This window comes from Streptomyces sp. NPDC007971 (assembly GCF_042958635.1).
GTDB lineage: Bacteria > Actinomycetota > Actinomycetes > Streptomycetales > Streptomycetaceae > Streptomyces.
In genome coordinates this window covers 1-57,671 of sequence record NZ_JBIBJK010000018.1, presented here as the reverse complement: position 1 = coordinate 57,671, position 57,671 = coordinate 1, and the positions used below count along the sequence as shown (strand labels likewise).

Genomic DNA, 57,671 nt, shown 5'->3' with positions numbered 1-57,671 from the left:
TTCGGGGTCGCCGGACGTATTGATACGTGGCCGCACCGCTGTGACAGTTGAGAGCAGCTTAGGCCAAGGCCTGCGCGCGTGTCCGGCGAATGAGAAGGTAGGCACCGTGCTTTGCCGCGCCGTGACGCGACAGCACTCCTGCGGCGTGCCCTGATGCACCCGGCCCCGGACATCTCTCGCATCCCGGACATCATTGACGGACATCACGATCCGGCACCCGAACATCCCGAGAAGCGGTCGCTCCATCGGAACGCTCAGGAGTACGGATTAGGCTGCCCCCATGCCAAAGAAGCGCTCGGGCAGTGGTCTGTCGGCAACACAGCAGGCCGCCAAGTTCCTCGGTGTCAGTGTGCTCGCAGGAGCCGTGATGGCGGGCATCGCGCTGCCCGCGGCCGGCGCGCTGGGCCTCGCGGCCAAGGGCTCGGTCAAGGGCTTCGACGAGATCCCTGCCAACCTCAAGAGCCCCCAGCTCAGCCAGCGCACCACCATCCTGGACAGCAGGGGCAACCAGATCGCGGCCGTCTACTCGCGTGACCGTACGGTGGTGGACCTCAAGGACATCTCGCCGTACATGCAGAAGTCGATCGTCGCGATCGAGGACTCGCGCTTCTACAAGCACGGCGCGATCGACCTCAAGGGCGTGCTGCGCGCCCTGAACAAGAACGCGCAGAGCGGCGGGGTCTCCCAGGGCGCCTCCACGCTCACCCAGCAGCTGGTGAAGAACTACTTCATCGAGGAGGCCGGCGACGACCCGACCAAGGTCGCCGAGGCCACCCAGCAGACCCTCGGCCGCAAGGTCCGCGAGCTGAAGTACGCGATCCAGATCGAGGAGAAGCTCGGCAAGAAGAAGATCCTCGAGAACTACCTGAACATCACCTTCTTCGGCGAGCAGGCCTACGGTGTCGAGGCCGCCGCGCAGCGCTACTTCTCCAAGCACGCCAAGGACCTGAACCTGCAGGAATCCGCGCTGCTGGCCGGCATCGTCCAGTCCCCGAGCCGCTACGACCCGGTCAACGACGAGGCCGAAGCCACCAAGCGCCGCAACATCGTCCTGCAGCGCATGGCCGAGGTCGGCGACGTCTCCCAGGCCGAGGCGGACCGGGCCAAGGAGACACCGCTCGGGCTGCAGCCCAGCCAGCCCAAGAACGGCTGCATCACCGCGGTCCACGGCGCCGGCTTCTTCTGCGACTACGTGCGCGAGGTCTTCCTGACCGACAAGGAGTTCGGCAAGACCCGGGAGGACCGGGCGAAGCTGTGGAACCGCGGCGGTCTGACGATCCGCACGACGCTCGACCCGCAGGCACAGAAGTCGGTCCAGGCGTCCATCAAGGACCACGTCTACAAGAGCGACGCCGTGGCGACCGCCGCGACCGTCGTCGAGCCCGGCACCGGCAAGATCCTGGCCATGGGGCAGTCCCGTCCGTACGGCTTCGGCAAGGACGAGACGCAGATCAACCTGTCCGTGAACCAGAACATGGGCGGTGGCGCCGGATACCAGCCCGGCTCGACGTTCAAGCCGATCGTGGCGGCGGCCGCCATCGAGGGCGGCAAGCCGGCGACGCAGGAGTACTCGTCGCCGTACTCGATGATGTACCCGAGCCCCGTGGCCGCGTGCGACGGCAAGATCTGGCGCAACGACACGGGCAAGCCGGAGAAGCTGACCAACGAGAACCCCTCGGAGCACGGCCCGTACGGCATGAAGGAGGCGACCGCCAAGTCGGTCAACACCTACTACGTGCAGCTGATCAGCGACATCGGCATCTGCCCGGTCACCGGCATGGCCCAGAAGATGGGAGTGGAGCGCGCCGACGGCCGCGAGATCGACCAGGCCCCCTCCATCGCGCTCGGCACCCAGGAGATGTCCCCGCTGACGATGGCGAACGCCTACGCCACCTTCGCCTCGCGCGGCATGTACTGCACCCCGGTCGCCATCGAGTCGATCACCCAGACGGTCGGCAGCGAGACGAAGTCCCTGCAGGTCCCGAAGTCGACGTGCTCGCGCGCGATGTCGGAGAAGACCGCCGACACCGTCAGCACGCTGCTGAAGGGCGTGGTCGAGGACGGCACGGGCCAGGAGGCCGGCCTCGGCAGCCGCCCGAGCGCGGGCAAGACCGGTACGACGGACAAGCGGTACGCGGCCTGGTTCGTCGGATACACCCCGAACATGGCGGGCGCGGTGTGGGTCGGTGACCCGCAGCACAAGCGGCAGATGGTCAACATCACCATCGGGGGCGTCCCGCACGACAAGGTCTACGGCGGCCAGGTCCCCGGACCGATCTGGCGCGACATGATGACCGGCGCCCTGGAGGGCAAGCCCGCACCGGACTTCCAGCTGGTCGACATCCCCGACGACAACAAGAACAAGGGGGACGACCGGGGAAAAGGCCGAGGGGGGAACCACGGCGGGGACAACGGGGGCCGGACGGGCGGAATCATCGGCGGACTGATCGGCGGTCCCACTGACGGGGGCACGACCGGGGACGCCGGCGGCACCGACGGCGGCACCTTCCCGACGCCCACGTTCTCCCTCCCGGGCAACTTCATCCAGGGTCAGACGAACGGCGGGACCAACGGGAACGGGTTCGGCGGACGCAGGGGCTAGGAGCGACGACCGCGGCGGGCCGGTGATCTCCGCCACCACGGCCCGCCGCTGGAACGGCCCCCGCACGATCTTGGAACGCCCGACGGCCGCGCCCGGAGAGCCCGCCGCCCGCCCTTGGAAAGCCCGCGCGCGGCACGGCGGGAGCCCAACCGGCTCAGCCGCGCCGCCCGCCCAGCAACTCAGCCGATGTCCCGGCCCGTCTCACTCTGCCCGCGCTTCCGGCTCGCCCGGCTCCTCGGCCACCTCTGATGCTTCTGGTGGCTCGGGTGCCTCTGCTAACTCGGGCTCGGGTACCTCGGGAGCCTCTGCCAGCACGGGTACCTCGGGAGCCTCTGCCAGCTCGGGTACCTCGGGAGCCTCTGCCAGCTCGGGTACCTCGGGAGCCTCTGCCAGCTCGGGCACCTCGGGCACCTCGAGTGCCAACTCTGGCTCAGCCGGCGAGGAACTTCTTCACCGCGGCGGCGACGCGGCCGCCCTCGGCCTGACCCGCCACCTTCGGGTTCACGATCTTCATGACAGCGCCCATGGCCCGCGGCCCCTCGGCACCGGCCGCCTTCGCCTCCGTGACCGCCTGCTCGACGATCCCGTTCAGCTCGTCGTCGGACATCTGCTTGGGCAGGTACGCGGCAAGGACCACGCCCTCCGCCTTCTCCCGCTCGGCCGACTCGGCACGACCACCCTGGGCAAAGGCGTCCGCCGCCTCGCGGCGCTTCTTCGCCTCCTTGGTGATCACCTTGAGCACCTCGTCGTCGGAGAGCTCGCGCTTCTCCTTGCCCGCGACCTCCTCCTTGGTGATCGCGGCGAGCGTCAGCCGGAGCGTCGAGGAGCGGAGCTCGTCGCGCTCCTTGATCGCGGCGTTGAGGTCGTCCTGCAGCTTCGACTTGAGCGTGGTGGTCATGGGGTCGATTGTCGCAGCTACGACAGTGCGGGCGCGCCCTGATTTAGCGGGCGGCCGCTCTCGGCTAACAGCGGGCTGCCGCTGTCGGCTTTGGCGGGCGGCCGCTCTCGGCTCTGACGGGCGGCCCCTCTCGGTGCCTGCGCGGTCTGACACGATGGTCGTATGCGCGCGCGATATGGAGTACCCCTGGGAATCATGGCGGCAGGCACCGCCGGACTGGTGTACGCGGCGGGGTTCGAGGTCCGCTCGTTCCGCCTCCGACGGGTGACGGTCCCGGTCCTCCCGCCGGGCATGCGCCCACTGCGCGTGCTCCAGGTCTCCGACATCCACATGGTCGGCGGCCAGCGCAAGAAGCAGCGGTGGCTGCAGTCGCTGGCGGGACTGCGCCCCGACTTCGTGATCAACACCGGTGACAACCTCTCGGACCCCCAGGGCATCCCCGAGGTCCTCGACGCCCTCGGGCCGCTGATGGAGTTCCCGGGCGCCTACGTCTTCGGCTCCAACGACTACTACGGCCCCAAACTCCGCAACCCCGCCCGTTACTTGCTGGAGAAGGCCAACGGCCGCCACGGCCTGAACGGCAATGCGCCGGCCGTGGGAGTGATCCACAACCCCTGGGAGGACCTCAGGGACGGCTTCGACGCGGCAGGCTGGCAGAACCTGACGAACACGCGGGGCGTGCTGAAGATCGAGGGCATGTCGATCGAGCTGACCGGCCTGGACGACCCTCACATCAAGCGCGACCGCTACGCCCGGGTCGCCGGCGGCCCCTCAGGCACGTACGACTTCTCGATGGGCGTGGTCCACGCCCCGTACCTGCGCGTCCTGGACTCCTTCACCGCGGACGGCTACCCCCTGATCCTGGCCGGCCACACCCACGGCGGCCAGCTGTGCATCCCCTTCTACGGCGCCCTGGTCACCAACTGCGACCTGGACGCGGACCGCGTGAAGGGCCTGTCCACCCACACGGCGGAGGGCCGCACGTCCTACCTCCACGTCTCCGCAGGCTGCGGCACCAACCGCTACACCCCCGTCCGCTTCGCCTGCCCACCGGAGGCGACGCTGCTGACGCTGGTGGGGCAGGAGTAGGCAGCAGACCGAGGGGCGCAAGGCGGGAGACCGGAAGCCGGGGGAACGAAGGCACCGGTCACCGCATCACCGCATCACCGCATCACCGCAGGATGAGAGTGACCGGTCACCGAGGGAGCGGCCCGGAGACCGGACTCCGAAGGTCCAGGGCACGACGATCCACAAGCCGAAGGCTCCAGACGCGAAGGCCCAGGACACGAAGGTCCGAGAGCCGAAGGCCCCGGAGTCCGAGGTCCGGGAGCGGAAGATCGTGGAGCCGACGGTCGCGGACCCGAAGCTCCGGAAGTCGAAGCTCCGGAAGCCGAAGAATCGAGATCCGAAAAATCGAGATCCGAAGATTCGGCCGGCGCCACATCCACCCACCCGGAGTACTCCACATCGCCCCCTTCACCCTTTTTGCCTAGCTTGAGGGCATGACCGCCCCGATACCCAGGGACATCCCGGACCTGCCCGCGATCCCGGGCCCGCCCCTCGTACTGCCCTCCCCGGTTCCGGCCACGGCGGTGGTGGCTCCGGTCCGCCGCCCCGCGGCAGCGCTGTTCCGCCTCCTGATCGCCCTCACGGCGGTCGCAGGAGTCACCCTGGAGATCCTCCTGGGAACTCCCGCCCGCACCCTGAGCTACTTCAGCATCCAGACCAGCATCCTGCTGGCCGTGGTCATGTTCCTGTCGGCGTCCAGGGCCTGGCGAGCCCGCCGCCCGCTGCCCTCGGCCGTGACAGGCGCCGCACTCCTCTACGTCGTGGTCAACGCGCTGGTCTACCACCTGCTCCTGGCCCATGCGACGCCTCCGTTCCTCATGACGGATGCCACCGCGCCCCCCGCGCGCTGGCACGCCCAGTGGGCGGCCCTCCAGATCCTCCACACGGTGGTCCCGGCGGCGGCCGTCGCGGACTGGCTCCTGCTCACCCCGGCCGCCCGCATGCACCTGCGCCAGGCCACCGCGTGGCTCCTCTACCCCCTGGCCTACCTGGCCTTCTACCTCGCCCGAGCCGCATTCCTCCCCGCACCCTCCCCCGGCCGCTACCTCTATCCCTTCCTCGACGTCGGCGCCCACGGCTACCGCAGCACCCTGGCGAACGCCCTCCTCCTGGGCCTCGCGATGTACGGCCTGGCCATCCTCCTGATCGCCCTGGACCACACCCGCCCGACCCCGGTCCGCCGCCGCGTCTAAACCGGATTTCGTCTCCGGCCACCAGTGGGCTAAAGTAAACGTCGTCGCCGCGACAAGCAGCGACATCGGGGTGTAGCGCAGCTTGGCAGCGCGCTTCGTTCGGGACGAAGAGGTCGTGGGTTCAAATCCCGCCACCCCGACAGTGAAACACCAGGTCAGACCCGGTGCTGAGAGATCAGCACCGGGTCTGGTTTGCTTTGCGGGCTCGTTTTGGGAGCCATTTGGGAGCCGACTTCGGGGAGCGGCTCCCCAGCGGCTCCCAGCGAGGGGCTTTCCCCTCCCGAGCGCACTGCGCGTCGCGCACGCTGTGGAAGGGGCACCTCGAATGACGCTGGGCGCTTCTGCCTGGAGCACGGCCATCATCCCGACCGCCCCGAGCCGACCCCACCGCAAACCTCGTTCGGCGGCGAGTGGAGCTGAAGAACGCCCCGTAACTCTCCAAGGTGCCGACCTCCCTGGCGATCTTCATCAGTGAGGCGGGCGGGGAGACGTACGTCCCGAACGCCTCGCTGCAGATGCGGTCCTTCGCGTCCGTGACACGGGAGTCGGAAGCTCCGGTGGCAGGTCTGACCCCAAGGCGTCGCCACATCATCGCGTGCTCGGGGCCGGTGTTGAACTCAAATGGCACCTGATCTTCCACGAGGCGAGCTACCGGCGCACCGGCTAAAACTGTCGTGTGCTCAGGACCTCGCAAGTCCTGAGCACACGTCGAATCACCCATGGAAGGCCAAGCCCCTCTGAAGCCCGTTCAGACGGCCGGACGGATCCCTGCTGGGGCGCTCAGTTCATCCGCTTCAGGTCCCGGGCGCTCATGCCGAACAGCACATTCGGCTGCGCGTACTTGAAGGTGTAGCCAGCGACGAGAGCGGCGGCGATGAACTCGCCATTGGTGACGTACCTGCCGGTTGCCCGCTCCATCACGTGTTTCACGGTGTAACTGCTGGCGGTAGGAGTCTTGATCGGCGTGATGTTCTCGCACAGCCACGCGGCCGTCTCCACCACCATGACCACGCCTGCGGCCAACTCCTCGCGGCCGGCGGCGAGGTCGGTCCGGCGCTGCTCGGCCGTCTTGCGAAGGGGATCGAAGACGCCGATGCCGTAGGAGTTGAGCCGCGGATGCTGCTGCATCACCTCGGCCAAGGCAGCGAACTGTCGGCGGGCCACCAGATATGCCGTTCCGGTGGCTGCCTGGTGGGCGTGAATCTCAGACTTGCGGCGACGGTCCCTGGTCATCGTGTGCTCCATCTCGCGGGACGGCCCACGTCCACCCCGCCGCGGATGTTCGGATGACCTGGCGGAACGCTGTTGCGCGATTCGGGGAACCTTGTCTTCGCTGCCACGATGGACGTGGGCCACCATGACTCGGAGCAGGCAGGCGCAATCTGCCATGCGGAGCATACGCCCCAGCCCAGCTTCGTCCCGCCCATTCGGGGCGATCCGGCGACGCCATACCAGTACCAGTACCAGCACCAATGCCAGTACCAAGGCCGCCGAGCCCCACACGTCGCGCGCTGGCCGGACCGATGTCGGCGGCGCGCAGGCTCAGGACGCCGCGGCTGTGGCCGGGGGGCCACCGGCCATGCGTGGTCCCGCCCGTGGCCGGCAGGGCGCTGACAGCTTCCGCGGCCCGTGCCAGCGGTCTGCCAGCGTCCTGCCAGCGAGTCCCGGCACCGTCTTCCTCGTCGAGAGCGGCACAAACCGCGAGGACCGCGAGAGCGGACGAGTGAAGAGACGGGGAGGCGCAGATGTCGTACGCCATCCGGGCCGAGGGTCTGGTCAAACGCTACGGGGACATGGTCGCGCTGGACGGCGTCGATCTGGAGGTGCCGGCCGGCAAGGTGATCGGTGTGCTCGGGCCGAACGGTGCGGGCAAGACCACCACCGTAAGGATCCTGTCGACGCTGATGCAGCCGGACGGCGGCCGGGCCACGGTCGGCGGGCACGACGTGGTGCGGGACCCGGTGCGGGTGCGCCGGCTCATCGGTCTCACCGGACAGTACGCGTCGGTCGACGAGGAATTGTCCGGCACGGAGAACCTGGTCCTGCTGGGCCGGCTGCTCGATCTGTCGAAGCGGGCGGCGAAGGCGCGGGCCGCCGAACTCCTGGAACAGTTCTCGCTCACCGAGGCGGCGGACCGGCCGATCAGCACCTTCTCCGGCGGGATGCGCCGCCGCCTCGACCTGGCGGCGAGCCTGGTCGGCCGGCCGCAGGTGCTCTACCTGGACGAGCCGACCACGGGCCTCGACCCGCACGCCCGCGGCGAGGTGTGGAACGTGATCCAGCGCCTGGTCGACGACGGCTCCACGGTGCTGCTCACCACGCAGTATCTGGAGGAGGCGGACCAACTCGCCGACAGCATCACGGTGTTCGACCGTGGCCGGGTGGTCGCCGAGGGCCGCCCCGGCGAGCTGAAGCGCCAGGTCGGCGGCCAGATCCTCCAGGTCCGTCCGTCGCTGTTGCAGGACGTGCCCCGGGTAACCGCGATGCTGACCGAGCTCACCGGCACCGCGCCCGTCCAGGACGGTGCGAACGGGCTGCTGACCGTGCCCGCCGACGATCCCCTGCTGGTGTCCGCCCTGGCCCGCCGCCTGGCCGCTGACGGCATCGGCACCGATGAGATGGGGCTGCGCCTGCCCAGCCTCGACGAGGTCTTCCTGGCCCTGACCGGCCGCCCCTCCGCCACCGACGACAAGCAGAACGACGACACCTTCACCGAGAGGACCGCGGCATGAGCGCTCAGACCCTCGCCCCCGCCCACCCCACCCGCCAGGCCGCCGCCCCCCTGCGCGTCGGTGCGGCCCGGTCCGTACGGCACAGCTTCGCCCTCGCCGGGCGCGGCGTCACCAAGTTCCTGAAGTCCCCGATGCAGCTCACCGATGTGGTGCTGACGCCGATCATTTCCCTGCTGATGTTCGTCTACATCTTCGGCGGCGCCATCTCCGGTGGCCATAGCCACGCCTACCTGCAGACCCTCACGCCAGGAGTGATGGTGATGACCGTCTTCCAGGCGAGTATCGGCATCGGTGTCTCGCTCAACGCCGACGCGAGCACCGGAATGTTCGACCGGTTCCGGTCCATGCCGATCGCCCGCTCAGGGCCGCTCGTCGGCGCCGTCCTCGCCGACTTCGTGCGCTACGTGGTCTGCCTCGGCACCTTGCTGGTCCTCGCCCTGATCATGGGCTACCGGATCGGTACGGACCCGCTGTCCACGCTCGCCGCGCTGGTCCTGCTCATCGGTTTCGCGCTGTGCTTCTCCTGGCTGTCGGTGTACATCGGCATGCTGGCCAAGACCCCCGCCTCCGTGCAGGGCCTGATGACGATCATGGTGCTGCCGCTGACCTTCGCCAGCAACGTGTTCGTGCCGGACAAGACCATGCCGGGCTGGCTGCAGACCTGGTCGGACATCAACCCGGTCAGCCTGATGTCCGACACCGTGCGCGGTCTGCTCAACGGCGGCGCCGTCGCGCACCCGCTGCTCGGCAGCCTCGGCTGGATGGCCGGCATGGTCGCGGTCTTCTTCCCGCTGGCGATGCGCGCCTACCGCAAGAACCTCGGGTGATCCACCGCTCCCCCGTCGAGCAGCATGCCCGGACGCTACGACGACACCGGCCGGCCGACTTCCTCGGCCAGCCGGTTCAGCGCGTCCGCCCGTGCCAGCGCGGCGCCCTCGCCGAACGCCGTACGGTACTCCCGCTCGCCGAGCCGCCCCTCCAGCCGCTCGACGAGTTCGCGCAGTTCCGGCTCCCCCGCGTCGAACGCGCCCCGCATCACCTGGCTCATGCCGAGCGCGCGTGCCGCACCGGCCGGGTCGCCCTCCAGCGCGAGCAGCCCGCCGAGCAGCTCCGCGACCCAGGCCAGGCCCGCCCCCGCGCCCTGGGCCAGCAGCCCGCCGGCCGCCTCGGGCAGCAGCGCCCGCGCGCCGGCGGCGTCGCCCGCGGCCAGCCGGTTCTCCATCCGGGTGCTGACGATCAGGTCCCGGGCCAGTTCCTCGGGGATGGACCGGCTGCGGACGAACGACTCCAGCGCGTCCAGGACCCGGTCGGCGCCCGCCAGATCGCCTTCCCTGCGGTGCAGATTGGCCAGGCCCGCCACGATGTTGGCCTCCAGACGGCGATGGCCCCGCTCCCTGGCCTGGCCCTGGGCCCACTCCAGGTCGCGCCGTGCGCCGGCCAGGTCCCCGCTGCGCCGCCGCTCGCGGGCCAGACGGACCCGGCCCAGGTCCAGGTAGTCGTCGGTGCCGAGCTCCGAGCTGAGCGCGACCACCCGTTCGAACGTGGCGATGGCCTGCGCGTACGCGCCGCGCAAGGAGTGGTCGCGGCCGACCGGGAGCAGGCTCATCACCAGGCCCCATCGGTCGCCCACCTCCTCGAAGCCGCGCAGCGCCGCCTGCCGGGAGGCCTCGCCGGTGCGCAGATCGCCCTGCTCGGTGAGGGCGAAGTCGTACGCGAGGTGGGCGCCGGCCCGCACCCATGGGTCGGACGACCGCAGCGAGCGCGCGAGACGGTCCGCGGGGGACTCCGGCTCGTCGTCGGACACGGCGAGTTGGGAGATGCGCAGGAACAGTCCTGCCGTGTGGAACTCGCGGGCGCCCGCCGAGTCCACGTCCTCGATCAGCAGGCGGGCCCGGCGCGGCCCACCGCCGAGGGCGCGCAACCCGGCCAGCGCGGAGTCCAGTTGGGCACTCATGCCGCGCACACCCCAGTACCAGGACAGCGCTCCGACGAACCGGGCGGCCAGGTCCCCTTCCCCGGCGTCCACGGCCGATCGCAGCGCATGCACCAGATTGGGGTGCTCGGCGTCGAACACCGCGATCGCCTCCAGCTGCCGGCCGGTGCGCAGCCGGGGCTCGTGTTCCTGGGCGAGGGCGAGAAAGTACTGCGCGAACGGGCCGGTGAGGTCGTCCCCGGAGGCGCCGAGCCGGGTGGCGGCATAGGCGCGTACGGTCTCCAGCATCCGGTAGCGCGGCTCGCCGCCGTCCGTGCCGGAGGAGTCGACCAGTGACTTCTCGATGAGCGCGTCGAGGACGTAGAGGATGTCGTCGGCGGCGAGTGCCGCGTCCGCGCAGACCGCTTCGAGGGCGGCGAGCGTCGCTCCGCCGGGGAACGCGGACAGGCGCCGGGCGAGGGTCCGTTCGGGCTCGTCGAGCAGGTCCCAGCTCCACTCGACGACCGCGAGCAGGGTGCGCTGGCGCGGCAGGGCCGTGCGGCTGCCCGAGGTCAGCAGCCGGAACCGGTCGTCGAGGCGGCGGGCGATCTGGTCGACGCCCATCGAGCGCAGCTTGACGGCGGCCAGCTCCAGGGCGAGGGGCAGCCCGTCGAGCCGCCGGCAGATCTCGACCACGGCGCCGACCGTGGCGTGATCGAGCGTGAAGCCCGGGCGGACGCTCTCGGCCCGGTCGACGAACAGCCGCACCGCGGCCGACCGTGCCGCCTCGGCGGGCTCCGGCTCGCCGGCGGGCACGTCGAGGGGGCCGAGATGGCACAGTGCCTCGCCGTCGATGGCGAGGGGTTCCCTGCTGCTGGCGAGGATCCTCAACTGCGGTAGCAGTTGCAGAAGTTGCCCGACGAGTTCGGCGGCGGCGTCGACGATGTGCTCACAGTTGTCGAGGACGAGGACGGCGTCGCCGATGTCGAGCAGCTCCGCCATCCGGTCGACCGGTGCGGCGCCCTGGGTGCGCCCCGCGTCGTAGAGGCCGCCGTCCGTGGAGCCGACCGCGCCGAGCACGGCGTCGGCCAGCTGGCCGGGCGCCCCGACCCCGGCCAGCGGCACGAACCAGACGCGGCCGCGCTCCTGGGCCCGGTCCCGGCCGACGGCTTCGACGGACAGCCGGGTCTTGCCCGCGCCGCCCGGGCCGACGATGGTGACCAGGCGGGACGCGGCCATCAGCGCCGCCAGCTGCGACAGTTCGCGCTCGCGGCCGACGAAGGTGGTCAGCCGGGCCGGCAGGCGGTTCGCCGCCGTCTGCGGCCGGGCCGCCGCCGGACGCTCCAACTCCCCCCGCAACAGGGCTAGATGGATCTCTCTGAGACCGGTCGACGGGTCGACGCCCAGCTCGTCGGCGAGCCGCTCGCGGATCTCCTCGTAGACCGCGAGCGCGTCCGACTGGCGGCCCGCCGCCCACAGGGCCCGCATCCGCAGCTCGGCCAGGCGCTCGCTCAGCGGGTCGGCGGCTGCCGCCGTGCCCAGGTCGGCGAGGATCTCCGCGTGCCGGCCCAGTCGCAGCTCGGCCTCGAAGAGGTCCTGGGCCGCGGCGAGCCGCAGATCGTCGAGGCGGGTGACGACGGCTGCGGCGAAGGGCGCCTCCCGTACGTCGGCGAGGGCCTCGCCCTGCCACAGCCCCAGTGCCTCGCGCAGCACGACCGCAGCCTCGTCGTAGCGGCCCTCGGCGCACCGCTTGCGGCCCTCGGCGGCCAGTTCCTCGAAGCGGGCGGCATCGACCTCCAGCACCCCGTCCGCGGTGAGCCGGTAGCCCCCGGCGGCGGACTCCACGCGGGCCGCGCCGGCCAGCGCCCTGCGCAGCCTGGACACCAGGGACTGCAGCGCGTTGCCCGCCTCGGCCGGCGGGTCCTCGCCCCACAGGCCGTCGACCAGCGCGTCCACGGACACCGGGCGTCCGGCCTCCAGGGCGAGCCGGGCACACAGCATCCGGAGCCGGGCGCCCGAGACGGCGGCCGGCGGTCGCCGTCGGCGCCATCCCCGTGTTCCCGCACCTGGACAGGGCCCAGCAGAACTATGTGCACGCCGTTTCCCCCGTGATCAACCGACGACCTGACACAGCATCCAGCACGGGCCGTGTCCGGTAAAGGCCGGAGAAGCGGGGCGCAGAAGCGGAGGGCCGGAGACTGGGGAGGGCCGGAGAAGCGGAGGGCCGGTGAGCCGGGGGGCCTGTGGGTCGGTGGGCGGAAGGCTGGAAGGCTGCAACGACGGAAGGCGGGGAGGCGCGAGGCCGGGGGGTCGGGGGGCCGGGGGGCCGGGGGCGGAAGACGGGAAGGCCGAAGGGGCGGAAGGCAGGGAGGAGCCACGAGGTGGCTCCAACCGTTGTCCGGGCGCGGCTCTAGCCGTGCTCTAGCCGTTGTCCGGGCGTGGCTCTAGCCGTGCTCTAACCGTTGTCCGGGCGTGGCTCGGCGGTGTCGTCGGGGGCCGGTTCTGGTTTCGTGTGGAGGACTTCGCGGGCCTGGTCCGCGGAGCGGGCGATGCTCTCGGAGACGAAGTCGAGGAAGCGGGCGATGTTCTCCATGCGGACGGCGGCCGGGGAGCCGGGGCCGAGGATGCCGACGCCCTGGCGCGCGGTCTCGGCGACCTGGGCGGTGCCGCGGGCGCTGGCCATCATCGACTGGTACCAGACGTCGGAGTCGACGACGTAGCGCTCACGGCGGCGTTCGTCGCGTTCCCGGCGGATCATGCCCTGCTCGTCGAGGAACGCGACCGCCTTGGAGACGGACGCCGGGCTGACCTGGAGGCGCTGGACGAGTTCGGACGCGGTGAGGCTGCCGGCGTCACTGATGCAGATGCAGGCCAGTACCCGGGCCATCATCTTGGGCGTGCCCGACTGTATGAAGACGGTGGTGAGCGTCTCCTCGTACACGCGCACGGCCTCGGCATCGCGCCCGTAGGCCTGCGGGGGCGCCTTCGGGTCCTGGCGCGCGGCCTGCCTGCGCCGGTGGGCGCGGTGTTCGGTGGCGCGGTGGGCGAGGTCGGCGCGGTAGGCGGCGGGGCCGCCGTTGCGCATGACCTCGCGCGTGATGGTCGAGGTCGGACGGTCGAGGCGTCTGGCGATCTCCGCATAGGCGAGGCCGTCGGCCAGTCCCAGCGCGATCTGCTGACGTTCCTGCTGGGTGAGCCTGCCTCCCGGCATCGTGGTCTCCTTCGTGCTCTTTCGTGACCCCCGGCATCTCCAGCATAGCGTTCACTTTCATTTCATTGCAATGATCCATGCTCGGTCGTTGCATTGAATTTCAATCCATTGCAACGAAATAACTACCTCTACCTGCACTGATGGCAAATTAGCGCAACGACTACGTTGCCAGATCCATGAATGCAACGTAGCGTTTCCATCATCAGAAACCGCGGGCCGCAAGGGCCCGCGACGCAGATGAAGGAGAGCACGATGCAGAAGTTCGACACCCCCGCCCCGGTCTCCGCCGTCCTCGACATCCCCGCGGGACGCATCCGGTTCATCGCGGCCGACCGGGCCGACACCACGGTCGAGATCCTGCCCGCGGACCCCGCCAAGGGCCGCGACGTGAAGGCGGCGGAGGAGATCGAGGTCGCCTACCGCAACGGCGTCCTGCGGATCGAGGCCCCGGCGGCGAAGCACCGGGTCCTCGGCACCTCCGGGTCCGTCGAGGTGACCGTCCAGCTGCCCGTCGGCTCCCGCGTCGAGGCGAAGGCGGCGGCCGCCGAGTTCCGCGGCGTCGGACGGCTCGGCGACGTCGCCTTCGAGGGCGGCTACCGCTCGGTCAAGATCGACGAGGCCGCGAGCGCCCGCCTCACCGCCCACGACGGCGACGTCTCGGTCGGCCGCCTGGGCGGCCCCGCGGAGATCAGCACCCAGAGGGGCGGCATCCAGATCACCGAGGCCGTGCACGGCGCGGTCACCCTGCGCACCCAGCACGGCGACATCTCGGTCGGCGCCGCCCGCGGAGTCTCCGCCTCCCTGGACGCCGGCACCAGCCACGGCCGGATCAGCAACACGCTCATGAACGCCGACGGAGCCGCCGCCGGCCTGAACATCTCCGCGACCACCGCCTACGGCGACATCACCGCCCGCAGCCTGTAGAAGCAGCAGCCTGTAAAGGGAGCACCTCTCATGACCGACCTGGCCATCGCGGCGAACGGGCTGCGGAAGTCCTACGGCGACAAGACCGTCCTCGACGGCATCGACCTGACCGTCCGAGAAGGAACGATCTTCTCCCTGCTCGGCCCGAACGGCGCCGGCAAGACCACCGCCGTCAAGATCCTCTCCACCCTCGTCTCCCCCGACCCCGCCAGTGGCCCGATCCGCGTCGGCGGCCACGACCTCGTCGCCGGCGCGCAGGCGGTGCGCGCCGCGATCGGCGTCACCGGACAGTTCTCCGCCGTCGACGGCCTGATCACCGGCGAGGAGAACATGCTCCTCATGGCGGACCTGCACCACCTCTCCAGGCGCGAGGGGCGGCAGGTCACCGCCGGCCTGCTGGAGCGCTTCGACCTCACCGAGGCCGCGAAGAAGCCCGCTTCCACCTACTCCGGCGGCATGAAGCGCCGCCTCGACATCGCCATGACCCTGGTCGGCAACCCGCGGATCATCTTCCTCGACGAGCCGACCACCGGCCTCGACCCGCGCTCCCGGCACACCATGTGGCAGATCATCCGCGAGCTCGTCTCCGACGGCGCCACCGTCTTCCTCACCACCCAGTACCTGGAGGAGGCCGACGAACTCGCCGACCGCATCGCCGTGCTCAACGACGGCAGGATCGCCGCCGAGGGCACGGCCGAGGAGCTGAAGCGGATCGTCCCCGGCGGGCACGTCCGGCTCCGCTTCACCGACCCGGCCGCGTACCGGACAGCGGCCTCGGCCCTGCGCGAGGCCTCCCGGGACGACCAGTCCCTCGCGTTGCAGATCCCGAGCGACGGCAGCCAGCGCGAGCTGCGCGCCATCCTCGACTGGCTGGACTCGGTCGGCATCGAGGCCGACGAGCTGACCGTGCACACCCCCGACCTCGACGACGTCTTCTTCGCCCTGACCGGCGGCCCCGGCGTCCCCGACCAGCGCAAGGAGACCGCCCGATGAGCACCCCCCTGGCTCCCGCCCGCCCGACCCGGATCTCCCTCGCCGTACGCGACTCCGCCACGATGCTGCGCCGCAACCTCCTGCACGCCCGGCGCTATCCGTCGCTCACCCTGAACCTGCTGCTCACCCCGATCATGCTGTTGCTGCTGTTCGTCTTCATCTTCGGCGACGCCATGAGCGCGGGCATCGGCGGCGGCGCGGGCCGCTCCGCGTACATCGCCTACATCGTCCCCGGCATCCTGCTGATGACCATCGGCTCCACCGTCGTCGGCACCGCCGTGTCCGTCTCCAACGACATGAGCGAGGGCATCATCGCCCGCTTCCGCACCATGGCCATCCACCGCGGCTCCGTACTCTTCGGACACGTCGTCGGCAGCGTTCTGCAGGCGGTCATGAGCGTGGTCCTCGTCGGGGCCGTCGCCGTAGCGATCGGCTTCCGCTCCACCGACGCCACCCTCCTGGAATGGATCGCGGCACTCGGGCTGCTCGCTCTGGTCTCCCTGGCGTTCACCTGGATCGCCGTCGGCATGGGCATGAGCAGCCCGAACGCCGAAGCCGCCAGCAACAACGCCATGCCGCTGATCCTTCTGCCCCTCATCTCCAGCGCGTTCGTCCCTCTCCGCACGATGCCCGGATGGTTCCGGCCCATCGCCGAGTACCAGCCCTTCACCCCGGCCATCGAGACCCTGCGCGGACTCCTCCTCGGCACCCACATCGGCAACAACTGGTGGATCACCCTCGTCTGGTGCCTCGGCCTCACCGTGCTCGGCTACGTCTGGTCGACCTCGAAGTTCAACCACGACCCGGCGTAACCGCCGTGACAGCGCGGGCCGGCTCCCGCAGCGCGTCCCACCCGAGGGCGGCGTACACCGACACCCCGTCGGAGTACGCCGCCCCGTTCGTGTCCGAGGAGGGCAAGAAGGGCGGGGAAGGCCAGGTGGAGGGGGAGGCCTGGAGGGCGGGGAAGGCGGCGTCGGGCACGGCCGGGTGGGCCGAGGGCCGCCTGCTGCGACGCGCGCTCAGGAGCAGAGATCCAGGAGCAGAGATTCAGGGGCAGAGATTCACGTGCCGGACGGCCAGCACGTGCCCCGCCGCGTCGATGAGGCGGCTGCGGGCGAGGTGGTTGCCGGCCACCGCGTTGGTGATCGCCGAGGCGATCGAGGACGTCTGGGAGCTGACGTTGCCCCTCAGATCGAACATGACCATGTCGGCACCCGAGCGCAGCGCCTGGACGGCGGCGGCGGGAACGCTGAAACCGGCGGCCGAGATCGCCTTGGCGCTCAGCGAGTCGGTGAGCACCAGTCCCTTGAAGCCCATCTTGCCGCGCAGTTCGGAGCTGATGACGGTGGGCGACAGGCTCGCCGGATTGGTGCCCAGGCCGGGCACGATGTTGTTGGAGACCATGATGGCCGGGGCACCGGCCTTGATGGCCGCTGTGAACGGCGGGATGCCCACCTTCTGCAGGGTGGACCAGGGCAGGGTGCGGGCGGGACCGAAGTCGGAGTTGTAGCTGGAGCCGCCGAGGCCCGGGAAGTGCTTGACGACGGGTATCACGCCTCCGGCGCGCAGCCCGTTCATGTAGGCGACACCGGCCTTGGAGACCACCGAGGGGTCGCCGCTGAAGGACCGCCACCCGTCGGGGTTGGTATGGCTGGGGGCCTCGTTCCTGCCGTCGACGTCGACCACCGGCGCGAGGTCCATGTTCACCTGGGCGGCAGCCATCTTCTTGGCGACCGTCGTGACGTTCTGCTGGATCTGGGCCGGGGTCCAGTGCGCTCCCATGTACGCGGGCCAGGGCAGGGACCCGACGAGGTTCGCCATGCGCTGGATGCCGCCGCCCTCCTCGTCGGTCATCACCAACAGGCCCAGGTGGCCGGGCACATGGGACTTCAGGGTGGTCAGCCGGGAGCCGAGGTCGGACGGCGCCTTGCTGCCGAACAGCAGCACGCCGCCCGCACCGGCGCCCACCTCGGACGTGGCGTCGGACACCGAGGTCTCCGACAACGGGACGGCGATGGTCAGCATGGCCAGCCGGCGGTTCGACCATCCGGCGAGCTTCGTGCTGTTGGTGCACGTGGTGGCGGTGGTGGAGGCGGTGGTGGCGGTGGTGGCGGTGGTGGCGGTGTCCGCGGTGAAGGACGGACGGGACTGGGAAGGCGCGGCGGGCGAGGCGGGGGACGCACCGGGGCCGCTGGAGTGCGGGGCCGCCTTGGGGGTGCCCGTGCCACAGCCCGCCAGGAGTATCGCCGCGACGGCGGCGGTGCTCAGTCTTCGGGCGTTCGCGGCCCGGGCGGGGAGCCGGGGCGGTGCTGTCGCGCTTCTGCGGTCACGGTACGACGGAAGATTCATCGCCCGGCCTCCTTCGGGAAGACGCGACGACTACCCGTCGCGCTGAGGACCGTATGAGTACGGGGTGGGCTTTGCGAAGGGTGAGATGCGCACCAGCCCGTGATTGTTCGCTGGTCCACGTCGGAGTACCAGCATCTCTCGCCTCGGTGCCGGCCGGAAGTCGAGCCACCGTGACCAGGTCCCGCCTTCGCGCGCGCTTTCCCGACAGCGGCGCCGTTCACAGGGGGACGGGGGTGGGGACGGGGGTGCCTCTGGTCCGGGAAACAGCAGGTCAGGACGGGTCAGGAGAGTCAGGACAGGTTCCCGGTGCGGCCTGCCCTCTCTGCCGACGCGCCGCCTCCCGGCCCGCCCGGGAGCGCTCGGCGGCTGCGTGGGATCCCGGCGAAGATCTCCTCCTGCTGCCGTTCCCTCACCCACGGAGACCACTCCGTACCAACGAGTGCCTGCGGAGCCCACGCCGTACCGACCGGACCAGTGCCTGCGCAGACCGCGCCCTGCCCATGGCCCGACCTGTGCCGGGCGAGGGGCGAAATGATCGGCACGGCCCCGGCCCGGCACACGCCGGCCCCCTCCGCGGTGGAGCGCAGAGGGGGCCGGGTGAGCGGTGCGGCGAGGTGTCGCCGCGGCTACGGCACCGCGGCGGCGGGCTCGTTGGCCCGGTGGGGCCGGAACTCGTGTTCCTGGGCGCGGTGGTAGCCGCGGCGGTCGTACCAGCGGCAGACGGCCCAGCCGATGAGCAGGGCCCCGGCCGCGTAGGCGCCCAGAACCAGCCACGCCAGGTGGACCCGGTCGCCCCCGCCGTCGAAGAACAGCAGCGATCGCACCCCCTCGACGACGTGGCGGGCGGGCAGCGCCTTGCCCAAGGCGTCGTATCCGCCGGGTAGTTCCTCCGCCGGGATGGCTCCCGCGGACAGCGGCACGCCGACGAGGGTCACCGAGAACAGGGCGAGGAGCTGGCCGAGTGCCCCGAACACGGCGAAGAGGGCGAGGGTCAGCAGGGAGACGGCCGCGCAGGCGGTGCTGCAGAAGAGCACGAACTGCCCGGTGTCGCCAGGGCGGACGCCGGTCGTCCACAGCGCGACGCAGGCGACGACGGCACCTGCCACGCATCCCATCGCCGCGCCGAGCACCGCCTTGGCCAGGAACGTCGACGACCGCGTGATCCGGATGACGGGCTGGACGACGCGCCGGGGGCCGATCTCCAGGGGCACGTAGCCGAGCCTCGCATCGACGAACGTCGTCAGCAGCGTGGCCGGCAGCAGGCCCGAGATGAGCAGCGCGATGGCGATGTAGAGCGGAAATGCCCCGGCCGCGGCTCCGACGTCCCCGGAGGGCGGCTGCCGCACGGTGGTGGTCACGCCGACCGGGTCGCCGAGCAGGGCCAGGAGCCCGGCCGACGCCGCCCCGGCCTTCGGGGGAGCCTTGTGGGTGCCGGAGGTCCCGGAGGTGCCGGAGGCCCCGGGGGTACGGGAGGCGCCGGCGTTACCGGAAGTGCCGGAGATGCCGGAAGCACCAGAGGTGCCGGGTGTGCCGGGTGCGCCGGGGTTTCCCGACGTGCCGGAAGCTCCGGAGGTGCCAGGGGTCCCGGAGGCCCCGGAGGTGCCAGGAGTCCTGGACGTGCCGGAAGTCCCGGACGTGTCAGGGGTCCCCGGCTTGCTCCTCGCGGCGGCCGCCGCCTGCGCCGTCAGCTGTGCGCCGATCCGCTCGGACGCCTGCGCCGCGGTCAGACGCATCACCTTGTCGGTCGTCGAGGCCGCCACGCCGCTGACCCCTCTGGGCTCGACGAGCTCCATCATCGGGCGCCGGGCGTGCTGTCCCGTGCCGAGCAGCGACAGGGCGCGGCCGGTGAAGTCGCGGGGCACCACCAGGGCCCCGTACGCGTCCTGGGCGTCGAGCATCCGCCAGGCGTCCTGGCGCGTGCGCACCACGCTCCAGTGCACGCGCCCGTCCTTGCGGGCCGCGGCCGTGATGGCGTCGGCGAGCTTGCCGCCCAGGTTCACCGTGCCGTGGGGGCCGGTGACGCCCTGGTCCTCGGTGACGAGGACGAGCGGCAGATTGCGCAGGTGACCGTCCGGGTCGGAGGTCGGTCCCAGATAACTGAGGGTGCTCAGGGCAGCGAGCAACGACCCGATCAGCACGACGATCCATGCCCTGGGCTGCCTCCATAGTGTGCTGGCCCGCAAGGGAACCACCTCCATCGGTCCGGGGAGAAACGGGAAGATCAGGCCGTACGGCGGACCGACCGGTCCGCGGGCCGGTCCAGGCCCAGGCGTCGGCGCAGCGTTCGTGCACCGCGCGACGGGCCGGACACCAGCCGGTGTTCGCGCAGCATCGGCAGCGTTTGGCCGACGAAGAGTTCCAGCGCCGCCGGGCCGCCGGGCAGGTCGATCAGAAGGCCGGCGGGCCGCTCCTCGTGCAGCAGCCGCCGGACGCGTTCGACGGTTTCCCCGGACGGCTCGGGGGCGACGGACAGGGGCGCGATCCGGGGCGTCCGGGAGGGGACCGGGCGGTCCGTGACGTGGTAGTCGGGCGCGCCGGGAGCGTCGGCCGGGGTGTTCCAGGCGGCCAGCGTCACGGGGTGGCCCTGCGGTGGCCGGGCGATGTTCAGTGGGCCGGCCACCTGGTAGTGGGGGCCGTCGTGGTCGAGGCGGTGCATGCCGTCGGTCCTGAAGTAGACGCCCGAGGCCCGGTCGTGCACGAAGGCGTCGTCGTCGAAGCTGTCCCACAGGCCCGCGAGCACGCCCAGGTACTCCTCGGCGCGCCGGTACTCCTGGGAGCATCGGCGCTCGGCGGTCCGTCGGTGCGCCTCGGGCGTCTCGGGCCCGGCCGCTCGCTCGACGGTGTCCGGACGTGGGTCCAGCAGCACCCCGGCGCGGCCGCCGGACATGAGGTCGAGGGTCGCCAGCTCACGCGCCAGGTGGTACGGCTCGTGGGAGGCGGGGGACGCCTCGGCGATCAGGCCGATGCCCGTGGTGCGGGGAGCGAGGGCCGCGAGGACGCCGGTGGGTTCCAGTGCGGCCGGACCGACGGCGTCGTTCCTGCGGCTGCCGACGGTGTCGCTCCTGCGGATGACGAGGGCGTCGATGCCGGCCCGGTCGGCGGCGACCGCCGCGTCGGACAGCCGGCGCAGCCACGGCCCGACCTCGCCTCCCGGCCGTGGCACTTGTGGCGCCGCACCGTGCGATGCCTCACCGTGGTGTGGTGAATCGCCGTGTGGTGAATCGCTATGTGGTGCCACACCGTGCGGTACCGCACCGTGCGGTGCCGCATCCGGACGCGGTGTCGGGGGCAGGGCGACGAACAGTCGTACGGGGGCGGGGGCCGGTTCAGGCATGGGTGCCTCCGGTGGCGAGTGCGTGGCCCGGCAGACCGAGGTTCTGCCGCAGGTCCCTGCCGTCGTAGGCGTTGGGGAAGAGTCCGCGGCGCCACAGTTCCGGGATCACGTGGTCGACGAAGTCGACGAGGGGGCCGGGCAGGAAGGGGAAGGAGATCATGAAGCCGTCCGCGCCCCGTTCCTCGTACCACTCCTGCATACGGTCGGCGATCTGGGACGGGGTGCCGGCGACGATCTGGCCGCTGAGGAAGTGCTCGGCCAGCTGACGGGTCGTGAAGCCGTGCTCCTGAGCCATCCGGATCAGCAGTTCCCGGCGGCTCTGGCTCCGGTCGGTCGGCGGGATCTCGGGAAGCGGTGCGTCCAGATCGTGGCCGCTCAGGTCGGTCCCGAGGTTCTCCTGCAGCCACTGGCGGGCCACGTCCTCGTGGACCAGTCCCCGCAGCGCCGCCAGATGGCCCCGCGCCTCGGCCTCGGTGGCCGCCACCAGGGGCCAGAAGGCCGGCCAGATCTGCACCTGCTCGGGCCGACGACCGGCCGCCCGGACCCTCTCCTTCACCTCGGCGTAGAACCGGCGGGCGCCGGGCAGGTCGCGCTGGTCGGTGAAGACGACGTCGGCGTAGCGGGCGGCGAAGTCGATGCCCGCCGGGGACGCACCCGCCTGGAAGAGGACGGGATGGCCCTGGGGCGGTGCGGGGATGCCCTGCGCCCGGCCGAGGTGCGCCGCGTCCCACAGGGCGCGGACCTCGTCGACGGAGCGTTCGGCGAGTTTGTACCTCATGTCGTGCGGGACGGGCGTCCGGCCGAAGTTCGCCGCTTCCTGCGGCAGGACGGACGTCACGATGTTCCATCCGGCCCGGCCGCCGGAGATCGCGTCGAGCGAGGCGAACCTGCCTGCCAGCCGGTGGGCCGGCCAGTAGGTGGTCGAGCCGGTCGCGACGAGGCCGATGTGCTCCGTGGCGCCGGCCAGCCCGGCCAGGAGGGTCATGGGTTCGAAGTGGTCCGCCCTGGCGGCCTTGTTGAGGCCGGGACCCTCGCCCCAGGGCGCGAGCAGATCGGGGCGGAAGACGGCGTCGATCCTGCCGCGCTCCAGCTCCATGGCGAGGAACTCGTGGAAGGCGTAGTCGAGTTGGCCCGTGGCAGCACCCTGCGGGTGGCGCCATCCGGCCCAGTGGCCGCCGGAGCCGTGCAGCAGAACTCCCAGTGCGAGCCGCCCGGTGAGCGCGTGCGGCATTGCGGTTTCTCCCCTCGTGGGTGGGTGCGGTGAGGTCGTGACCGACGGCATCAGGGGCCCGGCGGAGGCCGGTCCGTGCGGATGACCGGCGGAGGCCGGTCCCTGCGGATGACCGACGGAGGCCGGTCCATACGGGTGGCCGCGGCCGCCCCGGGAGCGATGAGGTCGCTCACCGCCCGGCAGCCCCGGCCACAGGGATGCCGTCCGAGGCCGCGGGGACCGTGTCCGCGGCGGCCGCTTCGGCGAGGGAGCCTTCGGCGAGGGTCGCCAGGAAACGGGGCACGGTCTCGTCCCGCCAGGGAAAGAAGTGGCCGCCGGCGAGGACGCGCAGCCCCTGCCACCGCCGGGCATGGCGCTGCCACGCGGCCACCTGGCCCGGCGGATGGACCACGTCCTGATCGCCGGCCAGCGCGTACAGGGGGACGGTCACCGGCCGCGTCGGCGAGGTGCGGGCCCGGGCCAGGAGCCGGAAGTCCGCCTGCAGCGGACGCAGGACGAGGGCGCGCATCTGCGGGTCGGCGAGCACCTCGGCGGGAGTCGCTCCGAGTCCGGCCACATGGTCGAGAAGGGCGTCGGGGTCGTCGGCGAGTTCGTGGTCGGCGCGGGTGTCCAGGAGTTCGCAGGGCACCATCGCCGAGATCACCAGGGCCCGTGGCGGTGCGCCGAGTTCGCACAGCGCGTGGCAGACCTCGTGGGCGAGGAGCCCGCCCATGCTGTGGCCGAAGAGGACCAGCGGTGCGGTGGGATCACCGAGGCGCGGCAGCAGGTCCGCTACGGCGTCCGCGGCGCTCTCGTGCGGCCGCTCGGCGAGTCTGCGGCCGTGGCCGGGCAGTTCGGGTGCGACGAGTGCGCACGACGGCGGCATGAGTGCGGACCAGGGACGGTAGGCATCGGCGGATCCGCCGGCGAAGGGCAGGCAGACGACACGGGCTTTCATGTGATTCCCCCTGAGCGGGTCCGGACGCCGGGCGGAGGTGGTCCGCCGGACCGGCCGTCACCGGAATGACCCCGCGATCAAAATGCAACGCAACGGTGCGTTGCCATCCTAGGATGGCGCTAAACTTAGCGCAACACAACGTTGCGTTCGGTCCGTTGGGCCGGTCGGAGGTCGCGATGCCAGCAGCTGGAACCAGGCCGGACGGGCAGTCGGCCGGCAGGCCGGGAGGGCCCCGCCGCAAGGACGAGATCTTCGCGTCCTGCCTCGAACTGCTCACGGCCCAGGGTTACGACGGACTCACCGTCGAGGGCGTCGCCCAGCACTCCGGGGTCAACAAGACGACCCTCTACCGCTGGTGGCCGTCGAAGTCGGAGCTGCTGCGCGACGCGCTGCTGAACTCGGGCATGCTCTCCCTGGACCTGCCCGACTCCGGCAGCCTCAAGGGCGACCTGTCCGATCTCGCCACACAGCTCCAGGCCCTTCTCGACGAGCCCCGCACGAGCGCGGTGGTGGAGGCGGCCCTGGTGGGGGCGGTGCGCCACCAGGCGATGCGGGAACTGGTGACGCACTTCCTGGAGGACCGGCTCGGACGCCACCAGCCCATCTTCGCCAGGGCCGTGGAACGCGGGGAGCTGCCCGCGGACTTCGATCCGGCCCTGCTGGTGGACGCCATGGCCGGCGCGCTGTGGATCCGCCTGCTGGTGCGCCGCAAGCCGGCCGAGAGCGACTTCACCGACCGGCTGATCTCGATGCTGCTCCAGGGCGCCTGAAACCGGCGCGCGGGTCACCCGCCCGGACCGGCGGGACGGGCCGGCGCCGCGCCACGGCCGGCAAGGCGGGCCGACACCCCTCCCCGGCCGGCCGGTACGGGCCGAGCCGAGCCGGCCGACGAAGCCTCAACCACCAGGCACGGCCGGCCGACCGGGGCGGCTTCCACCACCCGGCACGGCCTCAGCCGACCGGGGCCGCCTCAGCCACCCAGCGAGGCCTTGAGCCGGCCGAGCGTGGTCCGCATGCCGGCCCGGTTGACCTCGGCCCGGTCGGCCGGCCGCGTTCCCGTGAAGACCCGGCCGAGGAACTCCGCCGTCCGCGCGCCGGGGCCGGTGCGCAGGTCCTCCCAGTACTCCGTGACCCTGGTGGCACCCTCCTCCGGCTGGAAGCGGTACCCCCACAGGGCCACGGGCAGACCGAACGTCGTGACCCGGAAGGCGAACTCGCAGGGCCGCTCGGCCCTGACCACCCGGCAGGTGGTGAACCAGAGCAAAAACCCCTTCCGGTTGAACCCGACGAACCCGGTTCCCGCGCGCACCTCCCGGCCGCGGATCCAGACGCCGAAGCACTCCGGGCTCCACTTCCCCATGTTCCGCAGGTCGGCGACCGCGGCGTACACATCCTTGGCGGAGGCGTCCACAAGAACGCTCTCCTCGACCTTCCACAGTCGTTTCACCATGACCCCCGAGCGGATTCCAGTTGTGCCACGAGTCCGGAACGGCCGGACGTCCACCGGGCGTGAACTGCGGTCCCTGCCAAGGGGACCGGGCAGTGGAACGCCTTGACGGTCGGACGACGGCGCTCCTACTGTAGAACGAGCCGGATCGTTCTACAACGTCTTCGGGCGGGCCGAGCGCCGGCTCGTCGTACAGCGGTGACGGGAGAGCGACCGACGGGGGGAGACACCTCGGCCGACGAGGGCCGGGCCCCCGTTCCCCGGCGCCGTGCCCCACCCGATCGGCAGCCGGAACCGCGACTGCCGCCGGACCCGCAGTTCCGCACCGGTGCGCCAGAGGCCCGACCGAGGGACACCCGAGGTCCCGGACGACCGGACGCGACCGAGGGACACCCGAGGTCCCGGACGACCGGACGCGACCGAAGGGCACCACTGGTCCCGGACGGCCGATCGGCGGAAGACCGGCCACCGGGCAACCGGCCTTCCCCCGTGCCGCGTTCCCCGCGCACTCCTCGGTGCCCGCGGAAGTGCGGCACAGCACCTCGGCGGCGGCACGCCCCGACCGTCCCAGCCCCAATGGAACACGACCCGAAGGACCGTACTGTGACCGAAATCCCCGTGGAAGCCGACTGGGACAACGCCCCGGGCGTGCTCGAAGGCGCCCGCGAACTCGAACTGACCCCCGCGATGTGCAACCTGCCGTACTGGTTCGAGCACGTGGCCGGCTCCATGCTGCGGCGCCTGTCGGACGGCACCGTGACCGCCGCGGGCCCGACACAGGCCGTGCTGCGTCCGGGGCCGATGCGTGAGGCGCTCATCGACGAGTTCACCTTCCGGACCCTGGCCGAGGACAAGGCGACCCGTGCGCTGTCCTTCCTCGTCTTCCACGCCCCGGACCGGGACTGCCTGGAGTTCTACGCCACCCAGCTCGTCGACGAGGCCCGGCACGCGCGCGCGTTCCGCGACCATCTGCTCCTGGTGGGTGTGCCCGACGAGGAGATCTCGGCCGCGGTCGCCCGGACCGCGGCGTCGTCCGGGGCCGCCGTCCTCGACCCCCTGGAGGAGTTCGGTCTCGGCGTCCTGCGGGACCGGCAGGACTTCTACGGCGGTGTCCTCGTGCTCACCGTCCTGGTCGAGGGGATCCTCGCGCCCGCGGCCGAGCTGAGCGAGCGCAAGTGGAAGGTGCTGGACCCCTCCGCCGCGCTGGTCGAGCGCGGGGCGAACATGGACGAGATCCGCCACCTGGCCGTGGGCAGCGCCGTCGTACGCCAGTACCTGACGCAGCGTCCGCAGGCACGGGCGGGGTTGGTCGACCTGGTCCGGGAGGGGCGGCGCCTGTGGGAGGAACTGCCCATGCAGGAGGTGCTGTACCGGCGGGAGTCGCTCTTCCAGGAGGGGCTCGCCGAGCACGGTCATCTGCTGGGCGACTACGAGATCTGGCCCGGGCGGCGGCTGGTGGACAGCGGCATCGAGGAGCGGATGGAAGCCGCCGAGCGCTGGTCGCGCGAGACGCAGGACGCGCGGCTGAAGTACATGCTCCTGGACGAGGCGCTGTGACGGCCGGCCCGGCCGCCACCGGCACCTGGCGGATTCCGGCGGCCGGCGGGCCGGACGGCGCGGAGTTCCTCGCCGCGACCGTCACCGGCGCCGGGTCCGCGCCGCGGGCCGTGGTCGTGATCTGGCCGGCTCTCGGTGTGAAGGCCTCGTACTACGCGCCGTTCCGCGACCAGCTGGCGAGCCGGGGCATCGCCTCCGTCGCCGTCGACCTGCGGGGCCAGGGCGACAGCCGTCCGCGCGCCGGGCGGGGAACGCGTCACGGCTACCACGAGCTGGCGACCCGTGACTGGCCCGCCGTCATCCGTGCGACCCGCGAGCGCTTCGGCCCCCGCACCCCGCTGTACCTGCTCGGGCACAGCATCGGCGGGCAGGTCAGCGTCATGCACACGGCCCACGACCCCCGGAGCGCGGACGGCATCATCCTCGTCGCGGCCGGTTCGGTGGACCACCGGGGCTTCTTGGGCGCGGACAAGCTGCGCGTGCTGGCGAGCACCCAGTTCATCTCCCTGGTAGCCCGGTTCTGGGGCTACTGGCCGGGGCACCGGCTCGGCTTCGGCGGGCGCCAGCCCGCCCGGCTCATGCGGGACTGGGCGAGGATCTGCCGGACGGGCCGCTTCGCCCCCACCGGGTCGGACTTCGACTACGAGACGGGCATGGCGCAGGTCGTCCTTCCCGTGCTGGCGGTCTCCGTCGAGGGGGACCGGCTGGCTCCCGGCCGGGCGGTGGACCGCCTGTGCGCCAAACTGCCCTCGGCGACGATCGACCGCTGGCACTTCCGCCCGGAGCACGGCGGCCGCGTCGACCACGTCCGCTGGGCGCGCTCCGGTGAGGGCATCGCGGAGCGGATCTCCGACTGGCTCGCACAGCGGCACACGGTCCGCGACAGCACCCTCTGAATCAGGACCGGGCAACACCCTCCGAAACAGGACCGGGGCGGCTGCAGCGTCACACGACGCGGCAGCCGCCCCGGCCTTCGGGCCCGTGCGACAAGGCGGGTTCAGACGGAGTTGGTCAGCCGCAGCAGGTTCCAGACCGCGCCGGGACGCACGCCGCCCTGGAAGGCCGCGTACTCCGGCTCCAGCACCTGGGGCGCCCACTTGAGCTTGAACGCCTCCTGCGTGCGGGCCGGGTAGACGGCCCTGCCGTGCTCGGCGACCAGGCGCAGCGACCGGGTCAGCGTCCGGGACGCCGACGCCGGCTCGTGGCGCTCGCTCAGTCCGGCGAACGGCGTCAGCCCGAGGTGGAGCCAGCCCGTCCCCTCCGAGCGGAACAGCTCCAGCGCCGTCAGGTTCACCAGCTCGATCGTGCCGACCGGAGCCTTCGGCGACCGCCTCGTCAGGTCGTAGAGCCAGCCCGGACGGGCGCCCCAGGCCGGGGAGTAGGTGATGTAGCCGACGGTCGTGCCGTGCCGGCGGGCGACGAAGGTGCGCCGCAGGGGCGCGCCGGGCCCGCCCCTCTCCCCGATCAGGAACGACAGCTCCTTGACGTGGCGCCCCTTGGCCCTGAGCCACTCGGCGTCCACGGCGTCCAGCTCCGACTGGTCCGGGGCGCGGGAGTCGGCCTCGTGCACGGTGACGCCCTCGCGTCGCGCGCGGGCGACGTTCTGGCGGATCTTCGCCAGGTGCCTGCCGCGGAGCGTGAAGGCGGACAGGTCGATGCTGTAGGAGGTGCCGATCTGGTTGACCGTGAAGCCGCGGGACTCGTAGAGGGGCACGTCCGCGGACCGGATCTGGGCGGCCGTCAGCCGGGACGGCCGGGGGCCGCCCGCCACCACCCGGTCGAGGAACTCGTCGAGCAGTGCTCCCCTGTCGCCCTGCGCGGCGAAGGGCCCGCCGAACTGGACGACATGGCGCCCGCACCGGCGGTGCGCGACGATCCCGGGGACCCGGCCGCCCCTCCAGCGCGAGGTGGCCTCGTTGAGCGCCAGGGCACCGCTGGGATGGTCGGCGTGGGCGCCGAGGAGAGCCACCTCCTCGGCGCCCGCCGCCCGGATCATCGGGCGTTCCCCGCACCCACCCGGTGCGCGGGGGCTGCGTCGGCGGCCGGCTCCCGGGCAGCGCGGGCCGCGCCGGGTCCCTCGGGCGCGGCGGCCAGCGCCTTCTCGAACGCGGTGAAGGCCGGGTGCACCTTGGGTTCGAACGCCACCCCGAACGGCTTGAGGAAGTTCCCCAGCAGCCCCCGGTCCCCGCACAGATGGACCGGCACGGCCAGCAGGGCCCACTCCCAGCCCACCAGCCAGCCCCACAGGGCGACCACAGCACCGGCGGTCAGCCAGCTGTGCATCGTGTTGTACAGGACGTAGTAGCCACGGTGGATCGGCCTGCCCTTCGCCCTGTGGTGGGCCCACGCTCCGGGGAGGTACCCGAAGATGTCGATGTAGGCGAACATGCCCACGGCCACCAGCCAGCGCACGTCGTGCCAGTGGGCGAGCATGAAGCCGGCGCTGAGGAGCAGGCCCACCGTGTACTCCGCCCGCAGGAGGCGGAAGGTCACGGGTGTCTCGAAGCGGTTCAGCGGGTCCATCAGACGACCTCTCCCTGTCCGAGCAGAGCCCGGAGGATGTGCTCGATGGTCTCCCGCAGCACGCGCTCCGCCACCGGGTCCACGATGTTGGCGAGTGTGGGAAGACCGAAGTCGAAACCGGCGGTGAAGACGACACGGGCGCCGTCGTCGGTGCCGTCGACGCTCCACGCGCCGTCGAAGGTCTCGAAGTCCCCGTGCAGCTGGCGGAAGGTGATGCTCAGCGCGGAGTCGTCGAAGACGTCCTCCTCGGTCCAGGCCAGCACACCGTTGCGGAAGTCCACCTCCCAGTCGCTGTGCAGCGATCCGTCGTCGAGCAACGGGTGGACCGTCACCTTGCGTACGGTGTCCACGAGGTCCGGATAGCGGGCGAAGTCGCGGATGCGGCCGTAGGCCTGGGCGGCGTCGACGCCGTGCGCCTGGAAGTCGAGTCGTACCGAGCGCACTTCAGCGCCCTCCTGTCGGCGTGTCGGTGTCGTGGGGCCGGTCGGGGAACCGTTCGCCGAGGGTCCGTGCGGACTGCCGCACGGCCTCCGTCAGTTCCTGCGCCTCCTCGGCCGTGAGGACGGCGGGCGGGGTCAGCCGGACCACGGCGTGGGCGTTGAGCGAGTGGTTGACGATCACGTCGCGGTGCAGCAGTTCCAGCAGGAACTCGCCCGCCAGGCCCGCGTCGTGGAATTCGATGCCGATGAGCAGGCCCTCGCCACGGACCTCCCGGACCAGGTGCGGGCAGTGCCGCAAGGCCGCGTCGGCGATCTGCGGCAGGAGCAGGTCCCCCAGCTCCCGGGCGCGCTCGACCAGGCCCTCGTCCTCGATGACCGCGACGGCGCTCTCCGCGGCGGCCATCGCCACCGGGGCGGCGGCGAAGGTGGAGGTGTGGATGAACGGGTCGCGGTCGAAGGGGGCGAAGGCGCGCTGGGTGGCCACCGCCGCGGCCACGGGGATCACGCCGCCGCTGAGGGCCTTGCCGACGAGCAGGACGTCCGGGACCACGCCCGCGCGGTCCGCGCCCCACCAGTGGCCGAGCCGGCCGAGGCCGGTCATCACCTCGTCCAGGACGAAGAAGGCCCCCCTCTCGGCGCACAGGGCCGCGACCTTCCCGAGGTAGTCCGCCGGGGGCACCACCACGCCCGCTTCGCCCTGTACGGGTTCCACGATCACCACGGCGTCGGAACCGTCCGGGCCGAGCACCCGGGCCAGCGCCTCGGCGTCGCCGAACGGCACGTGCGCGGTGTCCGGCAGCAGCGGCTCGAACGGCGCCCGGTACAGGTCCTTTCCGGTGGCGGACAGGGCACCGAGGGTCTTGCCGTGGAAGCCGCCCTCGGTGGCGACGATCCTGCGGTGCCCGTGGCAGCGGGCCAGCTTCAGCGCCGCCTCCACGGCCTCGGCGCCCGAGCCGCAGAAGTGCACCCGGTCCAGCCCCTCGGGGGTGACCCGGGTCAGCGCGGCCGCGGCCCGCCCGGCCGCCGGATCCAGCAGGAGCCGGGTGGACAGCGGGTGCGTGCGGATCTGCCGCTCGACGGCGGCCACCACCCGTGGATGGCAGGCCCCGGCCAGGAACACGCCGTAGCCGCCGCAGTTGAGGAAGGACCTGCCGTCCTCGGTGCGCACGCGCGCGCCGAAGGACGACGCCTCCACATGGCCGCCGAACATCTCCCCCAGCCGTCCCCGGCCGCTGCTCAGATGCGCCTTGTACAGGTCCGCGGTCGCGTTGCCCCGGCCGGTCGCCGGCTGTTGCCCCACAGTTCCTCCTGGTGTGTTCACTGCACCCTCAGCGGGTCGCCGGCATGGTGGTCGAGCAGCGCCTGGGCGGTGGCGGTCCGGGACGGGGGATGGAAGGCCAGCGCCCTGCTGACGGCGAGGAGGTGCCCGGTGTCGGGCGAGGCGGCGAAGGCCAGCCCGCCCAGCAGTTCGGCCGCCAGGTCGGCCGTGCCGACGAGCATCTCCTGGACCGCGTAGCGGGCGGTGAGCGCCGCTCCGAGCTCCGGATTGCCGACGACCTGGGCGTCCACGGTGTGCGCCACGTTCTCCGCCAGACCCGCGGCCGCCTCCACGCCGGTGATCAGGGCGGCCCGGTCGGTCGCGCTGCCCCGGCCGGACCTGAGTGCCGCCTCGGCCAGCCGGCCGACCGCGCCCGTGTACGCGGCGGTCACCAGCAGCTCGAACCACACGAAGCCCACGGTCTGGAGCGTGTCCAGCCCGGTTCCCAGCTCGACCTGGGGGCGGAGCATCAGCTCCTCGGGCACATGCACGTTCTCCAGCACGACCTCGTCGCTCTCGGCGCCCGCGAGGAACGGCGAACCCCAGAACGGCCGGCGGGTGATGCCGGGGGATTCGGCCGGCACGAGCGCCACGCCCAGCTCACTGCCGCCGTCCGGGCCGGGCAGGGCCACACCGGCGGTGAGCAGGTGCATCGAACGGGACAGGCTGCACGGCTTCTTCGACCCGTTGACCAGGAACCCGCCCCCCACGGGAGTCGCGGTGACCGCCGAGTCCAGGATCCTGGCGCCCGCGCGACCCTCGGCGAATCCGGACGCCACCAGCAGCCCGTCCCGGGCGATGCCCTCGATCAGCATCCATTCCAGGCCGCCGGCATCGGCCGAGGCCACCAGTGCCACCAGGGAGGCGACCGAGAAGTTGTGCATCGCGGTGGCCACGGCCAGCGAGGGCGACAGCGCGCCCAGCGCCCGGGTCACCCGGACCGCCTCCAGGGCCGTCGCGCCCGCGCCGCCGTAGGTGGCGGGCACCAGCAGGCCGGGGCCGCCCGCGGCCCGGAAGACCTGCAGACCGTCGTTGCCCGGGGCCTCCAGCTCGGCGAGCGGCCGGTGCTCCAGCTGCTCGGCGAGGCCGGGCAGTGCCTTGTCGCACGCCTCGCGTGCGCTCTGCATCGCGCGGATCACGGCGTCTCCCGGGCGTCGGCGTTGCTGTCGGCAGGGGCGTCGGCATCGGTGTCGGCATCGCTGCCGGCAGGGGCATCGGCGTCGGCGAACACGGCGCCGGACGGATCGATCCCCGCGGCCACGCTCACGCCCTGGAGGTGACTGGTGCGCAGCGCCGGGTAGTTGGCCTCGCCGCAGGGGCCCCCGGTCAGGCCGGTGCCGCCGTGCGTGGGCAGCACGGGCAGGAACCCGATGTGGGAGTCGTTGACCTTCAGCAGGCCGCCGCCGCGCACGCCGGCGACGAACGCGTCGATCACCTCGTGGTCCCTCGCCCACAGCGAGTTGCGCAGGCCGTACGGGTTGGCGTCGGTGAACTCCACGATCTGTTCCATCAGCTCCGCGTCAGGCGCCCTGTCGGGGACCACCACCGGAAGCAGCGGGAAGAACGTCTCCTCCCGCACGGCGCGCAGCAGACGCGACCGCTTGAGCCCGTCCACCCGGACCACGGTGGGCTCCAGGAACAGGCCGCCGACCTCGTTGGGTGTGCCGTCCACATCGAGCCGCCGCCCGCCCGACACCAGCTGGGCACCGAGGTCGAGGGCCTCGTCGAGGACCTCCTGGAAGGCGTCGGTGCGCCGGACCGGGGACAGCAGAACGCCGGGGTCCTCCGGCATCCCGGGCCGGATCCCGCGCACCCGCTCCGTCAGCTTGTCCAGCAGTTCGCCGGCGATGTCGGGGTGCACCACCGCGCAGTTGGGCACCATGCAGATCTGGCCGGACCCGTAGAACGCCTCCGCCAGGGCGGTGGCGGCCAGGTCGAGGTCGGCGTCGCGCCAGACCACGCAGATGTCGTTGCCCGCGAGTTCCAGTACGGGCTTCTTGCCGTGCCTGACGCACTCGGCGCCGAACGCCACGCCCTGTTCGCTGCCGCCGAAGTACATGATGTCGTCGACCAGCGGGCTCTCCAGCCACTGCTGCAGCGTCTGCGGGGCGTCGGAGCAGACCACGGACAGCACCTCGGCGGGTGCCCCGGCCCGTTCGAGGGCAGGGACGACCAGTTCGTGCATGGCGTGCAGCACGCCCAGCGGCGCGCTGCGCGGTGCACGGACGACCAGGGCGTTGCCGGCGGCGAGCGCCCAGGCGCCCAGCATCGCGTTGGCCAGGGTGGCGTTCTGCGGCGGGTTGAGGCACACCACGCCGTCGGCCACGCGGCGCACCGTGAACCGCCGCTCCCCCGCCGGGATGTGCTGCTCCAGCTGGCCGGCCAGGAACTCCACGGTCTCCGGGCTGGTGTTGACGACGATGCCGGACACCTCCCAGCGGGCGAGCGCCCGCGGGTGGCCCTCGGCCACCAGCATCTCGACGATCTCGTCGTGTTTCTCCCGGGTGAGCCGGTGCAGCTCCGTCACGAACCGCAGCCGGTCCCGCAGCGGCCGGGCGGCCCACCGGCGGACCGCTCCGGCGGCCGCGGCCAGCGCGGCGTCGACGTCGTGGCGGTCGGCCACCGCGCACCGGCCGACCACCGAGCCGGGGGCCTGCTCGGCGGGCATCCTGCCCTGGTCCAGATCCCGCTTGACGCGGATGGAGCCGATGACGTCGTCGAGCATCGCGGACGCCCGCACGGTGTACGTCCACTCGTCCGAGAAGCTCTCCCGGCCTGCGATGTAGGAACCGTAGGTCAGCACGTCGGGGCCTCCTCCTGCCCGGCGCCGCGGGCGTCGGCGCGGTCGAAGTCGGCGACCGCCTCGTCGAAGGCGGCGGCCAGGGTCCTGATCGGCTCCCCCTCGGCGAACATGGAGAAGTGGTCGCCGAGCACCTTGGAGACGTTCAGGCGTCCCGACACATGCCACTGCCACACCGACTTGTCGACGAGGTTCATGCGCAGCGAGGTGTCCAGCCGGACGGTGCTGTCGGCCTCCTCGGCGCGCAGCAGGACCAGGTCACCCTGGAACCGCTGGTCGGGATAGTGCCCCTTGAGCAGGTCGTAGTTGTGCTTCCAGACCTGGTAGAAGCCCTTCTCGCGCAGCTCCCGGGCGTCCAGGCCGTCCTCTCCGACAGCGTCCAGCAGCAGCGGGAAGGCCTCGGCGAATTCCTCGTCGCTCAGATGGCGGCCGACGTAGGTCTCCGGCGGATAGCTGTCGAACATCAGCAGCGTCTCGACCTCCTCGCCGGCCGCCTGCAGCTGCAGCGCCATCTCGTAGGCCACGTTGCCGCCGAAGGAGTACCCCCCCAGCCGGTAGGGGCCCTCGGGCTGCCGGCTGCGGATGCGCTCCAGGTAGAGCGCGGCCAGAGCGCGCAGGGAGGTGGGCGCGGCGTTCACGTCGGAGGGGAAGGACAGGGCGGTCAGCGGCACGGCCGACCGGGAGTGGGCGGCCAGTCCGGTGTAGATGAAGTTGGTCCCGCCGGCGGGGTGGACCAGGAACAGCGTCCGGCCGGCACCCTCCCGGACGGTGACGAGGCCGTCGGAGCCGCTCTCGCCGGCGAGCAGGGCGCACAGCCGCTCGGCCATCTGCTGCGCCGTGTGCAGTTCGGTGAACTCGTCGTATCCCAGGTCGACGTCGAACTCGTCGCGCAGGCAGGTGGTGACCTCGACCGCGAGCATCGAGTCGCCGCCGAGCTCGTAGAAGTCGTCGCCGGGGGCGACGTCCGTCATGTCCAGGTGCTGTTCCAGGACGGCCAGGACACGGGAGAGGACCTGGGCCGAGTCGGCCCGGCCGGCCCCCACGGGGAGGGGGGCCGGGGCCGGGCGACCGGCGGCCGGGCTCTGGGGGATGGAGTCCCGGCCGGGCTCGGGCAGCCGGAGGTCCGGCTGGATCCAGTGGCTCTGTTCGTTCAGCGGGTGGCCGGGCAGGGACACCTTGCGTCCCGGGGACCCGGTCCAGGCGGCGGGCGGCCGGCCCTGGGAGACGGCTGTCCCGGAGGCCACCGCGCGCAGGCCGGCCCGCACCTCGTCGAGGCAGGCGGCCTCGAAGACATGGGTGACCGCCATCCGGGCGCGGCCCGTGAACAGGGTGTAGGCCAGGTCGCGGACCGCGGGGGCGGTCGCGTCGTCGGCGAGGTGGTGCAGCAGCTCGGTGGCCGTCGTGCGCAGCGCGTCGTCGTCGCGGGCGCTGAGGACCACCGGGTGTGCGCCGGCCTTCTCGGCAGCGGGCACGGTGGGTGCGGGCGCCGCCTGGAGCACGCAGTGCACGTTGGTGCCGCCGAGGCCGAAGGAGCTGACCGCGGCGGCGGCGAGCGGTTCGTCCTGGCAGGGGGTGGCTTCGGTCGCCACGGAGAACGGCAGCGTCGGGTCGGCGTGCGGGCTCAGCCGCTCGAAGTTGATCTGCGGCGGCACGGTCTGGTGGTGCAGCACGAGTGCCGTCTTGATGAGGCCGGTGACCCCGGCCGCGGCGTCGAGGTGGCCGAGGTTGGCCTTCACACTGCCGATGCGGCAGTCGGGCGCGGGGCCCCCGGCAGCGCGGTAGGCGGTGGTGAGCGACATCAGCTCCAGCGGGTCGCCGACGGCCGTGCCGGTGCCGTGCGCCTCGATGTAGCCGATGCCGGACGCGTCGAGACCGGAGGACTCCAGGGCCGCCCGGATGACCGACTGCTGTCCGGCCGGGCCCGGGGCGGTGAACCCGATCTTCTCGGAGCCGTCGTTGTTGACGGCGGTACCGCGGATGACGGCGTAGATGCGGTCGCCGTGGGCCAGCGCGTCGTCCAGCCGCTTGAGGACGACGACTCCGCAGCCGTTGCCCTTCACCGTGCCGGCCGCGTCGGCGTCGAACGGACGGCAGTGGCCGTCCGGGGACAGGATGCCGCCCTGCTGGTAGCGGTAGCCGCTGGTCTGCGGCACCGTGATGCTCACTCCTCCGGCCAGGGCCGCCGTGATATCGCCGCGTTCGAGGGCGACGCAGGCCAGGTGCACCGCGGTGAGGGAACTGGAGCACGCGGTCTGCACGCTCAGGCCGGGCCCGCTCAGATTGAGCTTGTACGACACCCGGGTGGCGAGGAAGTCCTTGTCGTTGCCCAGGAGCACGGGGTAGGTGAGGGCCGCGTCGGCGAACTCCTCGGACCGCAGCACGTTGGAGAGCAGATACGTGCTCATGCTGGTGCCCGCGAAGACGCCCACGGGACCGTGGTCGGGGCCCGGCGCGATGCCCGCGTCCTCCATCGCCCGCCAGGCGCAGGTCAGGAAGATCCGCTGCTGCGGGTCCATGAGCTTGGCATCGCGCTGGGTGACGTCGAAGAACCGGGCGTCGAAGAGGTCGGCGTCCGCGAGGTCGGCGCCGCGGCGGACGTATCCGTCGGCGTTCGCCCGGTCGGCGGGCACACCCGCGGCGCTCAGTTCGTCGTCGTCGAAGTCGCGGACGGACTCCCGTCCCTCCAGCAGGCTCTGCCACAGTTCCGTGGTGTCGCGGGCGCCGGGGAAGCGCCCGGCCATGCCCACGATCGCTATGGCGCTGCCGCTCGTCTGGCTGTCAGACACCTGCGGTCCCCCGAATCGATTCGATGTGCGCCGCGAGCCGGCGCACGGTGGTGTGCGTGAAGAGCTGGATCATTTCCAGGTCAGGGACGGAGAGTTCCTGCTGGAGCCGGCGGTGGACCTCGACGATGTGCATGGAGGACCCGCCGACGTCGAAGAAGTTGTCGTCGGCACCGAAGTCGGTGGTGTGCAGCACCCGGCTCCACACCGCGTGCACCGCGGCGGCCGTGGTGTCCGCGGCCTCGGCCGGAGCGGCGGTGGCGGGCTGGTCCGCGGACTGCGGCCAGGGCAGGGCGGCGTCGTCGACCTTGCCGTTGACGGTCAGCGGCAGGGCGGCGGATCGTACGACGCGGGAGGGCACCATGTAGCCGGGCAGCCGGTTGCGCACCTCCTGGCGGATCTTGGCGTCGGGGGGCAGCTCCGGTCCGGCGACGAAGGCCACCAGACCGGGGTGCCCCGGGTCGCGTTCGTCGAGCCGGACGGCGCACTCCTGCACGCCCGTGACGGCGAGGAAGGCGGACTCGACCTCGCCCAGCTCGATGCGGAAGCCGCGCAGTTGCACCTGCTTGTCCATCCGGCCGAGGTGGACGAGCGTGCCGTCGGGGCGGACGAGGCCGAGGTCGCCGCTGCGGTACACACGGTGGCCGTCCACGACCGGGAACCGCTCCGCGTTCAGCTCGGGCCGCCCGAGGTAGCCGAGGGTGACACCGGCCCCGCCGACCTGGATCTCGCCGGGCACTCCCGGCGGGCAGACGTGGCCGTCCCGGTCGACCACCGTGACGGTGAGGTGGGACAGCGGGCGGCCGATCACGGACGCGGTCTCCGTCTGTGCCTGGTCGGGCGTCACCTCGTGGTAGGTGACGTGCACGGTGGTCTCGGTGATGCCGTACATGTTGACCAGCCGGGCCCGCTCCCCCATGAGGTCGTACCAGGGGCACAGCGCCGCGTACCGCAGGGCCTCGCCGCCGAAGACCACGTGACGGACCGCCAGGTCCTGGGCGTCCCCCGGGCGCAGCACCTTGAGGAGCTGGTTGAAGGCGGACGGGGTCTGGTTGAGGACGGTGACCTGGTCGCGGATCAGGAGTTCCCGGAACTCCTCGGGCGACTTGGCGGTGTCCTCCGGCACGACGGCCAGGCGTCCGCCGTACAGCAGCGCGCCGAAGATCTCCCAGACGGAGAAGTCGAAGGCGTAGGAGTGGAACAGGCTCCAGGTGTCCTTGGCGCCGAAGCCGAAGTCCTTCTGTGCGGCGTCCATCAGCCGCATCACGTTGCGGTGGGTGACGCGCACGCCCTTGGGGCGGCCGGTCGATCCGGAGGTGAAGATCACGTAGGCGCAGTCGTCGGCGTGCCGGACGGCGGCCGCGGCGGACGGTTCGGCGCCGGCCAGGTCGGCCGCGGCCACGGGGGACAGCAGTTCCGCGCCGGGCCAGCGGTGCTCGTCCTCGATGACCGGCAGGCCGCCGGGGAAGCTGTCGAGGATCTGGTGGATGCGCGCGGCCGGCGAGTTGGGGTCGAGCGGTACGTACGCCCTGCCGGCCTTGAGGACTCCGAGGACGGCGGCGACGAGGTCCGGGCTCCGGCGCATCGCGATGCCGACGTACTGCCCCGGGACGTGGGCGGCGAGGTGGCCCGCGACGCGGTCGGCGCGGTCGTTGAGTTCGCCGTAGGTGAGGGTGGCGCCGTTGTGCACGACGGCGGTGCGCTCGGGGTGGGCGAGTGCGACCGATTCGAACCAGTCGGCGAGGGAGGCCGGGAGCGCGGGGTCCGGCAGGTCGGCGGCAGCGGGGTTGACCAGCGCCTCCAGGCGCCGGCGGGCCGGGCCGTCCAGGGCGGGCAGCTCGGTGATGCGCCGCTCGGGGGTTTCGGCGACCAGCCGCACGATGTGGTGCATCACGGCGAGCGGGTCGGTGGCCCACTGCTCGTGGGAGCACTCGGCGTGGATCTCGAAGTCCTCGCCGTGGTCCTCGACGTTCATGGACATCGGGTACTTGACGACCTTGCGGCGCAGCGGAAGCTGCTCGACCGTGCAGTCGCCCAGCCGGATCTTCAGCGGCTGCTTGTAGTACGTGAAGGTCTGGTCGCAGCTCATGGGGCCGTCGACGGCGCCGGGCATGACCTCACGGGCCACTGCCGCCAGGTCGAAGTCCTGGTGGCGCAGCAGCATCGTCTTCGTGCTCTCCAGCGACCGGCACAGGTCGGCGAAGGTCTCGTGGGCCGTCAGGTCGGTGACGAGGGGAAGCGTGTTGACGAAGTAGCCGAAGGAGGCGCGCTGGCGCGGACCGCGGCGGTTGGACACGGGGATGCCCACCACGGGGGTCCGGCCGCCGGTGCACCGGGCGTAGGTGACGAGATAGGCGGCGAGGAAGAAGGTGAACGGCGTGCAGCTCAGTTCCTCGGCCCGCCGGCGCACCCTCGCGCTGGTCGCGGGGTCCAGGAGCAGATGGCGTTCCTCGCCGTGCAGGGCTCCGTCGGGGCCGCGGCGGCCCAGCAGGCGGTCGTCGCTCAGCGTGGTCAGCCCCGACAGCTGGTCGCGGAAGAAGGCGACCGCCTGCTCGGTCGGCCGGCGCGGCTGGACCAGCAGGGACGGCGCGTCCAGGACGGAGTCCGCGAGCTCGGCGTCCGGGTCGGCGTAGAGCCGGGCGATCTCGCTCACGAGGTTGAAGTGGCTGTAGCCGTCGGCGACGAGATGGGAGAAGAACATCGTCAGGTAGACGGCGTCGTCGTCCCGGTAGAGGCGGAACGTGAACTGGCGCGGAGCGTCCGGGGCCAGAGGCGTGTCGACCTCGCGGGTGAGCAGATCGGTGACCGTGCGGCGGCCGTCGCCCGTGAGGTCCGTGACCGGCACGAGGTCCTCGGGGCTGCCCGGGTAGGGGCGGTGGACGGCGAGGACCTGTCCGTCGTGGCGTTCGAACGAGGTGTTGAGGGCGCGGATGCCGGCGCCCAGCCGGCCGAGCACCCGGCGCAGCCGCGGCAGGTCCACGTCTCCGGTGATCCTCAGGGCCAGGGACAGGTTGAAGGCGGGGTCGTCGGGATGGATATGGGCATGCGTGTAGAGCTTGAGTTCTGCGGGCGTCGCTGTCGCGGCGGACGTCTGTGATTCCATGGATGTGTACCCACTTCACGTCAGTAGGAGTCCGGGAACTGCATCGGTCGGACTACTCTTGAGCCGAATGGCATTGGACGCGGAAAACCCGTGATCGCCTGGGCGGCATGGGAATACGAAAGGGAATTCAGCGAGAACACCGACGGGTTTTCCCAAGGGTCCGCTTTCCGATTCCAGTTCACTGGATATACGGAGGCGGAATCGTCGTCACGCGAGTTCGCGTGACGGCCGTACGCATGGGTGACGGAGCTCAGGAAACCTGCGGCCTGCCGGTCCGGGCAGGCGCGGCCAAGGCATGAGTGGGTGGTGCGAACGATGCCAACTTCATGTACTCCCCCGTACGTCAGGCATGGCGGTCGGCGGCGGGGACTTCACCCGCACACCGACCAACCCACCGAAGGTACTGACAAGTACCTGTTCAAGGTGGGTTCGTTCAATCGATCACGATCGGCCTGAGCGCCCCGCGAGAGGGCCTCGGCGGTTGGTCCGCCCCAACTCAGAACGATCCGACTCGTTCCAATCTAGAGCCGGTGCCAGCCTCCGTCAAGCGTTGATCATGCGCGCCGCACAGATCCCGCCACCGTCGCGACACCCCTCGCACAATGAGGTTGCTTTCCCCATTACCGGCAAGTAAGGTCCCACCCCGGAAGTCGTTGAGCGGTCATTTCTTTCCTGACCCGGACGACTGGCTCCGTCACCACCGAAGGAGCCCTCGGCACACCCGACCGGCCCCGCCTTCGAATACGAACGGCGTGCGTCGGCACCGGCGGGCGGCCGGTGACTTCCCGGCGGAGAACCGCCGGTATTCGTGCGATGGAATCCGTTGCAACACACTCAGGGGGAAGCTCATGTTCTGCACTGGCCGTGAACCGGCGTGATCACCCACTGGCGCCCGGCGGGCCCCGACGGTCTCTACACGGCGGGCCCGCGCAGCGGCACGCCCCTGGTACTCGTCCACGGCATCCGGCTGTCGGCCTGGATGTGGGCCCCGTACGTCGGCCGGCTGCTGCCCGGCTTCAGGATCACCGCGTGCGACCTGCCCGGCCACGGGCAACTGCGCGCGGAGCCCTTCACCCTGGAGGGGGCCGTCCGGCAGATCGACGCGGCGGTGACCGAGGCCCACGACGCCACCGGGACCAGGCCCGAGGTCGCGGGGTCCTCGCTCGGGGGATATGCGACCCTCGCCTACGGCGCGTGCCGCCCCGGCCGGGCGGCCGGGCTGATCGTCAACGGCGCCACCGCACCGACGACGGGGACCGTCGGCCGGGTCTTCCGCACCGCCGACCGGGTCCTGGGGGCCCTCGGGGAACGACGCGCGACGCGCCTGAACACACGGCTGTTCCAGCTGACGCTGCCCCCGGAGATGTCCGCCGCGGTCCTGCACGGAGGGCTCGCCCTGCCCGGCTTCGGCCAGGTGGTCGCCGACCTGAGCGGCCGGGACTTTCTCGCCATGGCCGGGACCCTCACCACACCCGTCGTCTTCGTCAACGGCCTGCGGGACCGGCTCTTCCGCTCCGGGGAGGAGGACTTCGTCGCGGCCGTGCGCCGCGCCGGCACCCCCGTCGCCCTGGCACATGTCCCCGGCCACCACGTGCTGTGCCTGACGGACCCCGACCGCTTCGGCCGGGTGCTCGTGCGCGGTCACCGCGAACTGCGCCGCCTGGAGGCCGCCCGCCCGGCCCCGGGCACGCCTGCCCCGTGACACGCGCTCCTTCCCCGTCGCGCATGCTCCTTCCCCTTTGACGCGCGCCCCTTCCCTTTGACGCGCGCCCGTCCCTGCGACGCGCGCACCTTCCGTGTGCCCCGCGCACGCCCCTGCGGCGCGCGCACCTTCCCTTCGACGCGCGCACCTTGCCTGTGACAGGCGCACCTTCCCTGTGACACGCGCGCCTTGCCCGTGACCCGCGCCCGCCGTGGCGCACCCCGCGTTTCCCCGCCGGCCCGTGGAGGACCTGTGAACCCTTGGCTCCGCATCCTGAAACCGGTCGCCCGTGTACGGGCCCGGATCGTGTGCCTGCCCTGCACCGCAGGCGCGGCTGCCGTCTACCGCTCTTGGGCGCCCGCCCTGCCCCGGGGCGTGGAACTGAGCGCCGTCGAACTGCCCGGTCACGGCACCCGGGCCGGATCGGAACCGGAGGAGAACCCGGAGCGGATCGCCGACAGGATCACCCGTGAGCTGGCTCCGCTCGCCGCCGCCGCGCCCCTCGTGCTGTTCGGGCACGGCACCGGCGCACTCCTGGCCTACGAAACGGCCCGCCGCCTGTGCGCGTGGGGCGCCCCGCCCTCGGTCCTGGTGCCGGCCGGCCTGTGCCCCGCCGACCGCCTGGACCGCAAGGCCTACGGCGTCCTCGCGGAGCGCCCCGACCAGCTGAGGGCGCACCTCGGACAGCTCGGCCATGCACCACCGCAGGTGCTGGCGTCGCCCGACCTGCGCGCGGCCGAACTGCACGTCGCCCGCGCGGATCTGAGGATCCTGGCCGCCGCGCCCGCCCCGGCCGCACCGCTCGACGTGCCCCTGCTGGCCCTGGCGGGACGCTACGACCCCCTCCATCCCGGGCCCTCGATGGCCCAGTGGCAGCGCCTCACCCGGCAGTGGCTGGGCCTTCGCGTCCTGCCGGGCGACCACTTCTTCCCCTGGCAGAGCAACGAGGTGCCCCGGCTGCTGGCCGACATCACACTGCTCACCTCCGGGAGCAGCACCACCGCCGGCAACGGCCTCCTCGTGGCGCACTGACCTCGCCCCCTCACCTCCCGGGCCGAGCGGGTCAGCGGGTCAGCGGGTCAGCGGGTCAGCGGGTCCAGCAGGCCTAGCAGGCCGAGCGGGCACCGCGGGCCGAGCGGTTCGAGCAGCCGAGCGGGCACTGCGCTCGTACGAACACACCCGGCAGCCGTACGCCGGTGACGTCAACCACCTCTGAAAGGACACCTTGGATGGGTGCCATCCTCGTCGTCTGTGCGAGTCCGTCCGCCCACTCCAGCACCCGGGCCGTGCTGGAGGAGTTCGTGATGCCCCGGCTGGCCGGCCACGGGCACGACACGGCCTGGCTGTCGGTCCGCGACCTGCCCGCGACGTCGCTGATGGCGGCGGATGCCACCGCGCCCGCCGTCCGCAGGGCCGTGGACGAACTGACCGCCGCCGACGGGGTCGTCATCGGCACGCCCGTCTACAAGGCCTCCTTCTCCGGCCTGTTGAAGGTGTTCCTGGACCTCCTGCCCCGCGATGCGCTCGACGGCAAGTCCGTACTGCCCCTGGCCACCGGCAGCTCGCCCCAGCACGGGCTGGCGCTGGACCATGCGCTGCCGCCGGTGCTGAACAGCATGGGCGCCCGCCACGTCCTTTCCGGCTGCTACGTCACCGTCCGTGAGCTGGGGACACCCGCGACCGCGGTGAACGCTCTGGAGAGTGCGGCGGACCGTCTGCACGCGTCCGTCTGCGCCGTCCCGGCCGGCGCCCACGCCCGCTGACACCTCGCACGGTGTCTGCCGTCCCGCCGCCCCGACCGCCCCACTAAGGTCGTTGCTGAACAGAACTGGTGGCGCTCCAGCAACGGGACGGGCATGTACACAGCGACAGGCGAGGAGTCCACCGAAGAAGGGAGGCCGACGACCCCGGACCGGCCTGTGCAGGGGACGTCGACGGCGGAGCTGGCCGAGATCCTCCGGGAGCGCCTCGACCAGCTGTCGGAGGGCGCCACGGCCGCGGTGCTGGAACAGCTGCCCAGCTTCCGCGACTGCGGACAGGACGCGGCCGACCTGTTGGCCACGGTGCGGCAGTTCCTGAACGCCGGGATCAATGCGGTGGCGGAGTCCCGCTCGGCGACCACGGCCTCGGAGGCGGACATCGCCCGGGCCTACGGCGCCCGCAGGGCCGTCCAGGGCATCCCCGCGGAGGAACTGACGCTCAGTTTCTACGTCGCCCTGCGCGCGGTGTGGATCGGGTTTCCCTGGAACACCGCCCACGGCGACTTCCTCGCCACGCTGGTCGGCGCGATGGAACGTTCCATGCTGTGGCTGCAGAACCTCGTCGCCACCGTGAGCGCCGGTCACCAGCAGGCCCTCGTCGGCACCTGGCTCGATGTCAGCGTCGTGGGCAAGCAGCTGCTCAACGCCCTGGACACCGCGGGCACGTCCGACGCCGACGTGCGGACCGCGCTGGAGCGCCTCGGCATGGACCCCGCGGGCAGCTTCCAGGCGTGGGTCGCGTCGTCCCCGGACGACAGCGCGACGGGCCGGCTTCTGCACACGCGCCTGGAGCAACAGCCCGGCCGCTGCGTCGTCGTCCACGCCGACGGCCAGCTGGTCCTGATCGGCCAGCACACGGAGGCGTCCGCGGTCGAGGCCGCCCTGACGGAGGCCGGAGCGGCCGTCGTCGGCGCGGGCCTGTGCCGGGAAGGGGTGGCGGGGGCCCGTCACAGCCTGGCCGACGCCCGCCGCGCCCTGCGTGCCGCACGTCTGCGGCCCGGCGTCCACCGCTATGCCGACGTATGGCTGTCGGCCCTGGCGGAGGAATCGGCGGCCGACACCCGGCCGTTGTTCGAGGACGCGATCGCCGCGGCACGCACGCATCCCCATCTGGCCGACGCGGTACGCGCCTTCGCCGACCACGGTTTCTCGGTCGCCGCGGCGGCCCGCGCCGTGCACCTGCACGCCAACACGCTCACCTACCGGCTGGACCGCTGGCGCGAGCTGACCGGTCTCGACTGCCGTGACTACATGGGCCTGGTGACCTCCCGCACGGCCGTCGAACTCGTCTGACCCGCACCGCCGCCGCGTCGGGTTCTGCGGTGGAGGCCGTGCCCACCTGCCCTTTCCCGGAGGCGGACGAACAGCCGCGGCGCCGTCGCGGTGCGGGCAGCCTTGACAGCCTCGTGACGGGTTCTTACCATAAAACGAAACGATCCGTTCTGAACAGAGAGCAGGCACCACCGCACGGGGCCCCGAGCCCCCCGGCCCCCGACGTGCCCGCCCGGGTTCGAGGAACCCCTCCCTCGTCCACGCCCGGCGGGATCCGTACCGGATGAGCCGGACCGGCCGTTTCACCCCCCCCTCAGCGGCCGGTCGCCCAGGAGCCAGGGGTCGGCTGCCGCGACCCATAATGAATACGAACCGAATCGTTCTGACGAGGGTCAGAAGTCCGGGCCACCACGGAACACGCTGTGCGGGAGAGGCGAATGGGGACCAAGCGAACCTTGCAGAACGTCGTGGACGCAAGCGGCCCTCACCGGCGCGACCTCGAGGCGAGGAAGCGCATCCTCGCCGCCGCATTGGAGCAGCTGGAGGAGCGCGGCTACACCCGCATGACCATCGAGCAGGTGGCCGTGCGGGCCAAGGTCGGCAAGGCCACGCTCTACCGCTCGTGGCCGAACAAGGCGGCTCTCGTCCTCGACGCGGTGCGCAGTCGACTCAGAGAGGTCCCGACCGCCGAGACCGGGGACACCCGCGGCGAACTGCTGAGCGTCGCCAAGGAGGCCCTCGCCAGCTTCTTCGGATCCCCCGAGATGAACGCCGTCCTGCCCGCGCTGGTGGCCGACACGGCCCAGAACCCCGAACTGCGCCAGCAGTTGCGCGAAGAGGTGATCGAGCCGCGCCGGGCACGGTCCCGCACCGTGCTGGAGCGGGCCATGGACCGGGGCGACCTTCCCCAGGACACCGACATCTCGCTGGCGCTGGAGATGTGGGCCGGCGCGATGATGTTCCGCAGCGTCTTCTACGGCGACGGTTACGACGATGCCGCCCTGGCCCGCATGGTCGACGCCACGCTCTCCTCCCCGCCGCGCTTCCACGCGCACAGCGGAACCTGACCCGCGGACGCCGCTCCCGGCGACGCCTGCCCCCCGTCTCGCGGTCACTCCCCATCCTGACAGGACGCGACACCGGTCACTACTGGGGAATCCCAAGGATGGAGCGGGCCGATTCCGTGGATTCCACAGGACGGCCCGCAGCGGCCGTGGGGTGCCCCGACGGGCCGGCCCGCCACCGGGACGCGCTCGCCGCCGTGGCCTCCTTCACACACCGGAGACTTGCGCAAGATTTAAACTGTCGCCGTGGAGACGAGCGAGACGACGGGCGGCTGGGAGGCCGCGGTGCTGGACGGAGGGCCCGCGGACGGAGTGCGGATCAAGGTCTCCGGGCGGCCCCGCGTGATCCAGGTGACCCGCCCCTGCCAGGTCGAGGGCGCACCGCCCGGTCTGCGCGCGGAGGCGGTGCACCTCTACCGCCGCGACTACACCGTGACCGGCGAGCCGCTGCGCTACGGCTTCGACGTCGCCAGCCCCTGACCCGTTCCGGCCGGCGCAGCGAGCGCGGCTCAGTGGACCTGTGCGTTCTCCGCGGTCTGGCCGGGCACCGTCACGCTCTCGGCCGGGGTCGCCCCGTCCTCCTTCATGGCCTTCGCCTCGCTCTTGAGGATGCGCATCGACTTGCCCAGTCCACGTGCGGCCTCCGGCAGCTTCTTGGACCCGAACAGGACGATGATCACGACGGCCACGACCAGCAGGTGCCAGGGTTCCAGTCCGTTGCGGAGCATCCCGCCCACCCCTTCCGAACGCCGGCGGCGGTACGGGCCAGACGTGCCGCACCTGCCGCCACGATTGCTACATTGCGCAACTGTACAACCCTGAGGCGAGGCAGACGCCGTCTCAGCTGTCCGAATCGGGCTTGTTGCGCGCCGCCGCGTACGCCTGGGCCGGTGTCATGGAGACGCCGTTGAGACTGACCGTCCTGTAGGGGCTGACCTTGGCGCAGGTCTTGGCCTGGTCGGCGGTCTGGGCATGGGCGTTGGAGACCGCGGCCTTGGTGTCGGCGGGCGCCGGCGAGGACGCACCGCCCGGGAAGCCGGTGCCGCTCGGCCAGTCGCTGCCGATCACCAGGGTCAGACCGGTTCCGGTGCCCTGCTTCAGGTGCGAGCCGGACAGGCCGAGCGCCTTGGCGGCCGTCTGCGCCTCGCCCTTCTGGCCGGTGCCGTAGGTGAGCGTGGTGGTGGCCGCGGGGCTCGGGGCGTTGGCCGTGGTCGTGTCCGGGCTGAAGCCCTTGTCGGTGAGCGCCGTCGCGATCACGGAGGCGCGGCCGGTGATCTCCGTGCCGTTCTCCACCGTCACGGCGACCTGCGCCGCGGGTACGGCCTTCACGGTGGCCGTGGCCTTCGCGGTCGCCGAGGCCGCCGCGGACTTCTTGCCCGAGCCGGTGGTCAGCGACTGGTCGTCGGCGATGGTGGAGAAGAGGGTCTTGGCGCCCGGACCCACCACCACGCGGTCGTTGTTGTTCGGGTCGGGGGCCGTCTGCATCGTCGTGAAGGTCATCCGCTTGGTGGGGACCTTGTTCACGTCGGACGCGAGCGAGATCAGCTTCTTCACGGTGCCCAGGCCGTCGTCCACGGCCAGCGCCTTGGTGGCCGCGTCCGCGAGGTCGTAGACCGCGCCGGGGTCGGTGAGCGTGCCCGCACTCTTGAACTTGCGGATCATCGCGCTCAGGAAGATGTGCTGGGAGACGGTACGGCCCAGGTCGCTGCCGTCGCCGAAACCGTGCCGGGAGCGCACGAACTCCAGGGCGGCGACGCCCTTGAGGGTGTGACTGCCCTTGGACAGCTTCAGGTGCGAGTAGGTGTCGTAGACGTTGTCACTGACGCACACGGACACTCCGCCGACCGCGTCGGACATCTGGACCACGCCGGAGAAGTCCAGCTTGACGAAGTGGTCGATGGGGATGCCGGTGAGCTGGTGGACGGTGGCCACCTGACAGGCCGGGCCGTACTGCAGCGCGCTGTTGATCTGCCCGTAGTAGCCGGAGGTGGACTGGCCGCTCTTGGTGTCCTTGCAGGCCGGAACGCGGGCCATGGTGTCGCGGGGAATGCTCATCACGGTGGCGTTGGAGCGGTCGGCGGATATGTGCACCACCATCTCCACGTCCGCGTTGCTGCCGGTCTGCACACCGGTCTTCGAACAGCCGCCGCCGAGCTTGCAGTCCGTCTTGCTGGTGCGGCCGTCCGAACCCATCACCAGGATGTTGATCGGCGTGCGGCCGAAGGCGTCCGCCTTCTCCGCGCCGCCCTTGCCGTCGAGCGAGAAGCTCTGGATGTTGCCGTTCAGATGCTGGTAGAACCACCAGCCCGCACCGGCCGTGATCACGACGAGAACCGACATGCAGATCCCGAGGATCTTCAGCACCCGCCTGCCGCGCCCCGCCTGCCGGGCGCGCCGCCTGGACCGTGAGCCGCCCGAGCGGGAGGCCGCCCGGGCCGCGGCCCGGCCGCCCGCGAGACGCGCTCCGTCACCGCCGGCCGTGCGCTGTCCGGGCACCTTGGCGGTGCGGTTGCGCGTGGCCTGACCGACCGGACCGTCCCACGGGTCGCTCATCTCCCACTCCCATGCATGAACGGTCGGGCCGGCAGGGCGTGGCCGTCGGGTACGGCCGGGATGCTCGGCGGTGTACGGGCAGGCGGCGGAGTCGGACTCCGCCCGGGTTGCGTAGTTGCGCAATCTAACAAACCCGTGGCCGGAGCAGCACAGATCCATACGCGATTCTCAGGTGAGGCATCTCTCGCCGACTGCGCCCGCCCGTGGCCCGCCTGCCCGTCCCCACCTGGGCCCGCCTGCCCGTTTCCGGCCGCGTCAACCCTCGCCCACCCGTGCCCGCCTGCCCGCGTCCCGCCGCGTCGACTCTCACCGGACGCACACACGACGAGGTACAGCGCCACGGCGACGACCAGCACGGGAGGCAGCGCCGAAGCCTGCGGGCCCGGGAGTCGGACATGTCCCGCCCCTCCGCGCCCCCTCCACAGCTCGCCCCCTTGTACAGCAGCACCGCTAAGAACCGTGTGAGGAGGCTGGACAGCAGGACGGCTAAGTGCCGTGTGAGGCGGCGTCGCTCGGGTCGGGCGTGCCCCGCTGCCGCGGGTGTCCCGTTCCCTTGGCCGCGCAGCGCCGTTCGTAGCCCTTGCGGGCCGCCACGAGCCCCGCGGCGTACAGGGCCAGGACGGCGGTGAGCAGGGCGTAGTACAGGGCGGGCAGGGCGGTCAGGCCGAGCGCCGGGCCGAGCGGTGACGGCGGAAGCGCCAGGCCGATCACGGCCAGGCCGATCGCCGCCCAGGTGACCGGGCCGGGCCCGCGGCCCGCCGTGACGGGGGTCCCGCGGCCCGCCGTGACGGGAGTCCCGCCGCCCGGCCGGCGCCGGGAGCGCGGGAGACGGCCGACGCGCAGCAGGACCATCACCAGGGCCTGGGTGAGCAGGTTCTCGGTGAACCAGCCGGAGTGGAACACCGCCTCGTCGTCGCCGGTCCCGGGCCCGTGCAGGGCGAGCGCGAGGACGCCGAAGGTAGCCAGGTCGGCGACGGCGTTGAGCACCCCGAACGCCGTGATGAAGCGCAGGAGGTCCCGCGGGCGCAGCAGGGTGGGCCGGCGCAGCACCGACGGGTGGGGGCGGTCGTGGGCGAAGGCGAGCTGGGCGGCGTCGAAGCACAGGTTCTGGGCGAGGACCTGCACGGGGAGCATCGGCAGGAAGGGCAGCAGCAGCCCGGCGGAGAGCATCGCGATGACGTTGCCGAGGTTGGAGGAGAGCGCGATGCGCAGATAGGTGGCGATGTTGCCGCCCGCGTGCCGGCCGGCCTCGATGGCGTGGGCGACGGCGGTGAGGTCCTTCTCGGCGAGCACCACGTCGGCGCCCTCGCGGGCCACGTCGGCGGCGTCGCGGGGGGCGATGCCGACGTCGGCGGCGCGCAGGGCGGGCAGGTCGTTGACACCGTCGCCGAGGAAGCCGACCGTCAGCCCGGCGCCGCGCAGGGCCTGGGTGATCCGGGCCTTGTGGTCGGGGGTGCAGCGGGCGAAGACGGTCCTGCGGCGGGCCAGCCCGGCCAGTTCGGCGTCGTCGAGGGCGTCGATGGCATCGGCGTCGACCACGTCGTCCGCCGTCACGGGGATGCCGAGGTCGCGGCAGGCGCGGGCGGCGGTGCCCGGGTGGTCGCCGGTGAGGACCTTGACGGCGACGCCCTGGCCGGTGAGCACGTGCAGCGCGTCGGCGGCGGTGGACACGAGCGCGTCCCGCAGGGTGATCAGGCCGCGAAAGGCGAGGCCGCGTTCGTCGGCCGGGGTGTGGTCGCGCAGTCTTGCCGGGCGTTCGTCGGTGGCGACCGCGAGGACCCGCAGCCCGTCGTCGGCCAGGCGGGAGGCAAGTGCCCGCAGGCGCGCGCGCTCGGCGTCGGCGAGCGCGCAGCGTTCCAGCACGGCCCGGACGTCTCCCTTGACGACCAGGGTGTGCACGCCGAGCCGCCCGGGGGTGCGGACGACGGCGGTGGCGAGGCGGCGCAGCGGGTCGAAGGGGACGGCCGCCACACCGTCGTACGCCATCATGGCGTCCGCGTCGGCGGCCTGAAGGACCGCCTCGTCAAGGGCGTCGGGGACGGGCAGGTCGGCGAGTTGCAGGGTCCACCATGCGTTGACGGCGGCCCAGTGCAGGACCTCGGGGTCGTCCGCGCCGTCGGGGCCGAGAGCGCGGTCCACCGTCGGCCGGTCCTGGGTGAGGGTGCCGGTCTTGTCCACGCACAGCACGTCGACGGCGCCGGCGTCGTGCAGTGCGGGCAGCCGCTTGACGATCACCCCGTGGGTGCGGGCCAGCAGCGAGGCGCCCCGGGCCAGGCAGGTGGTGACGAGGACCGGCAGCATCTCGGGCGTCAGCCCGACCGCCACCGCGACGGCGAACGGAAGCGTCTCCAGACCGCGTCCGCGCAGCGCCGCGTTGGCCATCAGGACCAGCGGCGGGGTCAGCAGCATGAACCGGATCAGGATCCAGGAGACGCCGTGGACGGAGCGGTCGAAGGCGCTCGGGTCCTGCCGCCCGGCACTGCGGCCGTGGGCGGCGGCGAACCGGGTCCGCCCGCCGGTCGCGGTGACGACCGCGGTGGCGCTGCCCGAGACGACGCTGCTGCCCTGGAAGCAGCACTGCGGATGGTCGAGGACGGCGGTGTCGGGGACGCCGGGCACCGGGTCGGCCGTCTTGCCGACGGGAGCCGACTCACCCGTCAGGGCGGACTGGTGCACGGTCAGTCCGCCGGCCCGCAGCAGCCGTACGTCCGCCGGTACCAGGTCACCGGGGCCGAGCCGGACCACGTCTCCCGGGACCAGCTCGCCCACCGGGAGTTCCCGCGGGACCGGCTCGGCGCCGTCGTCGGCGCGGCGCAGCACCGTGGCGGTGGTGGCGACCAGTTCGCGCAGCTCGGCCGTGGAGCGGTCGGCCCGGTGCTCCCCGGTCGCCCGCAGCACACAGCTCACGGCGACCAGCAGGAGGATCACCGCGGCGGTCCCCCAGGCGAAGACGGCCGCGGACACCAGCCCGAGGCAGAGCAGTACGGCGGTGAACGGGTCCCGCAGGCTGCGCAGGAACAACCGGGGCCAGGAGGGCTCCCGCCGGTCCGGGAGGCTGTTCTCTCCGCACCGGGCCAGCCGCTGCTCGGCCTGTGCCTCCGTCAGGCCGCGCGGGCCGGTGTCCAGCTCGCGCAGGACGTCGAGCAGGGTCGGGGCGCCGGTTCCCGGACGGGGCGGCGCGGCCGGGCCCCGGTCGTCGCCGGGAGCGGCAGCGGTGCCGGGAGCCGGTGTCCGAGCGTCCTGTCCCGAGGCCGCGGTGGTCTCAGCCACCGATCCCGCGCAGCCGGTGGACCGCGGTGGGGGTCTGCTGCGAACGCGCGGTCAGCTGGACCACCATCACCCGCACCAGCGTCACCACGTCGGGGTCGTCGATGTAGTAGATCTGCCGCCGGCCCTCGCGCCGGGAGCGGACGAGCCCGGCGAGCTTCAGCTTGGCCAGGTGCTGGCTGACCGCCGGCAGCGCACCGCCCACCCGGTCGGCGAGGTGCGTGACATCGCTCTCGCCCTGCGACAGAGCCCACATCAGATGGAGCCGGGAGGAGGAGGCGAGCAGTCCGAACGCGGCGGCAGCCGCCGCCAGCACATCGGCCGACGGGTCCTCGAAGCCACCGGCGATCTCCGTCACAGCCCTCTCCCGTCCCGCCCTGTTCACAGCCGACGCACATGCGCCCACCCATGGTAAGGGCCGGTCCCCCGGCAGCCGTGCGCCGCCGGGACCACCGGTCGGGTCTGTCCTCGGATCGGGTCAGTCCTCGTAGAAGTTGTTGACGACGTCGGGTTCGTCGTCGTCGAACGCCTCGTTCAGCAGGGCGCCGCCGATGAGGCCGGCCGCGCCCGCGCCGATGAGCGCGCCGGTGCCGAAGCGACGGCCGCCGCCCTGCTGGTGGTCGTAGTGGTCGTGATGATCGTGGTGGTCCGCGTACGGCTGTCCGTAGCCACTTTGCTGCGGGTAACCCGGCTGCGGGTAGCCCTGCTGGGGGTAGCCCTGCTGGGGGTAGCCCTGCGGCACGGGCTGCGGGTAGCCCTGCTGGGGCGGCGTGTAGAAGGGCGGCGCCGTGGTCTGCACCCGCTGTGCGCAGCCGCCGCACGTCTGGACCGGCCGCGGCACGCCCCACTGCGGGGACCAGGTGACGGTCGTCGTGCCGGGGCCGTGGTTGGGGTCGAAGAAACAGGTCACGGAGGGGCTCCCGAGAGGATGCGATGAGGGGGCGAAGGCCGGGGGTGCGGGAGGTACGGCGGCCGGAGGCGCAGGGGGTACGGCGGCCGGGGGTGCAAGGGGTACGGCGGCCGGGGCGGGCGGTGCGGGCAGTGCGTCGGGCACGTGGGTGCTCGCCTTCCGCGACGAGAGCGGGGCCGGGGCGGGTGCCGCCGTCTCGCGCAGGACGTCCACGCCGTAGTCCGCGGCGATACCGGCCAGACCCGAGGCGTAGCCCTGGCCGACCGCCCGGAACTTCCATCCCGGGCCGTGCCGGTACAGCTCGCCGAAGACCACCGCGGTCTCGCCGGTCAGGCCGCCGGTCGAGAGGTCGTAGCGGGCCAGCTCGGTGCCGCCGTCCTGGTCGAGGAGGCGGATGTGCGCGCGGTGCACCTGCCCGAAGGCCTGGCCGCGGCTCGCGCCCTCGTACAGCGACGCCAGGAAGACGATCTTCTCGACCTGGTCGGGCACCCGGGTGAGGCCGATCCGGATCTGCTGGTCGTCGCCGCCGGCCGGGCCGCCCCGGCCCGCGTGGCGGACCGACCCGTCGGGGCTGGTGAGGTTGTTGAAGAAGACGAAGTGCTCGTCCGACAGCACCTGTCCGGACCCGTCGCACAACAGGGCGGCGGCGTCCAGTTCGTACCCGGTGTCCGCCTGCCAGCCCAGCCCGGCCGTCACCGCGGTCAGGCCGGGGGCCTGCCGGCTCAGCGACACATTGCCGCCCTTGGTCAGGGACTCACTCATGCACGGCCTCCGCAGCTGCTTCCGCTTCCCGCGTCCATCGTGATCAACGCGACCCTAACCCCTTCCAGTTCCCCAGTTGCGCAATGTCTTGAGCATGTGACAGAACCTCGACGGGACGTCATCAGAAGGACAGGACCCTCGCCCCGCACCCTCAGCCGTCCTTAACCTTGCGCAAACAGGCAATCCAAAGCCTTGCGCAAACAGGCGATCCACGTGCCGGCGTCCGCCGCCCGGCGCGCGGATCGCGACCCGACCGGAGGACAACACCGTGGGCTTCATCGGCTGGATCATCCTCGGCCTGCTCGCCGGAGCCATCGCCAAGATGCTCCTGCCCGGCCGCGACCCGGGTGGCCTGATCGGCACGACCCTCATCGGCGTCGCGGGCGCCTTCATCGGCGGCTGGCTCTCCGCCCGCTTCCTCGACCGTCCGGTGGAGAAGCACTTCTTCGACCTGTACACCTGGGGCGCGGCGATCGGCGGCTCCCTGGTGCTGCTCATCGGCTACCGCATCCTCTTCGGCAACTCCCGCGACTGACACGGCCCCTGGCGCCGTCGCCCGGGCGGGTCTCGGCCGCGCCCGGGCCGAGGCTCAGCCGCCGGGCCGATTCCCGCCCGGCACCTTCCCGCCCGGCACCTCCCGGCGCCTTCCCCCCGGCGCCTTCCCGCCGGGGCGGATCGCCTCAGACGTTGACGCCGAAGTCCGCCGCGATGCCACCCTTGGACAGGGAAACGCCCATGGTTCGTCCTTCCACGCACACGGCCGGTTCGGGCCCTTGCCCCGGACCCCGATTTGAATCTACAACACTGTAGAAGTAACTGGCGGGCGGCGCGAGACGACATCACCGCGAGGAACGTGAACAAGCCACCGGCGCCCGCTTTGTACGATGTGACGCTCCCACGGCGTGAGAGGCCGAGGCAGGAGGCGGAAGGGAGACACCGCGTGGCGGAGCCGGATCCGCGCCGTCGGCGCAGGGCTCAGGGCGCACTGGAGACCCGGGTACTCGCGGCCCTGCACGAGGCCGAAGGCCCGGTCACCGCGGGCTGGGTGCAGGAGCGTCTGGCCGCCGGCCTCGCCTACACGACCGTGATGACGGTGCTGGCCCGCCTGCTGGCGAAGGGCGCCGTCACGCGCACGCGCCAGGGACGGTCGTTCGTGTGGATGCCGGCCGCGGACGAGGCCGGGCTCGCCGCGCTGAAGATGCGCAAGGTGCTGGACGGCGAGCAGGACCGGCGGGCCGTGCTGGCCAGCTTCCTGACCGCGCTGCCCGAGAGCGACGAACAGGTGCTGCGCGAACTGCTGGACCAGGCCACCGGCGAGGACTGAGCACGCATGGGGATCTTCGTCCTCCTCCCGCTGGTCCTGCCACTGACGGCCTGGCCGATCGCGCGCCTGGCCGAACAGCGCCTCCACCCCCGTACGGCCACGGCGCTGCTGACCGGTGTCTCCACCGTCATGGCACTGTGCAGCACGGTGTGCCTGATGCTGCTGATGGTGGTCGGCACCGCGCAACTGCCCGGCAATCCCCTGCCGGACGGCTGGTCGGACCCGGAGGTGCGCGAGAGCGTGCCACGGCACGAGGTGGCCGGAAAAGCCGCCATCCCCGCGCTGCTCGCGGTCGTCGGCGCCTGGGGCCGCACGCTGCTGCGGCACCACCGGGTGCGGTGGCGGGCCCACCGGGTCCTGGCGGGACTGCGCGACACCGAGGTGGCCGTACTGGACGACCGGCAGCCCTACGCCTACGCGCTGCCCGCGAGCCGGGCCGCGGGCGGGCGGCGCGACCGGATCGTGGTGTCCACGGCGATGCTCGGCTGCCTCGCGGCACGGGAGCGACGCGCCCTGTTCGCCCACGAGCGCGCGCACCTCGCCGCGCGGCACCACCGCCATCTGCTGCTCGTCCGACTGGCCGCCTGCGCCAACCCGTTCCTGCTGCCGCTGCGGTCGGCGGTCGCCTACACGGCGGAGCGCTGGGCGGACGAGGAGGCGGCCCAGGCCGTCGGCAGCCGCAAGGCCGTGGCCCGTGCCATCGGCAGGGCGGCGCTCGTCTCGCGTACCGCACCCGCGCCGACGCTCACCGGATTCGCCGCGCCCGGCCCGCTGCCCCGCCGGGTCGCGGCCCTCCTCGGGCCGGCGCCCGCCGGGCGCGCCTGGCCGTCGGTCTTCACGACGGTGGGCCTGGCCCTGTGGACCGCCGCCACCGGAGCCGCCCTCTCCGCGATGTTCTCGGCCAACTCGGCGCTCACCCTGCTGCTGTTGCTGCGGGCGGCGACGCCGCTCTGAGGCGCCGCGGGCCGGGAGGCCGCCGTATCCACCGGTGCCCCGTGTGCACGGACCGGCGCGCGGACCCGCCCCGTGAGGTCAGCCGGACCGGCGCCCGGCCCGGTCGCCCCGCTCCCGCATGAGCACTTCTTCCAGCCGTCCGAGCAGGAAGGGCACAACGCCCCGTTCCAGCAGGGCCAGTTCCCACACCTCCCGAGCCCTTGCCACCTCCGCGGCGGCCTCGGCGTCGGCCGGGGTGCGCCCCTCACCGGCAGAGCGAGCGCCGCGCCGCGTCACCCGCAGCCGGAGAACCGCCCTGGCCGCGGCCGGCAGGAGCAGGAGCGGGCGCGCGCCCCGCGCCGGTGCCGCACGGCGCGCGCCGTCCGCCGGACAGTGCGGCCCGGTCACCGCGGCCCGGGCCCGGACGTAGGCCTGGTACTCGACGGCCACCGCCGCGGTGATGGCCGTCCGCGCCTCCTGCGCCCGGGTCCGCAGCTGCTCCCGGCTGAACACTCCGGCGGCACGGTCGAGGGCGTCCCGTACCTGCTGGGAGTTCAGGGCCTGGTCGAGCATGCGCTCGAAGACCACGCCGACCTCCCTGACCGACGGCCCTACATCCGTCATGTGTCCCCCGATACAGAAAGCCTCGCGGCGCCCTTGTGGCGCAGGTGGAACAGCCGCGCCGAACCGCGGCTGAAGACTTGTGACTCTAATAGTTCCTGGATTGCGCAACTTTTAAAGACTCGCCCGCCAGGGGCCACCCGCCCGGCGGCACCGGACGCCTCCGGGTTGACACGGAGAGGCCCTCCGGGTCGCCCCCGCGCGCACCGGCGCACACCGCGAACCGCTATTTGAACGCGTTCAAATCTGGGTTACGCTGGTGGCAGCCGAAGCTGAGGGGGCTCGATGAAGGTGGTGCTGCCCGGGGGAACGGGGCAGGTGGGCACGGTCCTGGACCGCGCGCTGACGGCGGCCGGCCACCAGGTCACGGTGCTGACCAGAAACCCGGCGCGGGAACACGACCTCGGCTGGGACGGGGCCACGCTCGGCCCCTGGGCCGAGGCGATCGACGGCTGCGACGTCGTGATCAACCTGGCCGGGCGCAGCGTCTCCTGCCGCTACACCCCCCAGAACCTGCGGGCCATGATGGATTCCCGGGTGGACTCGGCCCGGGTCGTCGGCGAGGCGATCGCCGCTGCCGCACGGCCGCCGCACGTCTGGCTGCAGATGAGCACCGCGACCATCTACGCCCATCGCTTCGACGCGGCGCACGACGAGGCGACGGGGGTGATCGGCGGCTCGGAGGCCGGAGTGCCGGACTACTGGGCGTACAGCGTCGAGATCGCGAAGAACTGGGAGCGGGCGCAGGCCGAGGCGCGGACCCCAAAGACCCGGAAGGTGGCGCTGCGCGCGGCGATGGTCATGAGCCCGGACCGGGGCGGGGTGTTCGACGTACTGCTGCGGCTGGTGCGGCTGGGACTGGGCGGCCCGGTCGCCGGCGGTGCGCAGTACGTCTCCTGGATCCATGACACGGACTTCGTGCGCGCGGTGGAGTTCCTGATCGCCCGGGACGACCTCGACGGACCGGTGAACCTGGCCTCGCCCGGCCCCCTCCCGCACCGGGAGTTCATGCGGACGCTGCGCGCGGCCCGGGGCGTCCCGGTGGGACTGCCGGCGACGCGCTGGATGGCGGAACTGGGCGCGTTCGCGCTGCGCTCGGACACGGAACTGCTGCTCAAGAGCCGCCGGGTGGTACCGGGCCGACTGCGCGCGGCCGGGTTCGGCTTCGTCCGGCCCGAGTGGGAGGGTGCTGCCGCGGACCTCGTCCGGCGTAGGTCCAGCCCGCGCCGCAGGTCCTGACCGCGCCGCAGGTCCAGCCCGCGCCGCAGGTCCTGACCGGGCCGCAGGTCCTGACCGGGCCGGGAGCCGCACCGAGGTGGAGGCGGAGCCTGCCGCGGTCGTGGTCACCCTTCGTAGCGGTAGCCCATGCCGGGCTCGGTGATGAGGTAGCGGGGGCTCGACGGGTCCGCCTCCAGTTTGCGGCGCAGCTGGGCCATGTAGACCCGCAGGTAGTTGGTCTTGTTGCTCTGGGAGACGCCCCAGACCTCCTGGAGCAGCTGCTTCTGGGTGATCAGCCGGCCGGGATGGGTGACGAGGATCTCCAGCAGATGCCATTCGGTCGGGGTGAGGCGGACGTCGCGGCCCTCCCGTACGACCTTCTTCGCGAGCAGGTCGATGGTGAACCCGTCCGTCTGCACCAGCGTGGTCTCCGGGACGAGCGGAAGCTCCTCGGTGCGGCGGACGGCGGCCCGCAGCCGAGCCAGCAACTCGTCCATGCTGAACGGCTTGGTGACGTAGTCGTCGGCACCGGCGTCGAGGGCGGCGACCTTCTCGTCGGACGCCTGCCGGGCGGACAGGACCAGTATCGGCACCCGGCTCCAGCCCCGCAGGCCCTTGATGACGTCGACGCCGTCCATGTCGGGCAGGCCGAGGTCGAGCAGCACCACGTCGGGCTGGCGCGCGGCCGCCAGGCGGAGCGCGGTGGCGCCGTCGGGGGCCGCGTCGACGCCGTACCGGCGTGCCTGCAGATTGATCACGAGGGCCCGTACGAGCTGCGGGTCGTCCTCCACCACGAGCACCCGGGTCATGGGTGTGTGCCTCTCCTGTGATGCCTGCGGGAGCCGGCGGAAGCGGGATTTCTCCCGGGCCGCCGACTCCCGTGGTGATGCGCGTAAGGCCGTCACTTCTGGGCCGTGAGGTCCTTGAGCG

At 72.2% G+C, this 57,671-nt stretch carries 46 protein-coding genes and 1 tRNA gene; 22 read left to right on the top strand and 25 right to left on the bottom strand.

Annotated features, from left to right (window positions below):
* The first annotated feature begins 280 nt into the window (after positions 1-280).
* Positions 281-2,602: a transglycosylase domain-containing protein gene (locus tag ACFZCP_RS32370; protein WP_391434164.1), complete on the top strand. Its 2,322-nt coding sequence runs from the start codon at positions 281-283 to the stop codon at positions 2,600-2,602.
* 430 nt (positions 2,603-3,032) lie between these two features.
* Here ACFZCP_RS32370 and ACFZCP_RS32365 read toward each other — a convergent pair whose 3' ends face one another.
* On the bottom strand, positions 3,033-3,500 hold the full coding sequence (locus ACFZCP_RS32365) for a GatB/YqeY domain-containing protein (protein ID WP_391434160.1): 468 nt from the start codon (positions 3,498-3,500) through the stop codon (positions 3,033-3,035).
* Positions 3,501-3,662: 162 nt separating this feature from the next.
* On the opposite strand from ACFZCP_RS32365, the gene ACFZCP_RS32360 reads away from it, so the two are divergent.
* The 3 genes from ACFZCP_RS32360 to ACFZCP_RS32350 all read left to right on the top strand — a co-directional run bounded on the left by ACFZCP_RS32360 (position 3,663) and on the right by ACFZCP_RS32350 (position 5,901).
* A complete protein-coding gene (locus ACFZCP_RS32360) occupies positions 3,663-4,589 on the top strand; it encodes a metallophosphoesterase (protein ID WP_391434157.1) in 927 nt (308 codons plus the stop codon).
* Between the two features lie 413 nt (positions 4,590-5,002).
* Positions 5,003-5,761 (top strand): Pr6Pr family membrane protein, encoded by a 759-nt coding sequence (locus tag ACFZCP_RS32355; RefSeq protein ID WP_391434154.1) that lies wholly within the window; start codon positions 5,003-5,005, stop codon positions 5,759-5,761.
* A 66-nt stretch (positions 5,762-5,827) separates the two neighbouring features.
* Positions 5,828-5,901, top strand: a tRNA-Pro gene (locus tag ACFZCP_RS32350).
* 640 nt (positions 5,902-6,541) lie between these two features.
* On the opposite strand, the gene ACFZCP_RS32345 is transcribed toward ACFZCP_RS32350, so the two are convergent.
* A complete protein-coding gene (locus ACFZCP_RS32345) occupies positions 6,542-6,994 on the bottom strand; it encodes a hypothetical protein (protein WP_391434150.1) in 453 nt (150 codons plus the stop codon).
* A gap of 512 nt (positions 6,995-7,506) precedes the next feature.
* On the opposite strand from ACFZCP_RS32345, the gene ACFZCP_RS32340 reads away from it, so the two are divergent.
* Positions 7,507-8,493, top strand: coding sequence for an ATP-binding cassette domain-containing protein (locus tag ACFZCP_RS32340; protein WP_391434147.1), 987 nt, complete (start codon positions 7,507-7,509; stop codon positions 8,491-8,493).
* Positions 8,490-9,320 carry an ABC transporter permease gene (locus ACFZCP_RS32335; RefSeq protein WP_391434143.1) on the top strand — a complete coding sequence of 277 codons (831 nt, stop codon included), beginning with the start codon at positions 8,490-8,492 and terminating at the stop codon, positions 9,318-9,320. The genes ACFZCP_RS32340 and ACFZCP_RS32335 overlap by 4 nt, the downstream gene beginning before the upstream one ends.
* A 35-nt stretch (positions 9,321-9,355) precedes the next feature.
* Here the strand turns inward: ACFZCP_RS32335 and ACFZCP_RS32330 are convergent, their stop codons facing one another.
* The gene (locus tag ACFZCP_RS32330; RefSeq protein ID WP_391434140.1) at positions 9,356-12,406 is read right to left on the bottom strand and encodes a BTAD domain-containing putative transcriptional regulator; all 3,051 of its coding nucleotides are present in this window, start codon (positions 12,404-12,406) and stop codon (positions 9,356-9,358) included.
* A 454-nt stretch (positions 12,407-12,860) separates the two neighbouring features.
* Positions 12,861-13,616 carry a helix-turn-helix domain-containing protein gene (locus ACFZCP_RS32325; RefSeq protein WP_362692936.1) on the bottom strand — a complete coding sequence of 252 codons (756 nt, stop codon included), beginning with the start codon at positions 13,614-13,616 and terminating at the stop codon, positions 12,861-12,863.
* A gap of 252 nt (positions 13,617-13,868) precedes the next feature.
* Here ACFZCP_RS32325 and ACFZCP_RS32320 point away from each other — a divergent pair, with 252 nt between their 5' ends.
* From ACFZCP_RS32320 to ACFZCP_RS32310, 3 genes are read left to right on the top strand one after another with little or no spacing between them, the layout of a single operon-like run.
* The gene (locus tag ACFZCP_RS32320; protein ID WP_391434137.1) at positions 13,869-14,540 is read left to right on the top strand and encodes a DUF4097 family beta strand repeat-containing protein; all 672 of its coding nucleotides are present in this window, start codon (positions 13,869-13,871) and stop codon (positions 14,538-14,540) included.
* 30 nt (positions 14,541-14,570) lie between these two features.
* Positions 14,571-15,533, top strand: coding sequence for an ATP-binding cassette domain-containing protein (locus tag ACFZCP_RS32315; RefSeq protein ID WP_391434133.1), 963 nt, complete (start codon positions 14,571-14,573; stop codon positions 15,531-15,533).
* On the top strand, positions 15,530-16,345 hold the full coding sequence (locus tag ACFZCP_RS32310; RefSeq protein ID WP_391434130.1) for an ABC transporter permease: 816 nt from the start codon (positions 15,530-15,532) through the stop codon (positions 16,343-16,345). The genes ACFZCP_RS32315 and ACFZCP_RS32310 overlap by 4 nt, the downstream gene beginning before the upstream one ends.
* Before the next feature lie 235 nt (positions 16,346-16,580).
* Here the strand turns inward: ACFZCP_RS32310 and ACFZCP_RS32305 are convergent, their stop codons facing one another.
* The 5 genes from ACFZCP_RS32305 to ACFZCP_RS32285 all read right to left on the bottom strand — a co-directional run bounded on the left by ACFZCP_RS32305 (position 16,581) and on the right by ACFZCP_RS32285 (position 23,384).
* Positions 16,581-17,882 (bottom strand): glycoside hydrolase family 3 N-terminal domain-containing protein, encoded by a 1,302-nt coding sequence (locus ACFZCP_RS32305; RefSeq protein ID WP_391434125.1) that lies wholly within the window; start codon positions 17,880-17,882, stop codon positions 16,581-16,583.
* Between the two features lie 626 nt (positions 17,883-18,508).
* A complete protein-coding gene (locus tag ACFZCP_RS32300; RefSeq protein ID WP_391434122.1) occupies positions 18,509-20,065 on the bottom strand; it encodes an ABC transporter permease in 1,557 nt (518 codons plus the stop codon).
* 38 nt (positions 20,066-20,103) lie between these two features.
* The gene (locus ACFZCP_RS32295) at positions 20,104-21,045 is read right to left on the bottom strand and encodes an LLM class flavin-dependent oxidoreductase (RefSeq protein WP_391434119.1); all 942 of its coding nucleotides are present in this window, start codon (positions 21,043-21,045) and stop codon (positions 20,104-20,106) included.
* A gap of 163 nt (positions 21,046-21,208) precedes the next feature.
* Complete coding sequence (locus ACFZCP_RS32290; protein ID WP_362692958.1) at positions 21,209-22,447, bottom strand: LLM class flavin-dependent oxidoreductase; 1,239 nt, start codon at positions 22,445-22,447, stop codon at positions 21,209-21,211.
* A gap of 169 nt (positions 22,448-22,616) precedes the next feature.
* Positions 22,617-23,384, bottom strand: a complete 768-nt coding sequence (locus tag ACFZCP_RS32285; protein WP_391434115.1) for an alpha/beta fold hydrolase — start codon at positions 23,382-23,384, stop codon at positions 22,617-22,619.
* Positions 23,385-23,560: 176 nt separating this feature from the next.
* On the opposite strand from ACFZCP_RS32285, the gene ACFZCP_RS32280 reads away from it, so the two are divergent.
* A complete protein-coding gene (locus ACFZCP_RS32280; protein WP_362692964.1) occupies positions 23,561-24,154 on the top strand; it encodes a TetR/AcrR family transcriptional regulator in 594 nt (197 codons plus the stop codon).
* Positions 24,155-24,354: 200 nt separating this feature from the next.
* Here the strand turns inward: ACFZCP_RS32280 and ACFZCP_RS32275 are convergent, their stop codons facing one another.
* Positions 24,355-24,834 (bottom strand): SRPBCC family protein, encoded by a 480-nt coding sequence (locus ACFZCP_RS32275; RefSeq protein WP_362692967.1) that lies wholly within the window; start codon positions 24,832-24,834, stop codon positions 24,355-24,357.
* Positions 24,835-25,434: 600 nt separating this feature from the next.
* On the opposite strand from ACFZCP_RS32275, the gene ACFZCP_RS32270 reads away from it, so the two are divergent.
* The gene (locus tag ACFZCP_RS32270; protein ID WP_391434109.1) at positions 25,435-26,388 is read left to right on the top strand and encodes a VlmB-like protein; all 954 of its coding nucleotides are present in this window, start codon (positions 25,435-25,437) and stop codon (positions 26,386-26,388) included.
* Positions 26,385-27,284, top strand: a complete 900-nt coding sequence (locus ACFZCP_RS32265; protein ID WP_391434105.1) for an alpha/beta fold hydrolase — start codon at positions 26,385-26,387, stop codon at positions 27,282-27,284. The genes ACFZCP_RS32270 and ACFZCP_RS32265 overlap by 4 nt, the downstream gene beginning before the upstream one ends.
* Before the next feature lie 101 nt (positions 27,285-27,385).
* Here the strand turns inward: ACFZCP_RS32265 and ACFZCP_RS32260 are convergent, their stop codons facing one another.
* Genes ACFZCP_RS32260 through ACFZCP_RS32225 form a run of 8 tightly spaced genes read right to left on the bottom strand, consistent with a single transcriptional unit; the run spans position 27,386 to position 39,355 of the window.
* Positions 27,386-28,384, bottom strand: coding sequence for a DUF2156 domain-containing protein (locus ACFZCP_RS32260; RefSeq protein ID WP_362692976.1), 999 nt, complete (start codon positions 28,382-28,384; stop codon positions 27,386-27,388).
* Positions 28,381-28,911, bottom strand: coding sequence for a hypothetical protein (locus ACFZCP_RS32255; protein WP_391434101.1), 531 nt, complete (start codon positions 28,909-28,911; stop codon positions 28,381-28,383). Before ACFZCP_RS32255 ends, ACFZCP_RS32260 begins: the two co-directional genes overlap by 4 nt.
* Positions 28,911-29,354: an SRPBCC family protein gene (locus tag ACFZCP_RS32250; RefSeq protein WP_362692982.1), complete on the bottom strand. Its 444-nt coding sequence runs from the start codon at positions 29,352-29,354 to the stop codon at positions 28,911-28,913. The genes ACFZCP_RS32255 and ACFZCP_RS32250 overlap by 1 nt, the downstream gene beginning before the upstream one ends.
* A 1-nt stretch (position 29,355) precedes the next feature.
* Entirely contained in the window at positions 29,356-30,651 is a 1,296-nt protein-coding gene (locus ACFZCP_RS32245) for an aminotransferase class III-fold pyridoxal phosphate-dependent enzyme (RefSeq protein ID WP_391434097.1), read from the bottom strand.
* Between the two features lie 17 nt (positions 30,652-30,668).
* Positions 30,669-31,808, bottom strand: a complete 1,140-nt coding sequence (locus tag ACFZCP_RS32240) for an acyl-CoA dehydrogenase family protein (RefSeq protein ID WP_391434093.1) — start codon at positions 31,806-31,808, stop codon at positions 30,669-30,671.
* Positions 31,805-33,472, bottom strand: coding sequence for an aldehyde dehydrogenase family protein (locus ACFZCP_RS32235; protein ID WP_391434090.1), 1,668 nt, complete (start codon positions 33,470-33,472; stop codon positions 31,805-31,807). Before ACFZCP_RS32235 ends, ACFZCP_RS32240 begins: the two co-directional genes overlap by 4 nt.
* Positions 33,466-36,255, bottom strand: coding sequence for a beta-ketoacyl synthase N-terminal-like domain-containing protein (locus tag ACFZCP_RS32230; protein WP_391434087.1), 2,790 nt, complete (start codon positions 36,253-36,255; stop codon positions 33,466-33,468). The genes ACFZCP_RS32235 and ACFZCP_RS32230 overlap by 7 nt, the downstream gene beginning before the upstream one ends.
* Entirely contained in the window at positions 36,248-39,355 is a 3,108-nt protein-coding gene (locus ACFZCP_RS32225) for an amino acid adenylation domain-containing protein (protein ID WP_391434084.1), read from the bottom strand. Before ACFZCP_RS32225 ends, ACFZCP_RS32230 begins: the two co-directional genes overlap by 8 nt.
* 874 nt (positions 39,356-40,229) lie before the next feature.
* On the opposite strand from ACFZCP_RS32225, the gene ACFZCP_RS32220 reads away from it, so the two are divergent.
* The 6 genes from ACFZCP_RS32220 to ACFZCP_RS32195 all read left to right on the top strand — a co-directional run bounded on the left by ACFZCP_RS32220 (position 40,230) and on the right by ACFZCP_RS32195 (position 45,633).
* Entirely contained in the window at positions 40,230-41,057 is an 828-nt protein-coding gene (locus tag ACFZCP_RS32220; RefSeq protein WP_362693000.1) for an alpha/beta hydrolase, read from the top strand.
* A gap of 252 nt (positions 41,058-41,309) precedes the next feature.
* A complete protein-coding gene (locus ACFZCP_RS32215) occupies positions 41,310-42,089 on the top strand; it encodes an alpha/beta fold hydrolase (protein ID WP_362693003.1) in 780 nt (259 codons plus the stop codon).
* Positions 42,090-42,286: 197 nt separating this feature from the next.
* Positions 42,287-42,820 carry an NADPH-dependent FMN reductase gene (gene ssuE, locus ACFZCP_RS32210; protein WP_391434077.1) on the top strand — a complete coding sequence of 178 codons (534 nt, stop codon included), beginning with the start codon at positions 42,287-42,289 and terminating at the stop codon, positions 42,818-42,820.
* A 93-nt stretch (positions 42,821-42,913) separates the two neighbouring features.
* The gene (locus tag ACFZCP_RS32205; protein ID WP_391434073.1) at positions 42,914-44,110 is read left to right on the top strand and encodes a helix-turn-helix domain-containing protein; all 1,197 of its coding nucleotides are present in this window, start codon (positions 42,914-42,916) and stop codon (positions 44,108-44,110) included.
* Positions 44,111-44,526: 416 nt separating this feature from the next.
* Positions 44,527-45,156 (top strand): TetR/AcrR family transcriptional regulator C-terminal ligand-binding domain-containing protein, encoded by a 630-nt coding sequence (locus ACFZCP_RS32200; protein ID WP_391434070.1) that lies wholly within the window; start codon positions 44,527-44,529, stop codon positions 45,154-45,156.
* Between the two features lie 243 nt (positions 45,157-45,399).
* A complete protein-coding gene (locus ACFZCP_RS32195) occupies positions 45,400-45,633 on the top strand; it encodes a hypothetical protein (RefSeq protein ID WP_391434065.1) in 234 nt (77 codons plus the stop codon).
* Positions 45,634-45,662: 29 nt separating this feature from the next.
* Here the strand turns inward: ACFZCP_RS32195 and tatA are convergent, their stop codons facing one another.
* The 5 genes from tatA to ACFZCP_RS32170 all read right to left on the bottom strand — a co-directional run bounded on the left by tatA (position 45,663) and on the right by ACFZCP_RS32170 (position 52,645).
* Complete coding sequence (gene tatA / locus ACFZCP_RS32190) at positions 45,663-45,881, bottom strand: Sec-independent protein translocase subunit TatA (RefSeq protein ID WP_362693018.1); 219 nt, start codon at positions 45,879-45,881, stop codon at positions 45,663-45,665.
* A 112-nt stretch (positions 45,882-45,993) separates the two neighbouring features.
* Positions 45,994-47,706 carry an LCP family protein gene (locus ACFZCP_RS32185; RefSeq protein WP_391434060.1) on the bottom strand — a complete coding sequence of 571 codons (1,713 nt, stop codon included), beginning with the start codon at positions 47,704-47,706 and terminating at the stop codon, positions 45,994-45,996.
* A gap of 486 nt (positions 47,707-48,192) precedes the next feature.
* The gene (gene mgtA / locus ACFZCP_RS32180) at positions 48,193-50,976 is read right to left on the bottom strand and encodes a magnesium-translocating P-type ATPase (protein ID WP_391434057.1); all 2,784 of its coding nucleotides are present in this window, start codon (positions 50,974-50,976) and stop codon (positions 48,193-48,195) included.
* Positions 50,969-51,331, bottom strand: a complete 363-nt coding sequence (locus ACFZCP_RS32175) for a metalloregulator ArsR/SmtB family transcription factor (protein WP_391434054.1) — start codon at positions 51,329-51,331, stop codon at positions 50,969-50,971. Before ACFZCP_RS32175 ends, mgtA begins: the two co-directional genes overlap by 8 nt.
* 120 nt (positions 51,332-51,451) lie before the next feature.
* Positions 51,452-52,645 (bottom strand): TerD family protein, encoded by a 1,194-nt coding sequence (locus tag ACFZCP_RS32170; RefSeq protein ID WP_391434051.1) that lies wholly within the window; start codon positions 52,643-52,645, stop codon positions 51,452-51,454.
* Positions 52,646-52,913: 268 nt separating this feature from the next.
* Here ACFZCP_RS32170 and ACFZCP_RS32165 point away from each other — a divergent pair, with 268 nt between their 5' ends.
* From ACFZCP_RS32165 to ACFZCP_RS32155, 3 genes are all read left to right on the top strand, one after another.
* Complete coding sequence (locus tag ACFZCP_RS32165) at positions 52,914-53,180, top strand: GlsB/YeaQ/YmgE family stress response membrane protein (protein WP_362693033.1); 267 nt, start codon at positions 52,914-52,916, stop codon at positions 53,178-53,180.
* A 405-nt stretch (positions 53,181-53,585) separates the two neighbouring features.
* A complete protein-coding gene (locus ACFZCP_RS32160; protein WP_391434047.1) occupies positions 53,586-53,969 on the top strand; it encodes a BlaI/MecI/CopY family transcriptional regulator in 384 nt (127 codons plus the stop codon).
* 6 nt (positions 53,970-53,975) lie between these two features.
* A complete protein-coding gene (locus tag ACFZCP_RS32155; protein WP_391434042.1) occupies positions 53,976-54,923 on the top strand; it encodes a M48 family metalloprotease in 948 nt (315 codons plus the stop codon).
* Between the two features lie 78 nt (positions 54,924-55,001).
* Here ACFZCP_RS32155 and ACFZCP_RS32150 read toward each other — a convergent pair whose 3' ends face one another.
* Positions 55,002-55,526 carry a hypothetical protein gene (locus ACFZCP_RS32150; RefSeq protein ID WP_391434039.1) on the bottom strand — a complete coding sequence of 175 codons (525 nt, stop codon included), beginning with the start codon at positions 55,524-55,526 and terminating at the stop codon, positions 55,002-55,004.
* A gap of 282 nt (positions 55,527-55,808) precedes the next feature.
* On the opposite strand from ACFZCP_RS32150, the gene ACFZCP_RS32145 reads away from it, so the two are divergent.
* Positions 55,809-56,762 carry a TIGR01777 family oxidoreductase gene (locus tag ACFZCP_RS32145; RefSeq protein WP_391434036.1) on the top strand — a complete coding sequence of 318 codons (954 nt, stop codon included), beginning with the start codon at positions 55,809-55,811 and terminating at the stop codon, positions 56,760-56,762.
* Positions 56,763-56,866: 104 nt separating this feature from the next.
* Here the strand turns inward: ACFZCP_RS32145 and ACFZCP_RS32140 are convergent, their stop codons facing one another.
* The gene (locus ACFZCP_RS32140; protein WP_391434033.1) at positions 56,867-57,550 is read right to left on the bottom strand and encodes a response regulator; all 684 of its coding nucleotides are present in this window, start codon (positions 57,548-57,550) and stop codon (positions 56,867-56,869) included.
* Positions 57,551-57,671 lie beyond the last annotated feature (121 nt).

Bases quoted from the DNA above. Each gene is read 5' to 3' on its own strand.
- ACFZCP_RS32370 (WP_391434164.1), top strand. From the start codon at position 281: ATGCCAAAGAAGCGCTCGGGCAGTGGTCTGTCGGCAACACAGCAGGCC.
- ACFZCP_RS32365 (WP_391434160.1), bottom strand. From the start codon at position 3,500: ATGACCACCACGCTCAAGTCGAAGCTGCAGGACGACCTCAACGCCGCG.
- ACFZCP_RS32360 (WP_391434157.1), top strand. From the start codon at position 3,663: ATGCGCGCGCGATATGGAGTACCCCTGGGAATCATGGCGGCAGGCACC.
- ACFZCP_RS32355 (WP_391434154.1), top strand. From the start codon at position 5,003: ATGACCGCCCCGATACCCAGGGACATCCCGGACCTGCCCGCGATCCCG.
- ACFZCP_RS32345 (WP_391434150.1), bottom strand. From the start codon at position 6,994: ATGACCAGGGACCGTCGCCGCAAGTCTGAGATTCACGCCCACCAGGCA.
- ACFZCP_RS32340 (WP_391434147.1), top strand. From the start codon at position 7,507: ATGTCGTACGCCATCCGGGCCGAGGGTCTGGTCAAACGCTACGGGGAC.
- ACFZCP_RS32335 (WP_391434143.1), top strand. From the start codon at position 8,490: ATGAGCGCTCAGACCCTCGCCCCCGCCCACCCCACCCGCCAGGCCGCC.
- ACFZCP_RS32330 (WP_391434140.1), bottom strand. From the start codon at position 12,406: ATGCTGTGTGCCCGGCTCGCCCTGGAGGCCGGACGCCCGGTGTCCGTG.
- ACFZCP_RS32325 (WP_362692936.1), bottom strand. From the start codon at position 13,616: ATGCCGGGAGGCAGGCTCACCCAGCAGGAACGTCAGCAGATCGCGCTG.
- ACFZCP_RS32320 (WP_391434137.1), top strand. From the start codon at position 13,869: ATGCAGAAGTTCGACACCCCCGCCCCGGTCTCCGCCGTCCTCGACATC.
- ACFZCP_RS32315 (WP_391434133.1), top strand. From the start codon at position 14,571: ATGACCGACCTGGCCATCGCGGCGAACGGGCTGCGGAAGTCCTACGGC.
- ACFZCP_RS32310 (WP_391434130.1), top strand. From the start codon at position 15,530: ATGAGCACCCCCCTGGCTCCCGCCCGCCCGACCCGGATCTCCCTCGCC.
- ACFZCP_RS32305 (WP_391434125.1), bottom strand. From the start codon at position 17,882: ATGAATCTTCCGTCGTACCGTGACCGCAGAAGCGCGACAGCACCGCCC.
- ACFZCP_RS32290 (WP_362692958.1), bottom strand. From the start codon at position 22,447: ATGCCGCACGCGCTCACCGGGCGGCTCGCACTGGGAGTTCTGCTGCAC.
- ACFZCP_RS32285 (WP_391434115.1), bottom strand. From the start codon at position 23,384: ATGAAAGCCCGTGTCGTCTGCCTGCCCTTCGCCGGCGGATCCGCCGAT.
- ACFZCP_RS32280 (WP_362692964.1), top strand. From the start codon at position 23,561: ATGCCAGCAGCTGGAACCAGGCCGGACGGGCAGTCGGCCGGCAGGCCG.
- ACFZCP_RS32275 (WP_362692967.1), bottom strand. From the start codon at position 24,834: ATGGTGAAACGACTGTGGAAGGTCGAGGAGAGCGTTCTTGTGGACGCC.
- ACFZCP_RS32260 (WP_362692976.1), bottom strand. From the start codon at position 28,384: ATGATCCGGGCGGCGGGCGCCGAGGAGGTGGCTCTCCTCGGCGCCCAC.
- ACFZCP_RS32255 (WP_391434101.1), bottom strand. From the start codon at position 28,911: ATGGACCCGCTGAACCGCTTCGAGACACCCGTGACCTTCCGCCTCCTG.
- ACFZCP_RS32225 (WP_391434084.1), bottom strand. From the start codon at position 39,355: ATGGAATCACAGACGTCCGCCGCGACAGCGACGCCCGCAGAACTCAAG.
- ssuE (WP_391434077.1), top strand. From the start codon at position 42,287: ATGGGTGCCATCCTCGTCGTCTGTGCGAGTCCGTCCGCCCACTCCAGC.
- ACFZCP_RS32205 (WP_391434073.1), top strand. From the start codon at position 42,914: ATGTACACAGCGACAGGCGAGGAGTCCACCGAAGAAGGGAGGCCGACG.
- ACFZCP_RS32200 (WP_391434070.1), top strand. From the start codon at position 44,527: ATGGGGACCAAGCGAACCTTGCAGAACGTCGTGGACGCAAGCGGCCCT.
- tatA (WP_362693018.1), bottom strand. From the start codon at position 45,881: ATGCTCCGCAACGGACTGGAACCCTGGCACCTGCTGGTCGTGGCCGTC.
- ACFZCP_RS32185 (WP_391434060.1), bottom strand. From the start codon at position 47,706: ATGAGCGACCCGTGGGACGGTCCGGTCGGTCAGGCCACGCGCAACCGC.
- ACFZCP_RS32170 (WP_391434051.1), bottom strand. From the start codon at position 52,645: ATGAGTGAGTCCCTGACCAAGGGCGGCAATGTGTCGCTGAGCCGGCAG.
- ACFZCP_RS32155 (WP_391434042.1), top strand. From the start codon at position 53,976: ATGGGGATCTTCGTCCTCCTCCCGCTGGTCCTGCCACTGACGGCCTGG.
- ACFZCP_RS32150 (WP_391434039.1), bottom strand. From the start codon at position 55,526: ATGACGGATGTAGGGCCGTCGGTCAGGGAGGTCGGCGTGGTCTTCGAG.
- ACFZCP_RS32145 (WP_391434036.1), top strand. From the start codon at position 55,809: ATGAAGGTGGTGCTGCCCGGGGGAACGGGGCAGGTGGGCACGGTCCTG.
- ACFZCP_RS32140 (WP_391434033.1), bottom strand. From the start codon at position 57,550: ATGACCCGGGTGCTCGTGGTGGAGGACGACCCGCAGCTCGTACGGGCC.